Here is a 57671-nt window from a genome sequence, read left to right on the forward strand (position 1 = left end):
ACACGCCGGCGTCAACGCCGGCCTACTAACTACGATTTCCAACTAAAAATCTCTCCACCAAACCCGGGGCTTGACAAACTTCTTCTCGCATCTGAAGACCGAGTACTACCACCACCACAGCTTTGCCAGCCGGCTGGCCGCTAGGACCGGGGTCATGGAATACATCGAGTCCTGGTACAACCGGAAACGGCCCAACGCAAGGGCCGGCCACCGGTCACCAGCGGCAGCTCTGACTGCCTACGAAGCCCGCGGCCGGGAACCCCTCGCCGCGTAACCAAGAAACAACCGAACTGTCTCAAGAACTTGACGTGCGCAGTGTTGCATTGGTTCCCGGTATCGTGATCGCTTCAACTTCGCTGCTGCTGCTTCACTTAGGGTTTTCTCGTGGTGGTGTGGTGAGCAGAGCCATTGCAGATTAGTGAGGCTGTGATCGTCGTTGTTGATGATGTGGTCGCACTCTTGGCCTGCCTCAGTGCACCGAACACCTTCAGTGATCCATTGGCACTGACCGTTTGCTCTTGCCTTGACTGTTAGCCGTATTGACTTCCAATTGCCCGGTAATCGAGCGGCTCTGCCGGTTTGCCACGGCATATTTGGTTCCCTTCGTCGTGTGGAAAAAGCACCGGGAGTGAAAATGGCACTATGCCAAGGGAGTGCCTTGCGCACTCTTCGGGGGCGTATAGGCCTGGGTGTTGAGGGTGAAGGCCTGCCAATGTGTGACCGACCTTCACCCTCGTTCGTGTTGCCGCCGAGTGCCCGTTCTGGGAAAGGTGTTTCCTTCCAATGGTTATGTCCCGGGCAGATTTGTCGGACGGCTGGCGCTGGCGGATCTTCGCACCCTGAGAGTCTTGGGGCTTCTCACCATCGTTCGGCACTTGCCTTGTGCAGTACGCCGTGACGTTGACGCCGTGCATGTTGGGTTACCTGACTACTACTTGTGCACCTTCGCGCACTGTCTCGCGCTGGTGTGCTCGGGCTGCGGTGCGGCGGCGGTCGCTGTGTTCCTTTGGTGTTGCGAGCTTGAGGGTCACGCCGTCATAGGCTCCGCGTGCAACGTCGATGAGTGTAAGGTCGGCGTCGTCTTTCGCGTCCTGAGCGAGCTTCCTGATGGCGTAGGTCGTGGCGAGCTGGTCACGGTTTGCGACGGGCACGCCTTCACCGATGGAGGGTTTCACCTGTTCGACGGTTGCCGCTGGCAGTTCGATGACGGGAAGGATCGCGTTGAGTGCGACGGGGATCTCTCCGCTGTATGTGGACTGGTAGATCGACGCGGCTTCTCCCATGAGTGCGAGGGCTGCGCGGGCTTCCTGTAGGGCTGTTCCTGAGTCGTTGTTGATGTTGGATTCCGGGTCGAGTGCTGCCGCTCCTGCTGGGAGTTTCTTAGCTGCGGTGGTGAGCCGGCGGATAACCTTATCCACGGCTGGCCCGATGTCGTTTGCTGCGTCTTCCAGGTACTTCGGGAGGGAACGGCTAACGGCGTCGGTGTAGCTGCGGTTGAACGCTGCCGTGAGTGCTTCCCGGGCTTGTGCTTCCTTGATCTGGTCGAGCGCTGCGGCGTACCACTCATCCGGGTCTTGGTCGGTTGCGAGCGCTTCGAGGGCGAGCCGGTGAGCGGTGGAGTGGACGGACTGACCCTCGTTGTTGACAAGGGCTTTGATGTCGAGGGCGCGGGTTGGTACGGCGAGCCCGAACACCCTGTATGTGTCGGCGATGGTCTGGAACTGGGTGTGCTGGTTGGTCGGCTTGCGATTGAAGATAGTCATTTCTGGGTATTCCTTAGAATCGGGGGAAGTGGTTGAAAACGTCGTCGGCGTCCGGTGTGGACGTTGGCAACGGTGGTTCTGGTGTTCCTTCGGCGTCGAGCAGATCGAACTGTTTTTGGAGGAAGTCGCCGCCCTTCGCGGTGCGGGCTTCCTTCTGCTCGGCTGTTTCGTGTTTTCTGGCGCGTGCTGCGCGGATCTCTGCTGCGCGTTGCTCGCCTGCTGCGATGAACGCTGATTGGATGTCGTCTGACATGGTTTAGCCCTCCTGAGTGGGTGCGATTGTGAAGCGGTATCCGGTTACCCGCTGGTCTGGGTTGAGGTGCATTCCGCAGCCTGGGGCGCGGTGGTGTGTGCTGCCCGGGGTGAATGCGTTGGTTGCTGCGCTGTGCTCGTGAACACCACGGCAGTATGGGCAGCGGACTTTGCAGAACTTGTCTCTGATGACTAGAACCTCTGCGGTTGGGATGGTGGTCATGCTGTCTCCTGCACTGTTTCTAGGGCGTCCACGATTGCGTCTGCTACGCGGATTGCGTCTGCTGCCGGCAGGACCATGCGAAGCCTTCCAGCGGCGAAGATGACGACTCCGGGCTCGGTTGCTTCTGGTCCGGTGAGGATCGCGGGGTGGGCAACAGTGCGGCGTCCTTCTGAGATGTTCCGCTTGTAGTTCTCCGGACGGCTGGTGAATACGGCGCTCATTATTTGCCCTCCCGCTTGTATTCCAGGTAGGGCTGGTAGTCCTTGTTGAGAATGGCGGTTGCGATGCCGGCGAGCTTCTCGAACGTCTCCGGGTAGCCCGTGAGGTTCCACCCACCGCATACCCCGTGCGGGCTTGCCATGTCTGCGTCCCCACGCTCTACCGCCGTTGCATGTAGGTATCCGAGGTATCGGTACTGCTCATCGGTCACTAGGCGCGGCCAGGTGAACGGCAGGAAGATGTTCCCGCCGAAGTCGCCGCGTGTGTATGCGAACGTGGCGCTCATGATTCCTCCATGCAGTCGTGGGCGAGCATTCGAGCTTCGGCTGATTCGCAGCGGCGCTTCCAGTAGTCCGCTTGGGTTTCTAGGTAGTGGCAGCGTTCCCAGAGGGCGGCTGCGGCTGCTGCTGTGGGCCAGCCTTGTATCTGCTTGTCGGTGTAGGCGTATCCGGGCATTAGTGGTTCCCCTCGTGTGGCTTTGCGGGTTCGTATGCGGCTCTGAGTGCTGCTAGCTGGCTCTCGGCGAGTAGCGCCCGGTTCTGCCATCGGCGGGCTTCCTGGTGCTTCTGCTTGGCCTTGTCCAGCCATGCGAGGGCGCAGGTGGTGAGTTCCTGCCGCGATAATCCAGTGAGCGGTGACGGTTCCTTGCTGAGAGCGGGTGCTAGGTCGGTCACTGGGTGCCTCCTGCGCAGGTGAAGCAAACAGAGGGGCGCGGTTCCGGGTGCAGTGTGCAGACTGTTTCGGGGACGGTTTGACCGGCTGGACCGGTTTGGCCGGTTTGTTTTAGGGGTACTGGTCCTGAACCGGTCCGAGTGATTTGCATTCGCTTCCATGCGTGCTCGAATGCTGTGCGAGGGTAGCCGCGTACCTTCTCCGCGTTCCGGTCTGAGTGGATCTTGAACGCCTGGACAAGCATCCGGCCCATGCGCTGTGTCGTGAGTGCTTTACCAAACGGGCTCACGTCTCCCCACATCTCGGGCGAGTGGTCCGCTAGTTCCGCTGCTAGCACCGTTGAGCTTATGAATCGTTCATCACGCCATACCGCGTGAATGTCCTTTAGGAGGACGACTGCCGGGGGTAGCTTTGAGAGTCCTTCGTCTCGTTCCATCTGTACCTCTACGATGTCGCGGCGGATGAGTTCGTCAGCGATGGCCGGCCAATTACCACCGGCAACGACGGCAACCCGCTTGAGTGGATTCCATTTCTCTTTCAGGCGTCCGGTACAGCCTTCTGGGAGTTCCGGACGTGCTGCCCGGATCGCGTCTCGTTCCAGCTCCGTGCTAGCTGCTAGCGCTTCCCCCAACTCGATAGCTTCCGGCTCGATTTCTTCCCAATCGGTTGATTCCGCAGTGCCCTCGAAGTCAGGCATCAGAAGGACTCGAATACAACGTGAGCGGGTGTCATCCGGCAGTTGTGGCGCGTTCCCTGCCATTGCTACGGGGGAGAATGTCGGCATTTCCTTTACGTCCCACTCCCCGCCCTTGCTTGGCACTAGGACCGGTCTGGTAGCTCCGCGCTTGTAGCCGCTATTGAGGATTGCTAGGAGGTCTTCTACGCCCGGTTTCTTCGGGTCAAGTGATCTGTCCACTTCATCTATCAGGATGGTCCGGATCCCCTTATCGATCATTCGTGCCAGTAGCGCGGATGAACTGAGGGAAGCGGCTTGAACCGGGGCGAACGCTAAGCGGCTCATGTGTTCGAGGACGGTGGTTTTCCCGGAACCGGGCATGGTGGAGTCGATCTGAAGTCGGGGGGTCGAGTAGGTCTCGAAGCAGACGTAGGTGTGTGCTGTCCAGAGGGCCAGGAGGTCTATGTCCAGGTCGTCGGATACGCAGATGAATCTGGCGTACCACTTCCGGACCGCTTCGAGAGTGTCTCCCAGTATTGAACCGGCCGAACTGGTCCAAACGGTAGAACCGGTCTCATCGAGCCCTGATATTGAACCGGCCGAACCGGGCAGAGTGGTTGAACCGGTAACTTCTGCCCATTCGTTGTCTGTTAGCGGTGGAGGGAAGCTCATGCTTTCACCGCCGTGTATCTAGGGTCACCCTTGCGCGGGATGTAGGAGGATTCCGGCGAACGCCTGTAAGCGTTGACTTCGATCATGGCGGCTGCACCCTGGGCTACCTTCCGGGCGTGCAGCTCGGCACCTTCGAGGGCGTAGAACCGCCGTGCGGCGTTCTCTGCCTGCTGTTCCTGGGTTAGCTCCGCTGCGGCGTACCCGGCGAGATATCCGGCGGTATAGCCCGCATCGTAGGCGTCGAATTCCCGCAAATTGAGAGTGCCGGCTGGTAGACTTGAAGAACCATCTCCCGCCAGAGAGAATTTGTCAGCCGCCTGATCCGTTGGGCGGCTTTTCTCTTGCTCGCTCATCGGCCACCACCACGCAGCAGGACGGCAATGCGGTCCAATTGGTCTGGTCTAAGTGGTGGACATTCAGAAACGATGCGCTGTATATACGCTTCGAGATTCGCGGCGGCCAATTCACGCCGCGCATTCTCAATCTTGACCGGATCGCCTTTGCGTGTTGCCACGCCTACAGCGGATCTGGCTTTCAGAACCGGAGAGGGCATAAAAATAGCTCCCATGTGAGAGGCAACTAAAAGTTGCTTTTCACTGGGAGCTGTTAGGCTACTTCCCTCTCATGAGGGCCCTGTATTGGCGGAATCCGAGGCAACCGCAACCATGTACTACAAACACTACCAGAACAACTAGCTTAGGTACGTATCTGAATTATCGGGCGTGTCCGCTTCGCTCCTGCCAGCGCTTTCAAAGTGGCCGTCAGCATCCAAACGTCATTGCGCGTCGTCAGCGTGCCGCACTTAGGGCAAGTGAGGCTCAACGGCGCGGCGGGCTCGTCCTTATGCTGGATTCCCCAGTGCGGGCGGTCCTTCAATTCTTTGGGCATCGTGTATAGGAGCTTCACCTCGTCCTGCTTGACCGCGAGTGAAACGGAATAGCCGGTGAGATGATCCGCACACTTTAGCGGAATGTCAGCTATTCGGTCGATGGATTTCTTCACCTGCGACTGAACGAAACTCACAATTCGGGCGTCCCTGGCGAACAACCGGTAATCAGCATTCTTCTCATCGATTGCGGGGAACCATCCGTCCATGAATGAGGTCCCGGGCTTCGCATATTTACTACTCATGCTGCTTTCCAATCGATTCGGACCCGCTCGGGGTCAAACTTACGCGGCGCCGGTTTCCCTGTCGGCACGATATGAATTGTCATCAAGGCATCAATCACGGCCCTCTGATCTTCAATGCCGGCAGCGTTCCACCATCTGCGCACTTCCTCGGGTGTTCCTGTCCGGCCTGCCAAGATGTTCGCGCCGCGTAAGTTTGCCAGCTCGTTCTCCGTCGCTTCGAGATCCTGATTGACCCGGGCTGTGATGATTCCAAGTTGTTTGGCGCTGATTTCTCCCCCGGCGAAGCTTGCAGCGGCCTCATCCAACCGTGAACGCAGCGTTAGCGCCTTGTTCCGTAGTTCTGCGGCCGCTTCATCCGCCCCACGCCCGCCAAGCCCTGAGATGTTCTCCGGGCGGCTGAGAACGCCTATAACGACTTCTGACATCATCTCTTCGAGCGGTGCAGCGTTCTGGAAGGCGTGCCCTCCCCCGAGTTCCTTGCACTTGTAGTAGTACACCTGACCGCGAGGACTGGACCGGCTAGAGGTTTTCATCGGCTCTCCGCACTTTCCGCAGCGGATGAGGCCAGCGAGTAGGTGCTTCACTCTGCTCCCGTTGTGTGTGAGCCTGGATGGGTTGCGGACGATTGCGGATACTGCCCGCCATTCGTCCTCAGTGATGATTGCGGGGAATATGGAAGCACCCATGATTTCGCCGTGATAGGCAGACAGTCCGGCATTCGTGGGACGTAGGAGCGTGTTCCTAACGGCAGTGCTGGTCCACTTCTGCCCGCGCCGTGTGGGGATGTCCCGGCTGTTCAGATCCTTCACGATGAAGCCGATACTGCGACCTGCCAGAAAGCCTTGCACGGCGTTACGGATCTCCGCTGCTTCTGATTCTTCGATGACCGGTGAGCCGTCGATGATGCGCCAACCGAACGGGACCGGCCCGCCACTGAATGCGCCGTCCTGGGCGAGCTGCTGCTTTTTCCTAACGATGCGCTCGCTCTTGTGCTCCGATTCGTACCGCGCCCATGCGCCCAATGTGCGGGCAACTGCGCGGCCCGAAGGTGTGGAGAGGTCGATCTCTCCCGCCTTGACGGTATGCGTAACGACGCCGTTCTGTTCGGATGCATCTATGTAGGTTTCAAGCTCGCGGGGCGAACGGTGGAGCCGGTCAGTGTGCCAGGTTAGGACACCACGGACACGGCCCGCCTTCATCTGATCGAGTAGCTTTTCGTACTCCGGGCGGCGTTTCCCTGAATATGCTGAGATGTCGTTATCCACATAGAGGCGCGTAACGTTCCATCCGAGCTTCGAGGCGAGTTCCCGGCAGTCCTGCTCTTGCCGTTGCACACCAAGCCCCGCGCCTTCTCGGTCCCGCGATATTCGGCAGTAGATCGCTGCTGACACTGCGCTTTTCTCCATGTCCCTAGTCTACTTTCTTGTAGGTACTTGACATAGAGAACACTGGAAATGTTGTCGCCGGCCAGCAGCGGGAGCGTGCATATTTTCGTGACGGCGTCGTGAGCACTATTGGCGTGGACGCTACACATCCCAGGGAGGCCCGAATTAAGCGCGATGAGCATGTCAAGGCTTTCGGCTTCACGCACCTCACCAACGATCAGGCGATCGGGCCGCATACGGAGTGCTTCCTTCACGAGGCGGCGCAACGGGATCTCCCCGTGACCCTCCAGGTTGGGTTGCCGGCACTGCAGACCTACGACATCGCGCAGAGGAAAATGAAGTTCGAATATCTCCTCGACGGTCACGACCCGTTCGCGTGACCCGATACTGGCACCAAGGCAATTGAGCATCGTTGTCTTGCCTGCCTGGGTTGCGCCGGAGACCAGAATGTTCAACCCGCTATCCACGGCGGCGGCCAGGAATCTTGCTGCCTGCGGGGACAGGGTTCCGAGCTCGACCAGATGATCGAGGCGAGTAGCACGTGAGATGAACTTCCTGATGTTGACTGCCCAGTGGCGGCGCGTGACGTCCGGAATTACCACGTGCAGTCTCGACCCGTCAGGCAGGGACGCATCGACGAATGGCGAGGAGAGATCAAGTCTGCGGCCGGACGATTTGAGCATCTTCTCGACGAGGTCACGCACCTGCTGTTCGGTGAGAGTCAGCGACGTGAGCTCCGATTCACCCGCCCGTGCGACGTATATCTCCGATGGTGAGTTGATCCAAATTTCTTCAATCGCGGGATCGTCCAGCAGGGGTTGCAGCGCTCCGTAGCCTGCAACTGCGTCGAATACATGGCGCCTCGCCTGTTCCAGATGCCCAAGGGGAGGCAGGGACCCAACGAGCGACCGCTCGTCGTAGTCGTTGACCGCAGCTTCCACAAGACGCCGGACTTCCGACCCCTGCAGCGCAGGATCAAGACCACGACGACGGATGAGTTCTCTTACCTCATCCTCAACAATGCGCACTGCATCCATAGTTTTCCCCAAGGATTCGGCATGCAGGCGGGAGACGCACGCCGGAGACTGTCAGACTGTTATTGCACGACATAAAGCTTGTTTACCTGCCTCAAAGCGTAGGTCAAACCAAAACAACTTACCTAGCCCGATGAAGAGCCTGTGGAGAACTATGCCGCCGGCTCGTCACATTTGTCCCTCTCGTTCCATGTAAAACGCAGGTACCCGTCCTGGGAAACGCCCGGCCTCTGCCGGGGCTTGCACTATCTGGAGATTTCCCCGTGATAGCTTCCCGCACCTCGAAAACCTTTGCACTTTCTTCGCTCGTCGCTCTTGGCCTCCTCGCCGGGATGACGCCCGCGGTCGGAATTGAAACGCCCACGACGGCGCCCGCGGCTCCTGCCGACATCGCCACCGCTACCGCGCCGTCGGCTCCCGCAGTGCCTTCAACTGATCTCCCGGAAGTTGAAGCGAGTACTCCCGCCACCCCAGGCGGCATAGGCAACGTCGGAAATGGCGCCTACATGGGCCAGGGGCTCGAGCGGTTACAAGCAGGGCTAACCCCTCAAACCCGGATATCACCGGAACGTCTGGATGAGCTCTCGCAAGCCGAATCCGGCAGCGCTGCCACCTCTCCTGAAGCAGCCGCAGCGCCTGAAGCCGAACCTATGGCGGGATCGTGGCGGCCACCGGGCATTCAGGGTATGGACGTCAGCGCGTATCAGGGAAACGTCAACTGGGCTACCGCTTGGGCGCAGGGGGCTCGCTTCGCCTACGTCAAGGCCAGCGAGGGGACGTTCTATAAGAACCCCAACTTCAATCAGCAGTACAACGGTAGCGCCAACGTAGGTATGTACCGCGGCGCTTACCATTTCGCCATGCCGACGCTCACATCCGGGCGGGAACAGGCCAATTACTTCGTCGATAACGGCGGCGGCTGGTCTTCAGATGGGAAGACGCTTCCACCTCTGTTGGACATCGAATACAACCCGTACGATGCGAAAACTATGCCGTCGGGCCGAGGTGACACCTGTTATGCGATGTCTTCGGCTGAGTTGATCTCCTGGATACGCGACTTCTCAAACACCATCAAGGCACGAACCGGGCGACTGCCAATGATTTACACGGCAACCAACTGGTGGAACTACTGCATCGGCAAAACGACTGCATTCGCAGACCACCCCCTGCACGTCGCCGCCTATAACGAGGTCGGTGCTGGTCCAGTCCCTTCTGGCTGGAAAACATATTCTTTCTGGCAGTACAGCTCCACTGGTCCTTTCGTGGGCGACTCCAACGTGTGGAACGGCTCCGCTGCTGGTCTTGCCGCCTTCGTCAGGGGTGCCGCTCCGGCGCCCACAACGCCGTTCAAGGACATCTCCACGAGCCAACTGTTCTATAAGGAGATGGTCTGGCTTGCCAAGACCGGAATCTCCACCGGCTGGAAAGAATCCGACGGAACCCGCACCTACCGCCCGCTGCTGCCAATCAATCGCGACGCGATGGCCGCTTTCATGTACCGCGCTGCAGGCTCGCCGCCGTACACTGCGCCCAAAATATCGCCCTTCAAAGACGTCAAACCGGACCAACTGTTCTACAAGGAAATGGCGTGGCTCGCCGAAAAGGGGATCTCCACCGGCTGGACCGAAACCGACGGAACGCGTACCTACCGGGCACTACAGCCGATCAACCGCGACGCCATGGCCGCCTTCATGTACCGCCTGGCAGACTCACCGTCCTACACCCCGCCGAGAACCTCGCCCTTCAAAGACGTCAAAACGGATCAATTGTTCTACCAGGAAATGGCGTGGCTCGCCGAAACCGGGATTTCCACCGGTTGGACCGAAACCGACGGAAGGCGTACCTATCGGGCACTACAGCCGATCAACCGCGACGCCATGGCCGCTTTTATCTATCGCTTCTCGAATCGATGACGCAACGTCCGTGACTCGTGCATGGCGTCTGGAACCGGGTACCGTTTCGCTGGTGAACAGCCGGCCAGAGCTCTCAGATCAGCGGCGGTCCTTTATGATCCGTCCGTAAAGCTCGAGGAGGGTTTGGACGCCAACGCTTACATCGTGATGCTGGGCGATGAAGGCGGCACCGTTTTGTCGGCGCGATGCGATTTCCGGGTCGGCGAGTATCTCGATGGCTGACTGCGCCACCAATTCCGGACTTGTGCCGCCAAGGCGAACCAAATCCGGATAGAAATCACTGGAAGCGCCGCTCACAAGCGGAACGCCGATCGACAGCGCCTCCAGTTCGCTGGCGGACAGGATGCTCGACATCTGACCCACGACGACGGCGGCCGTTGCCAGCCACGCTTTGTACTCCTCGTAGGACATTTTCGGGACGAGCTTCACACCTGCGCTGCGTGCCGCTTCTGCATCCCTCCCCCAATCAACACCGAGCACTTCGGCGCCAGGGCACTCATCCAGGATTCGGCGCGCAACGTCGATTTGAGCTTCGCCGCCCTTTACCTCTTCCCAGCGCGACGCAAAGACCACTCGGTTACGCGTCGGCGACCAGCGAGGGGCCCGGTCCGCTTGGACTGGAACGGGAAAATAAACGGGCTCGGTTCGCGCGTTCAGGTTACGCACGTGCGGCAAAAGATCTGGCGTCGAGTAGAGAATTGCTGAAGCATGCTGGGCACCGAAACGCAGCTTGTCGCCCCACCCGTCATACTGACGGCTTCGGACATCCGTGCCATGCAGGTGCAGTATCCAGGGCCGCCGCACCCACCGCATATGAGGAGAGAGTCCTCCGGTATGTAGGTGGACCACGTCCGTCTGCATGCTTCTGAGCGCGAGCATTCCGTCCCACAGCACCGGACGAGCACGCAGTGCGGGATGCTTCAAGGGTCCGGTCCATACTTTTCTGTAGTACCAGGGGATGTCCGTGGTACTCCAGCTCAATCCTGATTCATTGGCGGAATCCACAAGATTACGCGCCGTACTCGCGGCGTCATGCACGTGAAGGGCCCTGACCTGCGGCGTCGACTCATTCATGGTTGATACCGGCAATTGTCTTGACGGCTCGGGACCAGGCACTGCTTGTTGCTTCTGCGCTCAACTCCCCTGCTGCCGAGTGGGAAGCCTTCTTCCACTGAGACACTTCGACCGGTCTCATTTTAGTCAAAGCGACCGCGGCGGACTCTGCATCGAATCCCTTCGCAACCATTCCTACTCCATATCGATTCACCAGCGCGCGCATCTCGGGAGAAGGTCCTATGAGAAGAGCAAGCCGAGCCTGGATGAATTCGAAGAGCTTGTTGGGTAACGCGTGTTCCATGTTGAAATTGCTCGGCGGACATAGGTAGAAACCTATGTCGTAGTCCTGCAGCATAGGAACTATCTGTTCGAAAGAAACCGGCGGCCGCATACGCACCGCACCATCGGGCACTTGGGAGGCTTTCTCCCCCAACTCCACAATGTACCGTTGCTCGCCTGGCACAAGCACGAGGTCCAGAGTTGCGGTACCGGGTCGGATTTCGTTGGCACGTCGAACTGCCTCGATCATGACTTCGATCTTTCGCCCACGTCCGGCAGCCCCGGTGTGCACTAATCTGAGTGGCGATTGAACCGGAGTTGGACTGAACCGGTCGTCGAAGGACGATGCGTTCGGCACCACAGAGGGCTTTCGGATGCCGTAGACGGAGGCATATTTCTCCGCTATCCCGTCAGCCACTGTGGAAACAGAATCCGCTTTCGTGACGTACCGCCGACATGCCCAATCCATGAACGGCTTCATCATTAGACGCCACTTCAGGTCATCGTCATTTTGTTTCGGCGCGTACTCGTGGAGATCGGCATGAATCCCCTTCTGGGGCTTCAGCGACACAGCCAACGGCACGGCCAGTACGTCGTTTGCAACTATGACATCTACGCTTCCCGAAGGAACGCGCTCCTGCACAAATTTGACCTTGTCGGCACCAAAATAAAGTTGTTCGTGGCGACGTGCGCTGAGATTGAATCCCACACGGGATCTGCTGGCGTGCCAGGCGGGAAACGCGCCCGGCACCTCCACATGCTGCACCACCCCGTCCGGGGCGGGGCCGTAACCGCAAGATAGTACGTCCGCAAACTCACGAAAAAGCCGAATCTGCCTGAGCACCCGCGGATCGCGCGCTATATGGGAAAAGGAAAGAACAAGAACTCTCGGGCGAGTCGCACCAGCTGAGCTGTTAGTCGGCATTAGTTCACTCTATCGATTTGGGTAGCTTCCGAGCGGCATTCAGACGTTGGAAGACATTAGTCAATGGCAGCAAGAGTCTTCACCGCGTCGATCCACGGTCCAGTGACTTTTTCAGCACTCAGATCGAACGCGGCGGCATCCGCATTCTTCTTCATCACGGCCACCTCCTCGGCAGTGAGATCCACAAGCACTCGTGCTGCCGACTCTGCGTCGAAGGCGTCGGCCACCTTCCCTAGTTTGTACTCATTCGTCACTCTCGCCATTTCAGGTGAGGGACCGATCACGATGGCCAACCGAGCCTGAATGAACTCGAACAGCTTGTTTGGGAGCGCATGCTCCATATTGAAGTTGCTGGGTGGACACAGATAGAAACCGACATCATACTCCTGCAGCATCGGGACGATCTGGTTGAACGGCACGGCGGTCCGCATGCGAATAGCGCCGTCGGGTACGGTCGCTGCCTTACTTGTCAGCTCGTCGATATACCGCTGTTCGCCCGGAACGAGAACAAGATCCAGCGTCGCTGTACCCGGATGCATTTCGTTTGCAAGCCGAACAGCGTCGATCATCACCTCGATCCTCCGCACCCTGCCAGCTGCACCAGTGTGCACGAGACGCAACGGCGATTCGACGGGAGTGGGTTTGATCCCATCGACGTAAGCAGAGGCGTTTGGCACCACGGACGGTTCGGGGATGCCATAGGCCGACGCGTATTCCTCGGCAATGCCCTTCGACACGGTGGACACTGAATCGGCCTTTGTCACGTAATTTCGGCATGCCCAATCCATGAGCGGACCTACCAGCAAACGCCACCGTCGATCATCTTCACCCTGCTTCGGCGCATATTCATGCAAGTCTGCATGGACACCCTTCCGCGGACGCAATGCCAGAGCGAGGGGAACTGCGATGGCGTCATTCGCCACAACGACATCAATGCTGCCCGGAGCTATATGATCACGGACAAAACGCACCCGTTGTGAGTGGAAGTACAGTCTGCTGTGCAAGCGCGCAGCTAGCAAAGAAGCTACTTTCTTATAGCTAACACGCCAAGACTTGAAACTGGCGGGAACCTCGATATGCTCTATGACGCCCTCCGGCGTTTCGCCATATCCGCACGACACCACATCGGCAAACTCTCGAAAAAGCCGTATCTGACGGAGCACCCGTGGGTCTCTGGAAATCGGCGAAAACGACAGAACCAAGATGCGCGGCCGTGGGGTATCGCGCCGTTCCTCAATCAATTTCATTCCTCCGGTCGAAAGTCGAGTTGCGGTTGATGCTCAGGCAAGTCCGGCGAGTGCAGCCTGCCTCGCAAAATCGGGCATCGATGCGATGACCTCGGTGAAAGTCCCCTGGGCTGCGAGCCGGCCATCAGCAAAGAAGAACACAATGTCGCTGTCCTTGATCGTGGACAACCGGTGCGCGACCGTGATCGTTGTTATGCGACCGGCAAGGTTCCTGATGGCATCTGTAACGGCTGCCTCGGTGGTGGTATCCAAAGCGCTGGTTGCCTCATCCAGAACCAGTACCACGGGGTCGGAATAGAGCCCGCGCGCAATACCCAGTCGCTGCCGCTGTCCTCCGGAAAGCGCCATTCCCCGCTCACCGGCCGCACCATAGATGCCGTCCGGGCGGGCTTCTACCGCGTCAAGCATTTGGGCTCGCTTCAATGCTCTCCTCACGCGATCGGGATCGACCTCTTCAGCGTCCCACGTCAACGCGACATTCTGAGCAATTGATGCATCGAAGAGGGACACTTCCTGCGGCACGTATCCCACACGCGAGCGCCAAGAGTGCAACACCGTACCCATCGGCACACCGCCAACGAGCACTTCACCGCTACTCGGCAGAAGCAGGCCTAACAGAAGATCAATCAGGGTCGACTTTCCAGCGCCTGAGGATCCGACGACGGCAACGCGAGATCCTGCTGGAATGCTCATATTGATATCGCTGAGCGCCGGAACGTCGGAACCGGGATAGGTGAACGTTACGTCTCTGAGCACGACATCAGGCACGCCTTCGGGAAGGTCGGATTGATCAGGTGACTCCTCGTCTTTCGCCCGTGCCTCAGCTTCCTTGATGTCCGACAGCACTTGTTCTGCGAACGGTGTGCTGGAATGCACTGTCGAGAGAATCGACTGGAACCGCGTGAGCGAGGGAACGATCCGGAAGCCCGCTACACCAAACAGGGCGATGGAAGCGAGAGTGTTGGTTACAGGGTCAATCCCGGCCGGGCTCGTGACCATGCCTACTACGCCAACCAACAGAAATCCGCCAATCAAAGCGGACTCCAGCACAAATCGAGGCACCTGTCCGAGGAACAACGCCATAGAGCGGGCCTGCGACGAGTGAATCCTGTTGTCGTGGACCGCTTTCTCGACGTCCTCAGTTGCACCCTTGAGCGTGACCTCTTTGAGGGCACCCATTGCCTCGGTGATCAGGCGCACGGTGCGCAGGGAGAACTGGCGGTTTCGACGTCCGTTGGCGACGGCACGACGGGAAATTCCTTGAGACAGGAATAGCGCTACAAGACCAAGGTAAATTATGGCGGTGATCGCAGTGATCCAGTTGCTCACCAGAAGTACGACGACCACGGCAAGTACTGAAACAATCTCTCCCGCAAGGCCCATAGATGGCATGAGAACACCAGAAACGGTGATGGAAACACCTGAATCGACGGACCGCACAAGTTCCGACGAATTGCGCTTCAAACGGTCAACCCAGGGCGCTCTCATATAAGCGGCAAGCAGCCGGTCACCGATTGCAACTTCGTGTGCAGCAAAGCGTTTGGTTGCAACGCGAAGCAAGAGGACATTCAACGCGCTTTTGACAATCACCAGCGTGCAAAAGATCACGAGCACTACGGCGTAGTCAGCGACCGAGTCAATCGCTATGGGCCCCACACTGATGGAGTTCTCAGTGATAATGCTCGAGAGCGTTATGGCGAGCAGGCCGAGTGCGACTATGTCGATCAGCGCCAGTGAGGATGAGAGAACTGCGTAGCGGATGAGGAAGCGACGCGCGGAGTCGGGTAGTACGCGTAGTAGCCGTTGATTGATCTGAATCAGTGATTTCATAGTTAAAGAAAGACTAACTCAGGAGCCTGCCGGGTAATCGCGGCGCCCGTTCTCGGGTAGCTGTTCCTTCTTATTCAACTCCCAGACCTTCGGCGTCTCATCAAGCGCGAGCCGCCGTGCCAGCTTCGTCACTGCATCTTCCATGCGGCGGTGGCGCTGGGCACTGGAGGCGACAAAAACCATGAAGCTCACAATGAGCGCATAGAGAACGAGGTCCGTGCCCCTGCCAATCCCAAAAGCCTGCGCAATTTTGGTCAGCACGACGGGGAAGAAAATCGAGAAGACCGCCACAAGCGCAAACGCCAAGAGCATGATGCGACGGATTGCCAAGTGGCGGGCGTTCGCGCCACCGCGCATCAACGCCAGCGCCCCCAGGGCGACCGCCAGCACAAGTACTGTCTGAACAATGAAAAGCATGATTACCTAAAAAAGAGATCGGCCAGGATATTAACACCGTTCAGCAGCGACTGGCCTTTTGATTTCGAGTACTCCGTGTACACGATCTCAACCGGATGCTCGACGATGCGCGGTCTGATTTGGGCGAGTTGCTGGATGAGTTCAGAGGCGTGAGCCATGCGATTCTGTGCCAGATGCACTCGTTTGATGATCGAGGCATCAATCACGCGGAGACCATTGTGAGCATCGGTGAGTTCCAAACCGGTGCTAAAGCTGGACTGAACCGCTGCTGTGCGGAGCACTAGGCGTTTCAGTGGGGATATCTTCGTGCGGCGGTCCAGGAACCTTGATCCGAGCACGACCTCCGCCTCCCCGGAGCGCAGGCGCTCGAGCATTGCTACAGCATCTTCGACTCGGTGCTGGCTGTCGGCATCAAAGGTGATGACTGCCTCTAGTTCTGGATCCTGCAGTGCGTATTCGAACCCGGTCTGCAGGGCCGCGCCCTGACCGAGATTGAACGGATGCTCAACCACAACAGCGCCGGCCGCCCGCGCCACGACCGCCGAATCGTCGCTGCTGCCGTCGTCAACGCAGACGACATATGGAAATGAGGGAAGCAGACCCTCGATCACCTCACCAACGACGGTTGCCTCGTTGAACATAGGCATCACGATCCACGTACGACTCACCCGCCAAGTATCCCATAGCGCGAAGCAGGCACATGGCCGCGCGAATATCCGCCGCCGATTGCTCTTGTATCGTTGGTTCAAGTTCTTCTGACGAACGGACCGGCGCAGAAACGAATCCCAGGAGCTTGAATGTCGTGGTGGCAGGTACTGCCTGTAGTCCTGGGCGCCGTGTGCCTGATCCTCCTACCCGGATACCTCATAGCTGTGGCCTGCGGGGCCAGGGGCTTGAGCAGAATTGGATTGGCGGCGCCTCTGACCACGAGCGTCGTGTCGATGTCAGCGATCGTCGCGGGGATGCTAGGAGCAAACTGGTCCATCTTGTGGCTGTTGATTCCAACAATCCTTATTTCTGTCGTTGGCTTCGTGATCGGGCGTGTCGTCGACAGAAGCAGAACACACAAGACGTTGAGAACGTTCTCTCTCCCGAGACCTAACCTTCGCTCCACTGTGGTGGTTCTCGCGGTGAGCCTTTCCGGGTCAATCATCGGGTGGCACCTGACTCAGCTGTTCGGCCGCCCAGAAAGCGTTTCGCAGACGTACGACGGCGTCTTCCATCTGAACGCTCTGCGCTACATTATGGACACCGGAACGGCATCCTCGCTTACCTTGGGTGGCATGCCGACCGGAGGCGAGAACCCCTCCTTTTACCCAGCCGCCTGGCATGGTCTCGTTTCGTTGCTCATTCAGGCTACGGACACCTCGATTCCCGTCGCCGTGCATGCCGCCAATATCGCCGTTGCTGCGATTGTCTGGCCCATCGGGTGCATCTTTCTTTGCACCCGAATAACCGGTCATCGTCCAATTCCAGTGCTGGTGACAGGGGTACTAGCAAGCGGATTCAGCGCCTTCCCCTATCTGCTTCTTGATTTTGGCGTCCTCTATCCCAACTTCCTTTCCGTCGCCCTGCTTCCCGCCTGCGTTGCCCTTGCCGCTATGGTCCTGCGAGTGAGCAGCGACAACCGCCAGCCATGGACGGTCAGCTTCCTCGCGCTTTTCGCGACCCTCCCGGGCCTCGGGCTCGCGCATCCCAGTACTTTGATGGCCCTCGCTGCCCTGTTCCTCCCTCTCGGCGGTGTTGCGGTGGTTCGCCACTGGCGTCAGCTCAACCGCCGGAGAGCACATGCCGCCAGGTTCATCCCGTCTTTGGCCGGCCTTGTCCTTTACACCACTGCCGTAGTCATGCTCTGGCAGGAACTCCGTCCCAGCGAAGCGGCGTCGAACTGGGAGCCTTTTCTGACGAATGCGCGTGCGGTAGGGGAGATAATCGCCGTCGCTCCGATGGGTGCGCCTGCGGCGTGGATGATGATGTTCCTGACCCTCGCTGGCCTGCTGCACATCGTGCTGAGGAGGGGAACCTGGTGGGCGTTCGGTCTCTTCCTCGTGACCGCTTTCCTCTTCGTCGTCGCTTCCTCTGAGCCGGAAGGGGACTTCAGGACGCTCATTACCGGTGTCTGGTACAACGACAGTTTCAGGCTCGCAGCGCTGTTACCCGTTACAACTGTCATCCTCGCCTCGATCGGGGGCTCATGGATCGTTACCGTAATCGCGCAGCGCCTCCAGGAACGGGGAAAGGTGTTGGTGCTTCAGCACAATCAACCACGCCTCACCACGACGGTCCCCGCCATCGCGGCCACGATCACTGCGGTCGCTGTGCTGGTGCCCCTCGTTCAAGGCGCCTCCATCGATCTGCCGATTCGTGAAGCCCACAGGAAGAACTATGCTCTTACCGAGGAATCCGCCCTTTCCATTGATGAACGCACACTGATCGGGCGTCTCCCCCAGCATGTGCCCGACGACGCCGTCATTGCCGGCAACCCCTGGTCTGGAACCGCGTATGCCTACGCACTATCGGGTATCGAAGTTCTCACCCCGCACCTTGGGACCACCGGAGCGCCTGAAAACCTCCAGCTGCTCATGGAACTGAACCAGGTGTCCACCAACCCGGCTGTCTGTTCGCTCCTGCAGACCACCGGCGTGGAATACGTCCTCGAGTTTCCGGGCAAGGAGATCCATGCAGGAGACCACTTCTATCCAGGCGTTGAGGATCTCTCGGGCCAACCGGGGCTGACTGTTCTGGATTCAGAAGGAGAGGCAACCCTGTACGAGATCACGGCTTGTTAGGGCTCGCCCCCACGTTACGGCCGATCCCGTAACCTGGCGACGACGTCTCCTACCGGCCCGTCCATCACAATACGTCCGTGCTCAAGCAGCACTCCGCGCTCACAGATCTGCGCAACAAGGTCAAGATCATGGCTCACCACGACGAGAGTCCTCCCCGCGGCGGCCAACTCCTTGATTTTGGCTATGCACTTCTTCTGGAAAGGTTCGTCACCGACCGCGAGTATCTCGTCCACAAGGAATACTTCCGGATTGGTGTGCACCGCTACCGAGAATGCCAGACGCAGGTACATGCCCGATGAATAAAACTTCACCTCGGTGTCAATGAACTGGCCGATTTCCGAGAATTCGACGATGGAGTCGAACCGCTCTTCTATCTGGCTCTCACTCATTCCCAGAATGGCACCGTTCAGGTAGACGTTATCCCGACCGCTGAGATCAGGATGGAACCCTGCCCCCACCTCGATCAGGCCGGCAACCCTCCCCCGGGTGAGCACCGTACCGGTATCCGGAAGCATCACACCGGAAATGTGCTTCAACAGCGTTGATTTTCCCGACCCATTGAGTCCGAGCAACGCGACCGTTTCACCCTGCTCGATCTGAAGGGAGACTTCGTTGAGGGCATAGAACTTCTCGGAGAGATCGCCCTTGCGGCCTTTCATTAGCCAGACGAAGGCTTCCTTGATGGATCGGGTGTGTCTCAACACAAACTGCTTGGATAGGTCCTGAACCTGGATAGCGGTACTCACTTACAACTCCTGGGCAAAGCGCCCTTCAAGGCGCCGGAAGGTGTACTGACCGAGCAGGATGACCAAAAGGGCCATCCCCGCTGCCACCGGCAGCCACAACCCGAAGAGGTTCGGTGGGACGGTCGTCGCGGCGTCGGTTGCCGCCGTCGTCGTCGGTTTCCAGAACGCGAAGTGAAACAGCTCCACGGCAATGGTGAGCGGATTCGCCTGGTAGATAGTAAGGAAGCCGGTGCCCAATGTGTCGCGAACCATCGTCCATGAGTAGAGGACCGGGGACGCCCAAGTTGCCACCATCAATAACATATCGACAAAATTTTCCGAATCTCGGAAATAGACGTTTGCGGCGCCGAAAAACAAACCAAGTCCCGTGGCCAGCAGCGCGACGATCAGGAAGCCCGCAATCGCAGCGGCAATCTCGAAGAAACCCGGGGTCCACCCCGTGAAGAGACACGCGGCAAGCAGAACCACAAGCTGCGGGACAAAGTGCACTGCGGAAACCCACACAGAGGCTACCGGAAACAGTTCGCGGGGCAGATAGATTTTCTTGATCAGTCCACCGTTTCCTACGATCGAACGAGAAGCATTTCCAAGGGCCTCGGTAAAAAAATTGATGAGGATGATTCCGGAGAAGAGATAAATCGGATAGTTCTCAGTGTTCCGATTCATGCCGAGGAAGACACCTAGTGCGAACCAAAAGACTACGAATTGCACGCCCGGCTTGACGTAAGACCAGAGGAGACCCAGCACCGATCCTCGGTAGCGGACCTTAAGCTCCTTGGCGACAAGGAGCTTGAGGAGGAACCGCGATCGCAGGACATCCTTTAAGCCGCGCCCGAAACCTGGCGCAACCAGTTCCGCGCTCAACCTCCCTGGCTCTTCTGGGAATGCGCTTCGAACGTCTTCTTCCACGACTCGAACGAAGTCAACTCGGGCAGCGCCGCGCGGTACTGTTCCCTCAGGCGTGGCCAGTTCCGCAGGATTTCCGCGTTGAGACGGGCTGATTCCGCCAGCATCGCCCGCAGCTTCTGCGGATCCCTCTGGTACCAGGAGGCGCCTGTGCCCTCAGCGTTCGATACCACCGCACTGTCGTACTGTGACATACGCCACCATTTGTTATCTTGGTGCGCGACAACAGCTTGCGGGCGTACCTTGCTCGACTGAGGCACAGGTTTGCTGAGCTGGCGTGCGATCGTCTTGGCTGCCCATGGCACCAGCTTAATGTAGGAGGGAGCCGCGAATCCCTGTCCATGTCGCGGGGGCTTATCCATCTTCGCGCCAGGGAAGGCGTCTGGATCATCTCGAAATTGGGAGTCAGGATACTCCTTGGCCATCGCCCGTATTTCCGGCAGCTTCGTCGGAAGGATGTCGTGCAACTGTGCCGGACCCTTCAAAACGTCCTGTAGCGCTTTCACCCGACCCATCGCTGTGAAATACTGCATGGAAATCAGGTGCTTGATGTCCATATAACCGGACTCCCGAACTACCCGGCCGCCGTGCTCATAAGGGCTATGAATCAATGCAGCAATCATTCGGTTTCGGGTGTGGAAATACGCCTGCCAACCGACAAGGTCATCTTTATCTATCCATGAAACATGCCAGACGGCGGAACCAGGCATCGATACAGTCGGATACCCTGCTGCTTTGGCTCTCAGCCCGTATTCGGCATCATCCCACTTAATGAAGACAGGCAGGGAAAGCCCGATATCGCGGATGGTAGCTGTCGGGATCAGCGACATCCACCAGCCGTTGTAATCGACATCCACTCGCCTGTGCAACCAGGGAGTCTGACGAAGGTTGGAGCGCACGAAATCGTGCCCAAGGATTTGCTCGGCGACAGGCTGGTCCGGCTGGAAGCGCCAAGGGTTTACGGTCTCGCCGAAGGTGTGGAGAACTGTCCGGTTATAGAGGTCGAACATGTGGCCGCCCACTATGGTGGGAGACTTGCAGCGATCAGCGAAAGTGAGGAGTCGGGAAATACTCTCAGGCTCCATGACTATGTCGTCATCGAGCAACAGAACGTAGTCGCTGCCGTTCTCGACGGCTTCATACATTCCCCTCGCGAAGCCGCCTGACCCACCAAGGTTGGCTTGGTCGATGATGCGCAACTTCCCTTGAAGCGCTGCCCTCACCCCGGCGAATCCGGGCTCAGCAGCGACCTTGCTGGTGCCCTGGTCAACGACAAGAACCTCCTTGAGATTCTCGAGACTCGTTGGATTCTCGGCAAGTATCCTCAAATTGTTCAAGCAGAAGTCCGGCTTGTTCAGAGTGGTGATCTCGAGGGTTACCTGTCCGGCGGCTTTGCCCAGAGCAGGCGCCTGCCATTGAGCCGACTCAAGGACGAAGTCCTCGGCTGCCGCTACCAGATCGAACCAGTACCACCCGCCGTCGCCGAACGGTTTAAGGGAAAGTTCGAAAGTCGTCGTGCCGGCTTCTCGCACTCGCTTGGTATCCACATGTTGCAGGGATCCTCGGGCGTTGGATTTATAGACGCTTATACTTCCTGCACCGGAGGTAGCGACGCGGAGTCGGACATCCTGGACAGATGTCCAGCGACGCCAATAGCTGGCAGGGAATGCATTGAAGTAGCTTCCGAAGGAGACCCGCTCGCCGCGCCTGATCGAGGTCGAGTGCCGGGAACGAAAATCTTCAGCGTGAATCTCCTTCGCGCTTCCGAAGCTGCTCTGCGAAGCTTTGTCAGTGAAAGCGCTACCATCCATAGTGTTCAGTTGGACGCTCAGTGCGCTGCCAGTGTCGAGATACAGCGGTGCCGTGTCAACGTTTGCTTCGGTGGGAAGGATGATTCGTTGAATCGTCTCCCACTGCGTCTCTGTATCGGTCGCTGGGTCCGTGGCCATACTCACTGTGCTCATGCGTCGATTCCCCCGCTTTCGAACTTTGCACCGCCACCGAAATGCGGCTTGATCTTGTTATCGAACATTGACAGCGCCGATCCGATGGCCATGTGCATGTCGAGGTACTTGTATGTGCCAAGGCGTCCACCGAACAACACCATGTTTTCATCCTTCGCGAGGTCGCGGTACGCGAGGAGTTTTGAGCGGTCGGACTCCGTATTCACCGGGTAGTAGGGTTCGTCTCCCTTTTCGGCGAACCGTGAATATTCCCGCATGATTACGGTGGCATCCTTAGTGTAGTCGCGCTCCGGATGGAAGTGCCTGAACTCGTGGATGCGGGTATACGGGACGTCTTCGTCCGGATAGTTCATGACAGGACACCCTTGGAAGTCCTCCATCGGCAGGACCTCTTCCTTCAGGTCGATAGTCCGCCAGGACAGATCGCCCTCAACGTAGTCGAAGTACCTGTCAACAGCCCCGGTGTACACCACTGGGATCCGCCCCCTGGTGGCCGCCCGAGAAAACTGATGACCATCGTCAAAGAAGTCCGTGTTGAGTTGCACGCTGATATTGGGGTGTGCCGCCATACGTTCTATCCAAGCTGTATAGCCGTTGACCGGAAGTCCCTCGTACTTGTCATTGAAGTAGCGGTTGTCATAGGTATAGCGAACGGGCAGCCGGGAAATGATCTCGGCTGGGAGGTCTTTAGGGTCGGTCTGCCATTGCTTCCCGGTGTAGTACTTGATGAAGGCCTCATACAGCGGTCGTCCAATGAGCTGGATGCCTTTGTCGTTCAGATTTGCCGGATCTGTTCCAGCCAGCTCGCCTGCCTGCTCCTGAATCAACGCTCGTGCCTCGGTTGGACCCATGGACGCACGGAAGAACTGGTTGATAGTGCCCATATTGATCGGCATGGGGTACACCTCACCTTTATGGCTCGTGTACACCTTGTGCTGATAGCCGGTGAAATCAGTGAAGCGGTTGACGTAGTCCCACACCCGTTCGTTCGAAGTGTGGAAAAGGTGCGCGCCGTAGCGGTGCACTTCGATGCCTGTCTGCTTCTCGTTCTCGCTGTATGCGTTACCACCGATATGGTGCCGACGGTCAAGGACCGCAACTTTGAGTCCGAGTTCCTCGGCAGCCCTCTCGGCAATTGTCAGGCCGAAAAAGCCGGAGCCTACGACGACGAGGTCAACGTTCACAAAGTCTCCTGGATTGGATGAGCAACTGCACACAGGTATCCCTGCCCGGTCTAGGTTACCCGACCGGCCATTGGCATGCCGACGTATCCCATGCCGAACTACAGTGGTCTCATGCGTCCCAAGATCCTTTGTATTTCCTTCTCAGATATCCGGGCAGATTCGAGGGTGCTGCGCCAGGTAGCAGTTCTAGCTGAGTTCGGGGACGTCACTACGGTCGGGTACGGGAGCAAGCCGGAGGGTGCTGCACATCACCTGGAAATCGACTCGGACATGCCCTCACTGCCGCAAACCTTTTTTGGCGTGGCGCTTTTGGCGGCCCGCTTGTATTCACTGGTCGAGTTCCGCGCTCCCGCAGTGCGGCGTGCCCTCGATCTCGTTGACGGCAAGTGGGATCTCGTTGTGGCCAACGAAGCTCGCGCACTGCCGCTGGCCCGCCGAATTGCAGGTCCCGAAACTCCCGTCTGGGGGGATATGCACGAATGGGCCCCGGAAGAACGCGTTCATGTCTTGTCCTGGAAGCTGCTCATCAAGCCATTCATGACATGGGTATGCGCTCGGCACCTACCACGAATGGCGGCGGTCTCTGTGGTGAACGACTCAATTGCGGCTCTCTACCGCTCAGAGTTCGGAATCGACACCGTTACGGTACGCAATGCCCGCCGGTTCACCGACCTTACCCCATCGATGATGCGCCCTGACGTGATCCGACTCGTGCACAGCGGAGCCGCGGTGCCGGGTCGCAACCTTGAAGGGATGATGGCGGCTGCCGGCATCCTCGGATCCGGTTATTCCCTGGATTTATACCTCGTGCCCGCTCGCGACGGCGGGAAATATAAGGCGCAGCTAGAAGGTCTTGCGGAGGAGTTTGGCAATGTGCGACTGCTTCCACCTGTGCCGCCGGATGACCTTCCGGAAGTTCTCAACTCTTACGACGTCGGAATATTCAGCCTTCCTCCGAGGACACGCAATCACGCCTTGATGCTGCCCAACAAGTTTTTCGATTTCGTCCAGGCAAGGTTGGCAATAGTATTCAGTCCATCGCCTGAAACGTCTCGCCTCATAGAGGAATTCGAACTAGGGGCTATCGCCAGCGACTTTTCTCCCGAAGCGTTGGCCGACGCTGTCTTGGCACTAAGCCGGACAGACATCCAAAATTGTAAGCAGAGTGCACATCGCCACGCGATTGCTCTGAGTTCGGCGACCGATGAACAGGTCGAGCGTAGCCTGCTCACCTCGCTGTTGACACGAGCCGCATAGGTTGGTGCCGGTTTGGAACTAGAGTGGAACCCATGCAAATTCTCAGCGTCGTGGGTGCACGCCCGCAGTTCGTGAAGCTGGCTCCCATTGCCTCTGCTCTGCAGGGTAAGGCAGATCATCTCATCGCCCACACCGGTCAGCATTACGACGAGCTCATGTCAGATGTCTTCTTTCAGGATTTGGGTATTCCAGCTCCTGACTTCAACCTAGCGATCGGTTCGGCGACGCACGGGCGCCAGACCGGCGCAATGCTCGCTGGCCTCGAAGAAGTCCTGGAAAAGACCCGTCCTGATTGGGTGCTGGTATATGGGGACACGAATTCGACCCTTGCAGCAGCCGTCGCGGCGGTGAAAATGCATATTCCAGTCGCGCATCTCGAAGCGGGCTTGCGCTCGTTCAATCGCAGAATGCCAGAGGAACACAACCGTGTTCTCACTGACCATGCGGCCGATCTTCTCCTTGCTCCGACAGAAGTCGCAATGGAGCACTTGGCGACCGAAGGGCTTTCGGATCGCAGCGTATTAGTGGGCGACGTCATGACCGACGTCCTCTACCTAACCAGAGACGCCGTCGCTGCAAGGGAAGAACCTCTCCCTCAAGGTGTCAGCACCGGTAACTACTACGTCAGCACCATCCATCGGCCGGACAACACAGACAGTCCTGACCGACTTTCAACAATCCTCAACCAGCTGTCGCAGTTGGACAAGCCCGTGCTCCTTCTCGCGCACCCTCGTCTGCGTTCCCTAGCGGAAAAGCACGGGATAGACCTCGAAATAGGCGGCCTTCGAGCAATTTCGCCGCTCGCCTATCCTCAACTTGTCAATGCAGTACAGAACTCAGCGGGCGTGGTTACGGACTCCGGCGGCCTGCAAAAGGAAGCGTTCCTCCTTCGTGTGCCTTGCACCACGATAAGACCGGAGACCGAATGGGTGGAAACCGTGAACCTGGGCTGGAACGTCCTTGTCTCAGAAAACCTAGACCAGTTGGGTGCCGCCGTCGCCCGACCCATGCCGGCAGCGACTGACGCTGCGCCATATGGAGAAGGTCTCGCCGCGAACCAGGTAGTTGCTGCCCTTCTCAATGGGACGACATCGGCCTGAGAACGCCGATTCGACGCCGTCGTCTGTTGATTAGTCCAGTACGGCCAGCACGGCGGCGGCGGCGCGTTCGCCGGCGGTCTGCAGCGACGCGTTCTTTCGCACCCAGTTCACTCGTATATCTGACTCTGCGTCGTCCCCGTCAAGGAGCCGCGTCATAGCAGCTGACACCTTCACTGGATCGAAGTCAACGCTCTCGCCAAGCCGATTGTCCGACACCATGCTTGAGCAGTCCCCCGCGCCTGCATAAATCACCGGCGTGCCGCAGGCTCCAGCCGCATAAATCTTCGTCGGTTTGGCAAAATCATAGCCCTGCCCAGGCACAATGCTCACGAGGGCACCAACGGCGCCTCTGATCCATGAGGCAGTCTCTTCGGGGGTCTTGACTCCGCCGAATATTACCCGTCCTGGGGCAATGCGTCCGGCGAGCTCCCGAAGCTTCTGCTCGGACGAGCCTTGCCCGAAGTAGTAAATGTGTACGTTACTCCCCCCAACATACTGCAGCGCTTCAATGAAAATTTCAGCGCCCTGCCACTCCGACATCGTGCCGGTGTAGACAAAGTACGGATGTCCAGGAGATGCCTCGGGTCCATCCGGCCGGAAAGTCTCGGTATCGATACCATTCCCGACGACGCGTATCACGTCGGACGGAACGCCGAACTGAGGCAGTTGGTCGGCCACACCATCGGAAATGGCGATTACTTGTGCCGCATTCCTCAGTGCTGTTCCCTCCATCCAGCGCATGACTTCGACGACCGGTGAAGCGGCGCCCATAGCGATCAGCGCGTCCGTCCACACGTCAGCCGCGTAGTAAACATAAGGGCGTCTTCTGATCCAGGAAGAAAGAGCTACTACAAGCCCCGTTGTGGGCGGCGGCTCAGACACGACGATGTCAGCACGAGTGACGAGCAATCGAAAAAAGAGCGGCACGTCGAAGCTGAGGTACTGGATGTAACCCCTGACATTTCCTCCCGCATCGCGCAGAACGGGCCACCGAGAAACACCGCGCTCGGGAACCATCCCTACCGGGGGCATCGTCGTGAGTACACTCACGGATGCGCCAACGCTTCTCAGTGCGGTCGCTAAGGCCTTCAATCGGAAAGCAGCCGCCCCAACCTCCGGCGGGTAGAGCCTGGTTGCAATGACAACACGTGTCGTCACGCGGTAATGTCCACCATCTGCCCGGTTCGGGCAGACTCGATCATCGCCTCCGCCACCCGCAGGGTGTTTAGGCCTTCGCGCATCGTCACCACGTCGTTGCGTTCCCCTCGCACAGCATCACGGAACGCCTCGTGCTCGGCCTTCAACGGCTCACGTTTGGTCAGTGCAAGACGCGTGATGTTGCCTTCACTAACTCCGCGGAAGTTTGAGACTGCTTCCCATTCGGTGTTGATCGTCCCGTTTTCGTAGAACGTCAGGTCCGCCGTCAACGTGTCCGCGACGAAGGCCCCCTTTTCTCCCGTTACCACGGTCAGTCGCTCTTTCATAGGAGAAAGCCAATTCACCAGGTGGGAAGTGATGACGCCATTCTCCAGTTGGCAGGACGCCGTCACCATGTCCTCGTGCGGACGTCCCGACCGTGTACTCGTGCGCGCGGAAACTGACTTGTAGTGCGACTGCGCCAGCCATGCGGTCAGGTCAATATCGTGAGTGCCTAGATCCTTCACCACCCCGACGTCGGCAATCCGCGAAGGAAACGGTCCCTGACGGCGGGTTGCCACCTGATAGACATCACCGAGATCACCGTTCTCGATGCGGGAACGCAGCGACTGAAGCGCAGGGTTGAACCGCTCGATATGCCCCACAGCGCCAACCAGACCGGCAGCCTCGAAAGCCTCTGCCAGCTTCACACCGCCCTCGATCGTGGAAGCGATCGGCTTCTCAACCATGGTGTGCACTCCCGCAGTCGCGAGGGCAAGACCCACCTCCTCGTGCAAGCCTGTCGGCACGGCACACACTGCCATGTCTATTCCCTGAGCGATCAGCTCATCCACTGAGCCGCACAAGGGTAGGTTCCCCGCCACACCATGCGGGTCCCCGTAAGCATCTGCCACCGCAACCAACTGAACGCCATCGAGCTCCCGCGCCACGCGTGCGTGATGGCGGCCCATCATTCCCAGACCGATAATGCCTACCCGAAGGTCCGCCATCAGGCGCCCGCTCCCGCAAGCTTGTTCACGGCCGTCACGATGCGGTCCAGGTCCTCGCCATCAAGCGATGGATGCACCGGGAGGGAGAGTACTTCGCGTGCCGCGATCTCGGTATTGGGCAGGTCCTCGGTTCGGTTGAAGGAAGGCAGACGGTGATTCGGGATTGGGTAGTAGACACCGCTACCGATGTTGTACTCGTCCTTGAGCGCGGCGGCGAATCCGTCGCGGTCGCCCGAGATGCGAATGGTGTACTGGTGGTACACGTGCTCAGCACCCTCAGCTACTGCTGGCGTACCTACGCCTTCAAGGTTCTCGGTGAGGAACTTGGCGTTTGACTGACGCTGCGCAGTCCACCCGAGGACCTTGGTCAACTGCACGCGCCCGATAGCCGCATGGAGATTGGTCATGCGGGCGTTGAAGCCGACCAGCTCGTTCTCGTACTGGCGCTCCATGCCCTGGTTCCGCAGCAGACGCAGGTTACGCTCGACGGTCGCGTCTCCGGTCGACACCATGCCGCCCTCGCCCGAGGTCATGTTCTTCGTCGGGTAGAGCGAGAACATCGCGAAATCTCCGAACGTGCCGACCTTCCGGCCATCCAATCCAGCACCATGAGCCTGAGCCGCGTCCTCAAACAGCTTGATCCCACGTGAGTCAGCAAGTTCACGGAACGCGACGACGTTCGCCGGGTGGCCGTACAGGTGCACGGGCATGATCCCCTTGGTCTTGTCGGAGATCAGCGACTCTACGTGAGCGACATCCAGGCAGTAGTGATCCAGCTCAATGTCGGCGAAGACCGGCGTCGCGCCTGTGAGTGCGACAGAATTCGCGGTTGCGGCGAACGTGAATGATGGGACGATCACCTCGTCCCCGGGTCCGATTCCGGCAGCCAGCAAGCCAAGGTGCAAACCGGACGTCCCCGAATTCACGGCAACGGACGACCGACCATCGAGCAGGACCTCCGAAAACTCCTTCTCGAACTCGGCGACCTCGGCGCCCTGCGCCAGCATGCCGGAGACGAGCACCGCATCAACAGCAGCGCGCTCCTCGTCCCCTACGATCGGCTTAGCCGCCGGAATGAATCCTGTGCTCATTTCTGATCCTCTACTGGTGCCAGTGTTCCGTGTGCTTCGCTGTACTTCTCGCCGGTCGCAGGACAGACCCACAGTCCGTCCTGCTCCTTCAACGGGTGACCTGCCTTGCCAACCCACCCCAGACGGCGGGCAGGAACTCCTGCCATGAGCCCGTAGGCGGGTACGTCTTTGGTGACGACGGCGCCGGCAGCTACCGTGGCCCACTTACCGATGGTCACCGGGGCCACGCACACAGCGCGAGCCCCGATGGAGGCACCGTCTTCGATAGTGACCCCGACGGGAATCCAGTCATGCGCGCTTTTCAGCGTTCCGTCCGGCGAGACTGACCGCGGATACGTGTCATTCGTCAAAACAACGGCCGGACCAATAAATACACCCTTGCCGAGCGACGCCGGCTCATACACCAGAGCGTAATTCTGGACCTTGCTGTTCTCGCCCATAGAAACGCCCGTACCGATGTAGGCCCCGCGTCCGACAATGCAGTTGGCGCCCAGCTTCGCGTTTTCCCGCACCTGGGCGAGATGCCACACCTTCGTGCCCTCGCCCAGTTCCGCCTGCTCCGAAACGTCAGCGCTATCGGCGATGTAAGTCATGCGACTACCTTCCGTTGCGTCTCTCAGGCCTTGCCGATGACCCGATAGGTCACTCCGGCCCACTTCTCCGGCGAGCTTACCCGGCGACCGTCGATGAACGTCTTCACCCCGGGCAGATCGGACGGCGTCAGGTTTGCGTACTCTGCGTGGTTCGCCTGCACCACTGCAGCATCCACCGGCTCGCCAACCTGGTAGGCGTCGAATCCAAGAGAGGAAAGTTCCGCATCCGTGTACATCGGGTCGTGCACCAGCACCTTTGCGCCGCGTTCCTTCAGCGCGTCAACCGTCGCGAAGACGCCCGAGAAAGCCGTCTCCTTGACCTCGCCGCGGTAGGCAGCGCCAAGCACGACGACGGTGGCACCGCTCAGCTCGCCATGGGCGCCTTCCAGCAGCCCAACCGTGTACTCCGGCATCCCGGCATTGGCTTCGCGGGCCGCACGAACGACCGTTGCTGACGGATCGTTCCACAGATACAGCCGAGGATAAACGGGGATGCAGTGGCCTCCGACTGCGATGCCCGGCTGGTGGATGTGGCTGTAGGGCTGGGAGTTCGAAGCCTCAATGACCTGGTAAATGTCGATTCCCGCAGTTGCGGCGAAGCGCGCAAACTGATTGGCCAGACCGATATTCACATCGCGGTAGGTCGTCTCGGCAAGCTTTGCCAGCTCCGATGCTTCGGCTGATCCCAGATCCCACACGCCGTTACCGCGAACCAGATCAGGACGGTCATCGAAATCGAGAACGGCTTCGTAGAACTCGACCGCAGCCTTCGCGCCGTCGTCGGACAACCCGCCTACCAGCTTAGGGTACTTGCGGAGGTCCTCGAAGACACGACCGGTCAGCACACGCTCCGGTGAGAACACGAGGTGGAAATCCTTGCCCTCGACCAGGCCCGAACCTTCCTCGAGCATCGGCTTCCACCGAGAACGGGTGGTCCCTACCGGAAGAGTCGTCTCATAGGAAACCAGCGTTCCCGGAGTGAGGTGCCTGGCCAGCTCTGTAGTGGCGCCGTCCATCCATCCGAAGTCAGGATTTGCTTCAGCGTCGACGAACAAAGGCACCACCAGGACCACTGCATCAGCATCAGGAACCGCCTGACCGTAATCAGTTGTCGCCCGAAGCTTGCCGGCGGGAACCAGTTCGGAAAGCTTTTCCTGGAGGTGCGCTTCACCGGGAAACGGCTCCACAGCGTTGTTGATCAACTCGACAACCTGGGCGTTAACGTCAACGCCCACCACTTCGTGACCCTTCGACGCGAACTGGACTGCCAGCGGCAGACCGATTTTCCCAAGGGCAATGACAGCAATCTTCACGGTGGTATGACCTTTTCTCTGTACGTGGAGCAGACCCGGCTCCAGATCCAGTAGCCAAGCCTATCGTCCCAGCTGGAATATCGCCCGTTGAAGCTTCCGCGGCGCTGACCGCGGCCCTTATCCACAGGTCGACGCCGACTCCCGTCAAGGAGCCCGAAATGCTCCTAGGCTCGAACCATGGATCTGCACGTCACGCTCGCCGCAGGTCCGGGCGCGCAATTGCCGGGAGGCGAACCGACGGAGGAAATCGTCATCACGAGGGCCCATTTGTCGAGTGGCGAACAGCTTCACAGACAGCTGTCAGAACGAATTGGGACCCAGCACCTCTCGATCGGCGGGACACCCCTGCAAGAGCTGGAACCAGGAGTACCGCCCCTGACGTCCGGCGCGGTGATCGTCGCCTCCCCAAGCCAGCGACCGGCGTCGCGACCATCCGACGCCGGGAACCTGATCTTCCTCGTGCGGTCCGGACCCGACGCCGGCAAGTCAGTACCGCTCTCACGCGGCGTCTACACGATCGGCCGAAGCGCAGCAGATATCTCCATCCATGACCCCGAACTCTCCCGCGTGCATGCCGTCCTCGCGGTGAGCAACGACGCCCTCGTCCTCCGCGATCGGAAGTCGGTGAACGGCGTCTGGGTGAACGGATCCCGCGTCGAACGAAGCCCGGTGACCACAGACTCCGAAATCCGCATCGGTGCCAGCCGTTGTGCCGTCGTCCTCGCGGACACGCCGGCCGAGTCAACCCTTCCCGCTGAGCTCCATGAGCCGTGCGAGGTCAGCGCGCCCCCTCCCCCGGAGGGCAACAGGTTACTGATCCTCACAGCCTTCCTGCCGCTCGTGCTCGGCATTGTGCTCGCAGTGACCACTGGTATGTGGTTTTTCCTGGCGTTCAGTGCGCTCTCCGCCGTCACCGGCCTCGTACCGCTCATAAACGGACGAAGAAGACGCCGCGTGTTCGACGCAGCGGTGGCCGCAGCCGCAGCCAGAGACAGTGAACGACGACGACGCGCGGCACCGGACCCAGGCGGGCTCGCGCTCGCTGCTCTGCGTCCACAGCTGGCCGACTTCGGTCGAATACCATCGCTGCACTCGCGCGGCACCTATCTACGGCTCGGCATCGCGGACCAGCACGCCAATGTCCAGCCCAAACCCACACCTGCGCAATGGCGGCCGCCCGTCATTACCGACGCGCCAGTGCTCCTCCCATTGGTGGAGAGCGGAGGTCAGGAACCGCTCAATCTGGACATCCGCGGACCGCTGGAAATCCTCGTCGAAGTCGCCCACTTCCTGCTTCTTCAGCTCGCCGCCCTTCGCGATGCCGGGGAAGTCCTCTGTTTCGGTGCCGCCGCAGCTCTACCGTCGGCGGCGAGATTCCTGCCAGGGGTGACCCTCGTTGCCGATCACGCACGGTTCGCTGAACTTCTCGCTTCCCGCAGGTACTCCACAATCATGACCTTCGATTCGGGAACGGTCACAGCAGCGGAAGGGATGCGCATCTACCGTTTCTCGTCGTCGAACCGACGTGACAAGGAGCGTTGGACCATCGACTACTTTCCGCCGCGGCCCGAACTCACAACCCCGGACGGCGCTGTTTGTTTCCAGCCGGATTTCGTCCAATCGGACACATTTGAGCGGTTGGCCCGAGCAATCGGAACACGTAGCCGACCGCACGCAGCCGATCAGACAGGGACAACAGTCCCGGATGCTCTCGCGTTTCTGGACCTGCTGCCTTGCGACAGTGACAGCATTGCGGAAAGATGGCGCACGGCGTGGAACGGCTCACATCTTTGTACAAGCATCGGGTCATCGGCTGAGGGACCGCTGGTGCTTGATCTGGTGATGAGCGGCCCACATCTGCTTATCGCCGGGACAACAGGATCCGGCAAATCCGAGTTCCTGCGGACACTGGTCCTTGGTCTGGCGCTCAGCTACTCCCCCACCGGCCTGAACTTCCTCTTCATCGACTTCAAGGGCGGCTCCGGACTCGGCGGACTTGCGCACCTGCCGCACGTTACCGGCATGTTCACCGACCTCTCGGTAGCTGCTGTCTCCCGCACCCTTGTCTCCCTCAGGGCAGAGATCAAGCGGCGCGAAGCACTCTTCGCAGACGCCGGTGCTGCCGACTACCTTGAGTACCGTAGAAGCACCGCCATGCCGTTACCCCGTCTAGTGACAGTGATCGACGAGTTTCGGATGCTCAGCGAGGAGGTTCCCGGGTCCGTCCAGGAACTGATGCGGATCGCTTCCCTGGGGCGCTCGCTCGGGATGCATCTTGTCCTTGCAACGCAGCGCCCGCAGGGTGCGATCACATCCGATATCCGCGCAAACATCACGGCAAACGTTGCACTGAGGGTTCAATCCGCCATGGAATCCCAGGACGTCCTCGAAGCAGCAGTAGCAGCGTCCATCCCGGTCAACCTTCCCGGCCGTGGTTTTCTGCGCATAGCCTCCGGGGAGCCCATCGAGTTCCAGACCGCGACGACGACGGCGCCCGGCTCCAACTCGCTGTCCGCCTCAGTTACGTCCTTTGCTTCCTTCCTGGCGCAGAGCCCCGGCTATGAAATAGCCGATCACGCAGGGAAAGACACTGCCCGGGAAGTAACCCCAGATTCGGCAGATAACCTTCAGGCGCTTGTGGACTCCGCCAACAGAGCTGCGCACCTGCTACCGGTTCCGCGGCTGCGAAAACCGGTATGTCCGTCCCTGCCGTCGGCGCTCACGCGCTCGACCGCGGTGCCGACCGACACTCCGCAGCTTGGCCTGCTCGACCTCCCCGAGAAGCAAAAGCAACGTCCGCTTGTATGGGATCCCGCACGTCACTCACATCTCGCACTTGTGGGTCAGCCCGGCAGCGGGCAGGGCATGGTGCTCCAGGCCCTGACGGCGGAACATCTCCGCACCCTGCCCGACCGGCACCTCTATCTACTCGACGGCGACTCGACCCTGCGCCCTGTCAATGATGCTGCACAGGTCGGCGCCTATGTCACTGCCGCCGATGTGAAACGGGCTGCCAGAGTCCTCGAACGGATTGCCGAGCTGGTGACGGTTCGGCTCGGCAACGCTCAGTCCATAACCTCCCACTTCCCGCAACTCACAGTCTTTATCTCGGGCTGGGGAAGGTGGGCAACGGCGTTCCGCAGCAGCCGCTTCGCTTGGGCGGAAGACGCGCTGCAGGACATCGTGCGTGACGGCGAAGCCGCCGGAATCTCACTGGTCATTGCGGGTGAGCGGGAACTCATCGCCAGCAGGTTCTTTTCCGCGTTGCCCAACCGCCTCTACCTGCCGCTCGGTGCCAGCTCAGAGGCTCTACTCACCTGGCCGAAGCTTCCTGCCATCGATTCGATACCCGGTCGTGCGTTCGTTCAGGGCCGTATCAGCGCTGACGGGGATGCGATTGCCCAACTCATGATGGATCCCGGCCCGGTGCCCCGCGGGCTGCCGGCACAGCGACCGTTCACCGTCGCTGCACTTCCCCGCATTGTCAGGAGCATTGATCTCCCAGCAACGCACCCATCTCTGGGGCAGCTACGGATCCCAGTGGGTGTGGGCGGTGATGACCTCGCCCCAGTGGAGTTGGCGCTGCCGCAGCGAACGGTGGCGGTGGTCGTCGGGTCAGCCGGCAGCGGCAAATCGCAGACGCTCAACCTGGTCGCACAATTGGCCCCTGAGTCAGTGAGATGCCTGCGGCCCCTCGAAAATGAAGATCCGGCGGTTTTCTGGAAGCAGGCCGCCATGGGAGGAGCTGGCGGGAAGGATCTGCTGCTCGTTGACGACGCCGACCTGCTACCCCGCGATACCCACCAGCAACTCGCTGAAATGCTGGCGGCCGGCGCACGGGCTGTCTTTGCCTGCTCACCCTCGCCAGCAATCGCGGTCAGCCCCGCCCTTGCTTCCCTGCGCGTCAATCCGGTGGGGATCATCCTCGGTCCCCGGTCGCCCGCTGATGGGGATATCTTCGGCTTACGCGTCGATGTGGATGGCAAGTCACCGCCGGGACGCGGCATCCTCGTGCACTCGCACTGCACAGTGGAAATTCAGGTTGCCCTCTGTGAGCGCGCCCCGTCCGGGTGGGATCCATCGAGGTCCTCCTGACAGCATCAGGGCTAGAGCATAGGTGTGCCGTCGCCCGTCCGGCTGGTGTAGGCCGCGACGGGACGTGTGAAGAGTTGGTGCACCACTACCACCGCGGGTACCAGTAGCAGGAGACCGACCCAGATTATTCCACCGGTCAGCGTAGGTATTGCAACAACAATCACGAAGAACTGGAAGACCAGCGCTGCGGATCGTGTCCAGCGGTATCCCCGGAAGAGAAAGTGCGCCACGATCAGGAGCCACCCTGCGAAAAGGAGCAGGAGTACCAGCATGAAAACCGCGCCGCCCAAAGAGGTGGGCGTGCTTGTGAGCAGACCGAAAGCAAACCAACCGGCGACGGCGAGCAGGACTGCTGCCTCGCAGAGCAGAATCGCCGCGATGATTACCACCCCTACCGGCCGGGCTCTCTCATGGGACTGGGGCAGGGAGGCGGGTCTTGACACAGTCGCACCCTACCGGACATAGTCGTTCACAGCTACGGATGCTTTGCCTGTTGTCAACTGTGTGACGCATCCCTCATGGTTTGAGGCAATTACCTTCTGGTTACCCCTTGTTTGCGTGTGCGTAACGTGACAACCTTAATGAAGGAAATGCGGGGGCCGTAGTGGCCCCCTTTACTATGACACCCCTCGTGAATGTTTTCACAAACCTCGCGAGTTGTAAGGAGAAAGTGATCAGCATGGACTGGCGTAGCCGCGCTGCCTGCCTAGACAAAGACCCGGAACTGTTTTTCCCGGTCGGCAACACAGGGCCCGCCCTGCTTCAGATTGAAGAAGCAAAGAGCGTGTGCCGCCGATGCCAGGTCATCGACACCTGCCTCCAGTGGGCGATTGAGTCCGGACAGGATGCCGGCGTCTGGGGTGGGCTGAGCGAAGACGAACGCCGCGCGCTCAAGCGACGCGCAGCGCGAGCACGCCGGGCTTCCTGACTGAAGAGTCACACCCTAAGACATAGCTGAAGGGAGGGCATCGGTAGATGCCCTCCCTTCAGTTTGTCGTCGCTTCGAGCCAATCAGATTCCTTGGGAGGAAGGCCGCGATGCGCCGGTTTTACGCCGTGCTCCGGGGATTCCCATTTCGATAGTGACAACCGTGCCGCCGCCTTCCCGCGAAGTCCACTCGATCGTGCCGCCCAGTTCGCTCATGACGAGGGTCCTCACGATCTGCAGACCGAGTCCCTCGCTGTAGCCCTCCGGCGGCAGACCTGCCCCGTCGTCCATAATGGAAACGGTGAGCATCTCGCCGTCATCGCCCACGCTTCTGTTAGCGCCAAGCCAGACTGTGCCGGGCCGATCGGCCAAGCCATGCTCGACGGCGTTCGTCACCAGCTCATTGATCACCAGGGCCAGCGGGGTGGCAAAATCGCTGGGGAGCTCACCGAATTCGCCTGACCGCTCTGTCCGGACAGCCTGATTCGGCGACGCTACTTCCGCAGACAAGCGGAATTGACGCGCAATAAGCTCGTCGAAGTCCACGCTCTGCGAAAGGCCCTGCGACAACGTCTCATGGACCAGCGCGATCGTGGCCACCCGCCGCATCGCCTGCTCCAGACCCTGTTTCGCTTCATCGCTCACCATGCGGCGTGACTGCATCCTCAACAGGGCAGCCACGGTCTGCAGATTGTTCTTCACCCGGTGATGAATCTCACGGATTGTCGCGTCCTTGGACACCAGCTCCATCTCCCGCCGCCTGAGCTCCGACACGTCGCGGCAGAGCACCAGTGCACCGAAACGTTCCTTGTCATCGCGAAGTGGGATAGCACGCAGTGACAGGCTCACGCCCCTGGACTCGATTTCGGTACGCCAGGGCATCTTGCCTGTCAATACGAGTGGCAACGTCTCGTCAACCATCCTGCGGTCCTTCAGCAGCGAGGTCACGATCTCGGCGAGGGGACGCCCTTCTAGCGTCTCGACGTCACCCAGTCGCCGGAATGCTGAAACACCGTTTGGACTGGCATACTGCACGACGCCGTCCACATCGAGCCGAATCAGACCGTCCCCTACGCGCGGGGCACCCCGCCTGGATCCCGTCGGCGTAGCGAAATCGGGCCACAGCCCCAAAGTCGCCATCCGCAGCAGATCGTAGGCACACTGCCGGTAGGTCAGCTCCAGCCGTGATGGCATGCGCGAGCTGGACAGGTCCATGTGAGAGGTGACGACGGCAAGAGTTCTGCCGTTTCGCACCATCGGTACCGCTTCGACGCGCATCGCCATCTCCGTGGTCCAGTTGGTTTCCCCGGACCGTTCGATCTGCTGGCTCTCCCAGGCCTTGTCAACCAGCGGTTGAAGATCAGCGCGGATCCGTTCACCCACGAAGTCGCTGTGAAAGACGGTGTGCGAGGTGGAAGGGCGCACATGTGCCAGCGCAACGTAGCCGCCGTCGTGCAGGGGAAACCACAGCGCAAGGTCTGCAAATGCAAGGTCCGCAACCATCTGCCAGTCCCCCACCAAAAGATGCAGCCATTCAGCATCGCCCGGCGCGAAACCCGTGTGTTCCCGGATGGGGTCCGTGAAGATCGCCACCTATGCCTCCCTTACTGCCGCACGATTGAACGCAGCAAGCGTAGTGCAACGGACAGCGAAGCCATATCGTCGCGTTCCAGCTGGTTCACCTCGGCAAACATCTTCTTGGCCCGATCCAGGTGTTCAGCGTTCTGCTTCTCCCATTCCTGAAGCCTGCTGGACGCATTCGATGATTCCAAATGTGACGAGCTGTTCATAACCGACACCGTCATTTCAGACACCGTCGAGTAAAGGTCGTCACGGAGTGCAGCACGCGCAAGGGCCTGCCAGCGGTCTTCCCTTGGCAGGGAAGTGATGCGCTCAAGCAGGTTGTCCACGTTGAAGCGGTCGTAAATGGCGTAGTACACCTCGGCTATCCGCTCGACAGGTTCATCCACGCGCCGCGAGATGAGAGCAACGTCGAGCAACCCAAACGACTCGAACTGCTCCGCCCAGTGCTGCGCGATGGAATCAGGTAGTCCCCATTCCTCAGCACGCCGGAACCAGCTGCGCACCCGCTCGAGGTCGCCGCCGCTCACGTAGTTGATGAGTTTTGTACGCAACGGATCCATCAACGGTTTGAAGGCGGCGATGTCCTCCTCGACACTGGTACCGCGCCCAACGTGGTTGACGAACCACCGCACAGCCCGATCCAGCAGCCGCCGGATGTCGAGGTGGACGGTGGTCGAGTGTTCGGTCGGAAAACTTGGTGGAAGCTGGGCCAGCGCGTGGACGATGTGATCGAGGTCGTAGATTTCCCGCAGAGCTACAAACGCACGCGCGACGATCGCTTCATTGACCGATGTTTCTTCCATCACGCGGAAGACGAAGGTAATTCCGCCCAGATTCACCATGTCATTCGCGATGACGGTGGAGATAATCTCGCGCCGCAGCGGATGACTGTCGAGCTCCTCGTCGAAGCGTTCGACAAGCTGACGTGGGAAGTAGCTCCGCAAGGTGTCCTTGAACCACGGATCGTCAGCCAGGTCGCTTCTGGTGAGCGCTTTTGTCAGTTCGATCTTGGCGTACGCGGCCAGCATGGAAAGCTCCGGTGAGGTGAGGCCCTGACCGCGCTCAACCCTGGCCCGCAGTTCCGTCGTGGTTGGCAGGGCTTCGAGCTCCCGGTTCAGATCTGCATGCGTCTCGAGCCAGTCCATCAGCCGCTCGAAGCTCGGGCTCCATTCAAGGACGCGCTGCCGGTCGTTGAGAAGGAGTACGTTCTGGTCGATATTGTCCTGAAGCACGAGGTCCGCCACCTCGTCCGTCATCGAGTGCAGGAACTCGGTACGCTCTGCCGCTTTCAGTTTGCCTGTGCGTACCATCCGGTCCACGAAGATCTTGATGTTCACTTCGTGGTCGGAGCAGTCCACGCCTGCGGAGTTATCAATCGCATCGGTATTGAGGATCACTCCGTTGAGCGCAGCTTCAATCCGGCCGTGCTGGGTCATTCCAAGGTTTCCGCCCTCGCCGACCACACGGGCACGCAACTGGTTTCCGTTGACCCTGATGGAGTCGTTCGCCTTATCGCCCACATCGCTGTGGGTCTCGCTGGACGCCTTCACATAGGTGCCGATACCGCCGTTGTAGAGCAGGTCTACCGGTGCGGTGAGAATGGCGCGCAGAAGCTCCGGAGGGCTCATCGTGGTGACAGAGTCATCGAGACCGAGTACGGCCCTCACCTGTTCACTCACGGGAATGGACTTCACATGGCGCGCATACACTCCGCCGCCATCACTGATCAGCTCCGGGTTGTAATCTGCCCAGCTGGATCGGGGAAGCTCGAAGAGCCGTTTGCGCTCCTTGAATGATGTCGGCGCATCCGGGGCGGGATCCAGAAAGATGTGGCGGTGATCAAAAGCGGCAACCAGGCGGATATGCGTCGAAAGAAGCATTCCGTTACCGAAAACATCCCCGCTCATGTCGCCGACGCCGGCGACGGTGAATTCTTCGGTTTGGGTATCCACGCCGAATTCACTGAAGTGCCGCTTCACAGACTCCCAGGCGCCCCGAGCCGTAATGCCCATCGCCTTATGGTCATACCCGACTGAACCTCCCGACGCAAAGGCATCCCCCAGCCAGAAGCCGTATTCAGCGGAAAGCTCATTGGCAATGTCCGAGAAGGACGCAGTGCCTTTGTCTGCAGCCACCACAAGATAGCTGTCATCGCCGTCGTGCCGAACCACTCGCTCGGGCGGCACCACATTCTCGCCTTCCTCGGTGGTTACGAGATTGTCCGTGATGTCCAGGAGCGCGCGAATGAAGGTGCGGTAACTTGCCTGCCCTTCCGCCATCCACCCTGCACGGTCCTGTACAGGGTCAGGCAGCTGCTTCGCATAGAAGCCGCCTTTGGCACCGGTAGGAACGATGACCGCGTTCTTCACCGTCTGCGCCTTGACGAGACCGAGAATCTCGGTGCGGAAGTCCTCTCTCCGGTCCGACCACCGCAGCCCGCCACGGGCGATATCGCCGAAGCGCAGATGGACGCCTTCAATCTGTGGGGAATAAACCCAGATCTCAAACTTCGGACGCGGATGCGGCGCTCCCTCGATGGCTGAAGTGTTCAGCTTGTAACTGATGTGCACTTTGTCCTGGAAGTAGTTCGTCCGCAGAGTCGCCTCAATCACGTTGGCGAAGGTGCGGAGGACACGGTCAGCGTCCAGAGTGGGCACCTGCTCGAGTAGCGCGTCCAGCTCCAGGCGAACACCCGCCGTCGTTTCTTCACGCCGTTCGGAATCGAAGTCCGGGTCGAACCGCGCTTCGAAAAGCGCAACCAGTTTGCGTGTTACTTCCGGGTTGGCCAGGAGCGTGTCGCTGATGAATCCGTACGAATTCATGTTGCCCATCTGGCGCATGTACTTCGCGTAGCTGCGCAGGATGGCGACCTGACGCCAGCGAAAATTCTCCTTCAGGACGAGCCGGTCGAAAGAATCCGATTCGCTCGCGTTGCCTACGGCAGCAGCGAACGCTGCCTCCAGCAGTTCGCCCGTACTCTCCGGATCGATTCCCTGCGGATACCGCAGGCCGAGGTCATAGAGGAAGAAGTCCCTCCCGTCGGAGCGCTCGATTTCGAACGGACGCTCGTCCAGCACTTCGAGACCTAGGTTGTGCAGGTACGGCAGAATCTGGCTGAGGCTCTTCGGCTCAGTGAGATACAGCTTGAGCCGCGCATCTTCCGCCAGATGTTCGCCCGCACCGGACGGAACATACACATGCATGATCGGGCCGGAGGTATCTGTTCGGTCATAGGTCGAGAAGCGTTCGATGTCCTCGAGCGCGTCCTCGACTTCGTAGTCCACTCTGTACGCGGCTGGGAATGCCTCAGCCCATAGGTGCGAGAACCGTTCCGCATCCGGCCGGTTGAAACGGGTACGCGCCACTTCATCGATGCCTTCCGACCACGACCGGGCAGCCATCACCAGCCGCTGTTCGAGTTCAGCGACCTCGACGTGCGCAATCTCAGCGTTTTTGGGAAGTCGGATGCGGAAGAACAGTCTGGCGAGTGCAGACTCGCTCATCCGTGCCTCGTAATCAATCGACTCTGCGTTGAAGGTGCGCCGCAGCTCATCCTCGATACGCAGGCGAACGCTCGTCGTATAACGGTCCCGCGGCAGGTAAACCAATGCCGACATGAAGCGCCCGTAGGTGTCCGGCCGGAGGAACAGTCTCGTCCGGCGTCTTTCCTGCAGTTTCAGGATCCCCAGCGCCGTAGCCACCAGATCATCTACATCGACCTGGAAGAGCTCATCCCGGGGGTAGGTTTCGAGGATCGACAACAGGTCTTTGCCTGAATGGGAATCCGTGGGGAATCCGCAGCGGCGCAGCACTTCGTTCACCTTGTCCCGGATGATCGGCACATTGCGGACCGACCCGGTGTAGGCACTGGTTGCAAAGAGCCCGATGAACCTCCGCTCCCCGCAGACGTTGCCCTGCTTGTCGAACCGTTTGATACCGATGTAATCGAGGTAGGCGGCGCGGTGAACCGTCGACCGGGAGTTGGCTTTGGTTATGACGAGCGGCTGCTTCTCGCGTGCTTTGGCGCGCCCGGCCGGCGTCAGATGTTGGATCGGCCGGCCATCGATCGGGTGGCGCAGCAAGCCCAGCCCGCTGTCATCCCTGACGCGAAGGACGTCTTCGCCGTCCTCTGTCTCGAGATCGTATTCCTTGTAGCCGAGGAACGTGAAGTTTCCTTGGTCCAGCCAGGCCAACAATTCCTGGGTCTGCCCGAGATCAGGTATATCTGCGCCTTCCGGCACCTGCTGCAGGGTGGAGGACACCTCGCGCAGTTTGCTGCGCATTGCAGTCCAGTCCTCCACGGCTGCGCGTACATCGGAGAGGACGCGCTGAAGACCCTTGACGATCTCCCCGCGCCGCTTCTCATCGCCGATGCGACCGACTTCGACTGCCATCCAGGATTCGACGTGAGCACTGATGTCACTGTCAGCGACCAGTTCAGCCAGGTTGGGAAGTGCGGCCGTATCCCCGCTGGATGAGCCCGCGGAGGAAGGAACCCGCCTGAGCTTCATCAGTTCGTGCGACGATCGATGCCGGACCGCGACGAACGTGGGGTGCACGACCAGCCGGATTGCAGCCTGCTGCCGCACCAGCTCCGCCGTGACGGAGTCCACGAGGAACGGCATGTCGTCGGTGACGATCATGACGATGCTTGCGTCATCCTGGTCGAAGACTCCGACTATCGCCTCACCTGTGGGCCGGATCGCGGCCAGCGTGCGGTGCTCAAGCGCACGTTCGGTGAGCGCGTCCGGCGAATAGGTGCCGGCGTCGTCATCCGCTAGGTGCTGGTAATAGTGCTGGATGAACTCGGTGAGTGAAGTGTCAGAGCTGGACTGTTCCGTGGTGCTGGATCCAGACGACATGAACCGCCTCCGTAACGAAATGAAAGGCCGCCCCTTCGCGACCCCCTTACTGTGAGAGCCTAACGCCGTTACCGGAAAACTTCATTTCGTTGGAGGTTGGACCAGCAGAGCGGCGCTTGCGTTGTTCAACCGGTGCATTGACCAGCGCCGAGATAGCCTGGCGCAACGCGGAGGCGGAAGCGGCTTCGCGCAGCGTCGAACCCCTCAGTAGAGCGGCATCGGCAGCGTCGAAATCAGCGGGCAGGAACGCCGAGATGGGCATTGAAGGACCGAATCGCTCCCATGCCTCGCGGAGCTGGCGTTCCGGTGAACGACCGACGGAGGCAGCCCGCACCTTATTGAAGACAACGCGCGGAGCTGCCGTTGGTACCGCCTCTTCAAGCTCGGCCAGCGCACGAACGAGGCGCGGCACCCCGACCGAGTCAGCAGCGCCGATAGCGTACACCTCATCAGCCAGCTCAAGGCAGCGCAGTGTTGCCCCGTTGCGTCGCGGTGCGAGGGTGTCGAAACTCAATTCTTCGTCAGCTTCGATGGCGAATGCGCAATCGACGACAATGAAATCGAAGATCGAGCGCGCAAGCGCCACAACACGGGTGAGCGCCGCTGGCCTGACCTCCGCCCAGCGGTCAGCACGCGTGACGCCTGTCAGAACGTGCAGCGGAGAACCGTCGAGAGCTACTTCGGTGCAGATTCGCTGCAGGGTGGGGATATCCAGGACGCCTTGATCCGCCAGTCGGCAGGCTTGGGCGATCCCCGCCGATTCATCCAAGAGTCCCAGAAAAGCAGCAACACTGGCTCCGTAGGTGTCAGCGTCCATGAGCAGGACGCGGGAGCCCGTGGCAGCGAGTTCGGAAGCCACATTGACGGCCACCGTGGTGCGGCCGGTGGCACCGGTGGGACCCCAGGCCACAAGCACTGTGCCGTCGCCTTCCGGCTCTGCTGTTTCCAGTCGAGAGACCTGTTTGGGAGTAAGCGCACGGGAAGGGTCAGCAAACGCGGTGTTCGGCGTGCCCCGCAGATGCAGTTCGAGATCCGCCACGGCTGCAGCTACTTCACCGGCAAGCGCTCGAGCGTCCACGGCTGTCGGCGCATGGCGAACCTGCAGCACCCGCAAACGCTGCCGCGCGTCATCGTCGTCAGTGAGCGCAACTACGGCAACATCAGCCGCGCGCAACCGTTCCACCAGAGACGACGTGAGTTCACCGGCGTCGAAAGCAACGATAGCCGCACGCGCAATTCCGGTTTGGCAGGCAGCGATCATCTCCGGAAATTCGTCACAGCGTCGAACCACCGTGACCGGTCCGCGAAGCTGTTCCAGTCCCGGTACGCAATCGCTCGCGGAACGTCCGACCGTAACAACGGGGATACTCATCGTGCACCCGAGTTGACGACGACGGCGATCCTTGCCTCATTGGACAGGGCGTCAAGGAGTGCAGGAAGGGTTTCATCACCGACCAGGACGAAAATGCGAGCCGATTGGCTGGCGCCCAGCGCGGAATCTTCCTCCGCATAGCCATAGATTTCAGCGCCCTCAAGGAGCAACTCGGCAGCGCCGAACTCGTTACCTTCTCCCCGGGGAGAAATCCATACGTCGACACGATCACCCCTCGCGGTCCCGGCAGGCAGCGGATCCTCCACGGTGAGTCCCACCGGCTTACGGTCGAGCGCATCGGCCGGCCCTACTCCGGAGACAGGAAGCAGCTCTCCGGCAGGGATCAACCGCTGCGCAACTGCGTTATCCGGAAGACCTTCGCTCACTAATCGGTACGAGCCCTCAACCTCGCCCAATCGCACGGGAACGACGCTAAGATCCTCTTCCGAAATTTCGGCGCCAACTGGCAGGTCCTCACGGGCTGCATAAACGCCGATAGTTTTGTCCGCGCTTTCGACAAGGGCTATCACGCCCACAATGGAAACGCACACCAGCAGTATGCCGATGAGAAGCCGGGGGTCTTTCCAGGACGGTTTGCGCAGCCTGAGCGGCGCGTTTGTACTCACCGCGTTGTCCATCTTGAGACTCACGAGTGTTTCCCCTGTTCCCCGTCTTCACAGTCGTTTGCATGGCACCGGGACGTGCATGCCCCAAGCAATTCTCTTTCAAGCCTCAGTCAAATGGAAACCAAATGCACGAATCAGCAACAAACTGTGGATATCGTCAACGTCGGCGTCCGGGGGTGGCAAGATGGAGGGACAGGTTTCTTGCGTCGAACGAAGGGAAAGGCGGCTTTCGTGGCACAGAAACGGTTTATGACGCTGGCCGATGTGGGAGAGGTTCTCAATATCTCCTCATCACAGACATACGCGCTCGTGCGCTCCGGCGAGCTTCCGGCTATCCAGGTCGGCGGCCGCGGGCAGTGGCGGGTGGAGACCCAGGTTCTCGAGGACTATATCGCCAGTGCCTATCAACGGACGGCGGCAAGCGTGAAAGAAGGCGCGCCAGTTGAGCAGGAACTCTAGGTAACACTCCAACAGAAGGTAACACTCCACGATCATCCAAGGGCGGCGCCGATGAGGCGCCGCCCTTTACCGTTGTGACCTGTCCTGCCCGGCATAAAGCCGGATCTCCATGCGAAGAGTACGCCCGGACCAGTACGGTTCAACGGGAGGAAACCGCAGCCAGCCCGGAAAACGGAACAGCGTAAACCGCAGACACGCTCGTTGTGCGCCTCGCTTCACCGGGCAGGACTGCGGCTATCTCCAGGAAGTCCTTCCCGACACGGTCGATGATCCCTTCAATCCGCGTGGCGCTCTCCACTATGTGAACGGTGACGGCCGCGCGATCCCGAGCCAGTGTCCGCAGGGCCGATCCAAGGCCCAACCCTTTTTGAACACGCGACGCCTCACCCAATACATTCCGGCTCAGACCTTCCACCAGCCGAACAGCGGTGAACGGAACCATCACTTCCCCTGGCTGCGTGCTCAGGACCAGCCACTCTGATCCCACATGCGTCAACTCACCATCGAAGCTGCCGCCGCCGGACGTTCCTACCCTCAGTATGAACCCCAGCTGTCCACGAAAGCGGTCGGCGAGAGTAACCGCCCCTTGCTCCTGCCGAACCCGGTCTGCCACCTCGGCATCATCTAACGCCTGGTCAGCGGCGGCGAGTTGCGCCTCGATGTCTTCGAACAGAGCTTTCCAACGCATCGATTCAGCTTATGGACCCAGTGATTTTCGGTCAACTAGTAGACATCCAACGTAATCCACGGTAGACAAGTTTAAGCAAACTAGTTGAAAAGCACCAAACGGCGTCAAACGGCATTAACCAGCATTAACCAGCATCGAAAGGATCCTCACATGGAATCAGGCAGGACTGGGGTGGGAACGGCATATGCCATCTTGCTGCTTGGAGGTGTCCTCGCTCTGGTTGGCAAGATGCTCGCTGACAGTCAGGAAGCTTCCGCCTCGAGCGGGCTGGCGTACCTGGTTGGCTCGGGGGTTGCGATCTTTGGCACTCTCGTCCTCGTCTGGTGGTGCCTCAGCTTCTGCTTTGCATTCATCGCCAAAGTGCTTACCCGCGTCGGCCGTCCAAATGCTGCACAACGAATAGGTGCGTTCGCTCCAGCGTTCATGCATCGGGCGGCCGGTCTTGCATTGGGTGTGAGCCTGATTGCGGCTCCGTCCGCCCACGCCGGGGCACCCGTGCCCTCGCTATCCTCCGCCGCCGATCAGGTACACGCAGCAGGGGAAGGCCCTGCGCTCAGCCCACAGTGGGCACCGGTGGAAGCGCCGGCCGTACTCGACCCTTCCTGGCGGCCGACGGCGCCGCCACCTGCCGGAAACCTCTTGATCAAAGAGCCGCGGGAAGGCCGGTCCTCACATGTTGCGGTAGGGGGCGAGGTGGTGGTGCAGCCCGGCGACTCCCTTTGGACCATCACGGCGCGATATCTCGGTCCCGCCGCGTCGGACGCACAAGTAGCCGAGACCTGGCCGCAATGGTACGCCGCGAACAAGGATGTGATCGGCGAGAACGCCCAACTGCTTCAGCCCGGACAAGCTCTTCATCCCCCCACGGGATCATCAGCGGACTCGAAATGAAACGAGAAAACTACGTGAGCACCCTCTCCCACCTGCCCGCAGCATCCGAGATATCGCCTTTGGCTGAAGCCAGCGGAGCGCCCAGGCCGTTTCTGCTTCGCACTGAGGTTCCCCTCCACCGGAACGACGACGCCGCTGTGCTTCCGCTCCTCCGCCCACCGGCCCCGTTACCCAGTCCTGAACCTGAGATTCCCGAAGAACTGGAGGCCGTGGCCCGTAGGGTTGCCAGGGGCGCACTTGAAGTTCTCGGTGGAACGAGGCCGCTGCAGCAGATGGCCAGGTTGCTCGACGGCCGCAGCTATGAGCGCCTCCAGCTTCGATCCAACCTGGTGCGCAGCGTGGAACAGTCCCGAGGCCAGGGCGTAGGCGGGGATCCACGAAGCAATTCACTGCGCCTTCACCGCAACGTCCTGATTCGGACGGTCCGTATCTGCCCCATCACTCGAAGCATCTTCGAGGCCTCGGTAGTGGCTGCCGAGCAAAAGCGCGCCAGAGCAATAGCAATGAGGATTGAACGTTGGCGTGGTCAGTGGCGCGTTACCGAGCTTCAGATCGGCTAGTGCCATTGTCCCGCTAGTGCGCGCTCCCTGCTTACTCGTTCCCGACCAGTGCACTCCCGGCTAACGCCTACCCGGCCGGCTAACGCCTATCCGGCCGGCGCTTGGCGGCAGCGCGCTGCTCGGCCCGACTGCCCTTCGAACCATCACCGTCCGACTCGCTGCGCCGACGCTCGACCCGCGTCTCTACCCCGCCCTGTGCGTTGGGCGCAGTGAACGCCAAGCTGGCCGGACGCTCAGGTGCCTCCAGTCCTGCAGCTTTGATGGTTGGAGTATCCACAAGCCCCCGACCGTCAGCCACGCCGGGAAGGCCAGCCTTCTGCGCCGGCGCCACTTCAACCTCCAGGTTGAAGATGTAGCCGATGCTCTCCTCTCGGATTGCCTCCATCATCGCCTGGAACAACACAAATCCTTCGCGCTGATACTCCACAAGCGGATCACGCTGTGCCATGGCACGCAGGCCGATGCCCTCCTTGAGGTAATCCATCTCGTAAAGATGTTCCTGCCACTTCCTGCCGATCACCGAAAGGACCACCCGGCGCTCCAGCTCCCGCATGGATTTCTCCCCGAGCGCTTCCTCGCGCTGTTTGTAGGCAACCTTCGCATCAGAAAGAATCTCGGCGTGGAGGAAATCCCGAGTGATTTTCGACTTGCCGCCGGCTTCCTCGACGACCTCATCGATTGTAAGGCTGATGGGGTAAAGCGTCTTCAGGTTGGTCCAGAGCAGCTCGTAGTCCCAGTCGTCTCCGTGGCCTTGGGCGGTTGCTTCGTCCACCATGGCCGTAACGACGTCTTCAAGGAAATGCTCCACCTTTTCGTGCAGGTCGTCACCCTCAAGAATGCGTCGACGATCGCTGTAGATCGCCTCGCGTTGCCGGTTGAGGACGTCGTCGTACTTCAGTACGTTCTTCCGCTGCTCCGCATTGCGGCCCTCCACTTGCCCCTGCGCGCTTTCAATCGCCTTGGAAACCATCTTGGATTCCAGGGCGACATCATCGGGCATGGAAGAGCTGTTCATGATCCGCTCTGCGGCGCCCGAATTGAACAACCGCATCAGGTCGTCGGTGAGAGACAGGTAGAAGCGGGAGGCTCCCGGGTCACCCTGGCGTCCGGAGCGGCCCCTCAACTGGTTGTCGATGCGACGGGACTCATGTCGCTCGGTTCCCAGCACATAAAGTCCACCGAGGTCCCGGACTTCCTCCTGCTCCGTTTCCACTGCTTCCTTTGCGGCGGCCAGGGCATTCGGCCATTCGGCCTCATACTCCTCAGGATTGTCGGCTGGGTGGAGGCCCTTGCTCTCCATGGCGGTCACGGCGTCGAACTCCGCATTTCCGCCAAGCATGATGTCAGTACCGCGGCCGGCCATATTGGTTGCCACAGTCACCGCACGCTTGCGCCCTGCCTGCGCGACAATCGCTGCCTCCCGCGCATGGTTCTTCGCGTTCAGAACCTCGTGGCGGATGCCTGCCTTGGCAAGCTGCTTGGAGAGGTACTCGCTCTTTTCGACCGACGTAGTACCGACCAGAACCGGCTGGCCCTTCTCATGCCGCTCCACAATGTCCTTGACGACTGCATCGAACTTGGCGACTTCATTCTTGTAGATGAGGTCGGAGCGGTCCTCACGAATCATCGGCCGGTTGGTGGGGATGGGAACGACTCCCAGCTTGTAGGTGCCCATGAACTCCGCGGCTTCTGTTTCAGCGGTTCCGGTCATGCCCGAGAGCTTCTCGTAGAGGCGGAAATAGTTCTGCAGGGTAACCGTTGCAAGCGTCTGGTTTTCGGCCTTGATCTCGACGCCTTCCTTGGCCTCGATCGCCTGGTGCATCCCCTCGTTGTAGCGCCGACCGGCGAGGATACGGCCAGTGTGCTCATCGACGATCATGACCTCGCCGTTGAGGACGACATAGTCCTTGTCCCGCTTGAAGAGTTCCTTCGCCTTGATCGCGTTGTTCAGGAAGCCGATCAGCGGTGTGTTCGCAGATTCGTAGAGATTGTGGATACCGAGGTAATCCTCGACCTTCTCGATGCCGCTTTCGAGAACACCGACGGTGCGCTTCTTCTCGTCGACTTCGTAATCGGTTTCAGCGGTGAGGCGAGTGACGACTTTCGAGAACTCGGTGTACCAGCGGTTCACGTCGCCGGATGCCTGCCCGGAGATGATGAGGGGAGTACGGGCCTCATCAATGAGAATGGAGTCGACCTCATCGACGATAGCGAAGTTGTGTCCGCGTTGAACCAACTCGGCGGCGCTCCACGCCATGTTGTCGCGCAGGTAGTCGAACCCGAACTCGTTGTTTGTTCCATAGGTGATATCCGACGCGTACTGAGCGCGGCGAGTGGCGGGATCCTGCTTGGACAGGATGCAGCCGCAGCTCAGGCCGAGGAAACGGAAAACGCGGCCCATGAGGTCAGACTGGTACTCAGCCAGGTAGTCGTTGGTCGTGACGACGTGAACGCCTTTGCCTGTGAGGGCGTTCAGGTAGGCCGGCGCAGTGGCGACGAGGGTCTTGCCTTCACCGGTTTTCATCTCGGCGATGTTTCCCAGATGAAGCGCGGCACCGCCCATCAGCTGAACGTCGAAGTGACGGAGCCCCAGCGTACGGCTGGCCGCTTCCCTCACCGCTGCGAAGGCTTCCGGAAGGAGTGCCTCGAGCGTCTCACCGTCCTCGTAGCGCTTCTTCAGCTTGTCGGTTTCCCCACGCAGTTCCTCATCGCTGAGGGCGCGGAACTCATCTTCGAGTATGTTGATCGCGTCGGCGTAGTTGCGGAGTTGCTTCAGTGTCTTCTTATCGCCGGTACGAAGGACTCGTTCAAGAAGTGATGGCACTGGTTTTTGCTCCCAATCTAGGTACGCCGTTTCCTGGCGGATTCAGTCTACGTGAGAGACGTGCCGTCCCCCGATTTAGTTCCCAGCCGTATTCCTCCGCCAGCTGCGCGGCTACCGGAGCTGACAGGTTGCCACGCGGTTCGACGATCACATGATCCAAACCCAGCCAGCCCGCCATCAGCACCAGCTCCGCGGCGAGTTCGGCGGCCGTGTCGGTCGGCACTGACGCCTCACCGTGAGCGGCCCGCACCATGAGCCTCCCCTGCGCCCGGTCTGCCTTCAGATCCACCCGCGCCACCATGCCGTCGCGGAGAAGGAAGGGCAGCACGTAGTAGCCGTATTTGCGCTTTTGGGCTGGCGTGTAGATCTCAATGCGGTAGTGGAAGCCGAACAGCGACTCCAACCGGCGCCGTTCGAAGACGACGGAGTCAAACGGACTAAGCAGGGCCCTGCCCGTGGCGTTCCGTGGGAGCACCGAACCCGCGTATCGATAGGCGGGCTGCCGCCATGAGTCGACTGTTACCGGAACGAGCGTACCTCGCTGAACCAGAACATGAATGGCAGCAGCGGCCGCCTTGATAGGGATACGAAAATAGTCCGCAATGCAGCGTGTAGTACCGACTCCGACTGCCTGCGCCGCCCGTTCGGCCAGCTGAAGGTAGGCTTCCTCTACCGGAATATCCAGACGGGCAAGCGACGAATCAGGCAGGACTTTCTCCGTGAGGGTATATCGCCGCTCGAACTGGGCAGTCCTTCCTGCCGACGAAACCAGGCCTTGCTGGAAGAGGTCTTCGAGCACCCTTTTCGCCGAGCTCCAGTTCCAGCCCCACTGATCAAATCTCTTCTGTTCGATATGGCCGATGTGGTTTTGAACCTGCGCCGCGGTCAGGGGCCGGCTGGCGCCCAGCAGTTCGAGGATGCGGTCACTGAGCGGCAGCCGGACGTCGTCGGGCAGTGACGATGCGCTCGCCCACCTCCGGCTTTGGGTAGCAACGAGATAGGGAAAGAGCTCCGGCAGGACGAGGCTTGCCTCGTGTGCCCAATACTCCACGAGGCGCCGGGGCGCCCGGGATGAAAAACGGTCGAGCAGCACGCGGTCGTACGGGCCGAGCCGGGCGAACAAAGGCAGGTAATGGCTGCGCGAGAGCACATTGACGGAGTCGATCTGCAGGAGCTGCAGGCGGACGAGAGTACGGCCCACCTCCCGGGTTCCCGGGGTCTTGGTGGGCCGCTCCCGCGCCAATCCCTGCGCCTCCAATGCGATCCGTCGTGCCTGGAGGAGAGTCAGGGAAGAGGTCATTTCCTGATCATAGATTCCCGTTCAGTGCGCTATGCGGTCGCTGACTCGCGCGCACGGTACGCAACGAGCTCTTCATGCGGATCTTCCGGCGCATCGGCACACTTCGAATCGAGGGTGATGACGCCGTAGGTCCAGCCCTGCCGACGGTAGACGACCGACGGCGCCCCGGTCTGTGAATCCACGAAGAGATAGAAATCGTGGCCCACGAGCTCCATGTTGTCGACGGCGTCATCAAGACTCATTGGGATGCCTGAGAAGACCTTCCGACGGATCAGCACGGGTGAGTCCCCTGCGGGTATGTCCCCATCGATCTCATACCCGTTTTGATCAGCGGTGTCGATGCTGCCGGTGTGGTTGGAAGAAGCCGCGTAGATCGGTTCTTCTGTACTCGCGGGCGCCAGGGTGGCAGTTGCTTCCCGAACTGCAACCGGCGTGTGCCGGCCGTGGTGCACCTTCCGCCGGTCCCGTGCCCTTCGGAGCCTCTCCAGCAGCTTGCTGTAGGCAAGATCGAAAGCGGCGAACTTGTCTGCCGCTGATGCTTCCGCCCGGATGATCGGACCTTTCTGCATCACCGTAAGTTCGACGGTAAGTGCACTATCTGCCTGACGGGCGTTGGGCTCCTTCGTTACTTTTGCGTCCAGCCTCTGGACCTTGTCCCCCAGTTGTTCGATTTTGTCGATCTTCTCTTCCGCGTATTCCCGGAATCGGTCAGAAACTGCAAGGTTCCGTCCGTTGATCATGAATTCCATAGTGCCCTCCAAAATCGCTCAGGTGACACAACAGCGGCCGAGGATCCGCTCCTTCCAGCCGCTGTCGATGGGTAACTGTCTTCGTTGTGATACCCATACTTCACGGTAGTTCACCCGTTGTTTGAATTCACCCCTACCCGCCGGTTTTTTTCCATGGGTTGGCTGGGAGGTGGCTCCCGGATGCCTGGGACGACCGCCGTCGTCGTCTCTCCTACCCCATTCGGGGCGGGCGTTGCGGCAATAACGACGGCGCCAACCACCACCGCGCCGGCAGCGCGCAGGACGCGCGCAGTTTCGGAGATAGTTGCCCCTGTTGTCAGAACATCATCGACGATGAGGCACGGCCGGTTGAAGCCCGTGTCGAGTATTGCCGGCGACGCTTCCATGCTGCCGGAGACGTTCCGCCGCCTGCCCTGGCTGCCGAGGCCTTTCTGGGACAGTCCGCCCGAAACCAGCGTCAATAACGACGACGGCCGGTATCCAAGGCGCACGGCGGTGGCGATAGTTGTGCCTGCCGGCAACTCCCGCCGTTTCGCCAAACCGCCGAGTAGAAGCGCCAAGGGATCGTAACCGCGGCGCCGGACCGATGCTCCCCGCGTAGGGACAGGAACCAGCACCAGCTCCGCGGATTCTCCGCAGAGCGTCGATCTGGCTTCATGCAACGCTCCGGCAAGGGCTGCCTGCAGCCACCGCCCTATATCCGTATGACCGTGGTTCTTGAACGCAAGCAGGGCCGCAGACACGGCTTTCGCATAATGGCCTGCCGCGACGACGGGAAGCGGCGAGAACACGTCGTACCCCGCACCGGCTGCAGTCCGCGCACCTTCGGCTTCCGGCAGTCCTTCCGCGCCGTGTTCAGCGCGGAAGGGCCGGACTGTGGCGCGCCGCAGGACAGCCGCGCAATCGACGCAGAGGGAACTGTCCGCACGCTCACAGACCACACACTCCGTCGGGAAAACCAGTGACCAGAATTCCTGCAGAGCTCCGCCGACCCGGTCCCACAACGGATGCAACCGGGCACGGTCGAGACCTCGCTCAAGATTCTCCAGCCACACGACTCCACGGTGCCACGTCGACCCGGCACTTAGCTGCAGCGAAGCCGAATTGTGGATAACCAGGGAAACGCTGCTAGCCGGCGAAAGCCGGGTCGCGTGCGACCACTCCCTGGTCTGTCCAGCTGTTGCCCACAACACCGAAAATACTGTTGCCCTTCTGGGCGAAGACGTTCGTGCGGCCTGTTCCGGCGCTCAGATGCTCCAGGCCCTCAAGCGGCGAGAACTCGTCTGGTTCGGCTGCAAACGGGAGAAGCGTGGCAATCACCGATTCGTCGCTCGACGTGTCAGCAACCACAACAGAGGTCTCCGTTACCCACTTCGCTGTATTGATGGCACCGGGCGGGTTGAGGGAGATCGGGTCGCTCAGGGTCTGGGGAACCCCGTCCTCGCTTCGACTGACACCGGACAACAGCAGCTGGCTCTGCCCCGACTGCTGAGCCACGATGAGCGCGCGGGCACCATCGCGGGAGATACGGATCTCGCTGATCGTCCGGTTTCCCAGCCACGAAGTCAGCACCTCGATAGCATTGTCGGCGCTTCCGCCGGGCGGTATGGCGCGCACATACGAGCGCCCTTCTGCAGTCCCTGCCGTCCAGATCCAGTTCGACGGGTCATAGCTTGGAGGTGTCAGGCTTGATCCGACAGTGATGGTCCGGACGGTTTGCCCTTCGCCGGTAGCCATGAGTTCGGTTCGGTCAGCATTAAGGAACGCATAGTTCTTCCCGTCGTAGGACATCGCCGGATCCACCGGGTCGAATTCCGCAACGGAGGGCACATCGTTCACCGGCGTCAACTGACCGCCTTCGAAGAAGGCCAGCTCTTCCTCGCTGATCACGATCTGCCTGCTCAGAACGGCCGGGTCCAGGTCAGGGAGCACCAGGTTGGGGTCGCGTTCAAACGGGATCGGCTGCCCTGCACGCAACTCCACGGAATTCACCGTGTCGAGCCCGGTGAGCGTGACCCTTAGCTGCTGTTCCATCTGCTGTCGGCGAAGGTTGTCAGTGCCCGTCAGGATGTCCTGGGTGAAATCAATAGTGGCCGTGCCGGATTCAATGGGCACCGATTCGACGGCGAGGGCTGCGTTTTCCGGAAAAGCGCTGGTGACTGCGCCCTGCAGGTAGGGTGCCGGACCGTTGATGAGCGCTGTGACGATGTTAGTCGCGATTCCCTGGCGGTTGACGAACCAGCGAACGTCGGGAACCCAGTACTGGTAGCTGCTGCTGTAGAAGTAGAGTTCGTGCGACTGCAGCAAATTTGCGGCATCCGCCATGGAGATCATGATGCCGCTCGGGATATCCGCGACACGCCACTCACCCTGCACCTGCTCCATCTGCACGGTCATGGATTCGGTGGTGCCTGGACCGACGTTACGTCGGATACCGGCCGCATCGATGTATCCCGCTACCTCGACCTGAAGCTGCAGCTGGCCCTCGGTGGGAGTGGAGCTGATCTTGAAATCGGACCGGTAGATGGTGACCTCTTCCTCCGGTTCCCACGTCTGTGCGAGAGACGGAGTGAGATAGGACCGGGCCACGCTGTAGTTGTCGGAAACGCCGATTCCGGCCACGAGGAATCCATCGAGAACCTCACCGGCGCTTGCGCCATCACGCGGCGGCGACGGGTTATTGACGAAGCGTGGGCCGGTTTCGGCCTCCGCCGTCGCCTCGATCGTGCCCACCGGTCCCGCCTTGGGAATCGACGAGCACGCACTGAGCATTGCAAGCAGAAGAATCAGGAGAACGGACCGTGCCCAGCCCAACCGCGCGGTCACCGTTCGCTCCCGGTCGCACCATGCAGCAGTGTCGGCACCGCGTCCAGAGTGGAATTACTTACCCCTGGTTTGGCAGGAAGAGCAGCCTGCCGGGGCGGGAGCGGGAGCGGTGAAACCTTAAGCACAGAGTCCCGGCGCTTCGGCAGGGTCAGGCGGAAGCAGGAACCCTCACCCGGTGATCCCCAGGCCTGGAGCCACGCTCCGTGGAGTCGGGCATCCTCGGTCGCGATCGACAACCCGAGACCGCTGCCGCCCGTAGTGCGTGCACGTGCCGGGTCTGCACGCCAGAACCGGTCAAACACCCTGGCAGCATCCAGCGGAGTCATTCCGATGCCGTGGTCGCGGACAGCAACCGCAACCGCATCCTGATTGGACGCGATGAAAATGTTGATCGGCTTTCCTTCGCCGTGTTCCAGCGCGTTGACTATGAGGTTGCGCAGGATGCGGTCGATCCGGCGGGGATCGACGTCCACCACGCATTTGTTTTCGTTCGAGATCACCGTGATCTCGGAGTTGTGGCTCTCGGCCAGCGGGCGTGCTCCGTCGATGACGTGGTGGACAAGCTGGAAGATATCCGTGGGCTCGGCGTCCAGAACAGCCACTCCCGCATCGAAGCGTGAAACCTCCAGGAGGTCGGCGAGAAGAGACTGGAAACGTTCCACCTGGTTGTACAGGATCTCCGCGGACCGCCGGTTGACCGGGTCGAACTCCTCCCGCGCATCATGCAGGACCTCGGCCGCCATGCGGACGGTGGTCAACGGGGTTCTCAGTTCATGAGAGACGTCTGAGACGAACCGCTGCTGCATCTGCGACAGCTGGGCGAGCTGGGTGATCTGGTCCTGCAGGCTGGCTGCCATGTGATTGAAGGATGCACCAAGCCGCGCGACTTCGTCTTCCCCCTGTGTCTCCATGCGTTCCTGCAGTTGCCCTGCCGCCAACTTCTCCGACACGAGCGCAGCGTGGCTGACCGGTCCCACGACGCTCCTGGTGACGAGCCAGACGATGGCACCGATGGTCACGAGCAGGAGGGTGCCGCCGATCCAGGTGACCCCATGAATGTAGTCAAGAGTGGCCTGCATGGATGAGAGGTCATAGATCAGGTAGAGCGAATATTCGGTTTGCTCTGGAGGCAGGGTGACTTTGGTGCCGAAAGCGATGCCGGGCACGTCGAACTCCGTGCCGGAGGCGGAAGTGGCAAGGGTGATAGGCGACCAGTACTGGTCTTCGCCGTTCTGGACGGCTTCGGCCAGCCCCTCCGGAATCGCCGAAGACTCAATGAAATTGGAACTTGCGAACGGCGAAACGAAAATTGGGCCTTCCTGGCCGGGAACGCTTGTGAGCGAGTACTGCCGGGGAGCGTCGGCGCCGCCGCCCTCAAGGCTGGGCAGGGTGTCGCGCACCAGCTGCGCGGTGGACTCCCGGTCGGTCACCGATGTTTGGGCGAAAATCTCTCTGACCTCGCTGAGGCCAGCGCTTGCCTCTGCCTTGAACTGCTCAAGCCTCTCCTGGTAGAGCCCGTTCGCGATCTGGCTGGAGAGGAACGCGCCGACAGCTACGAGCGCGACGGCGGTAAGTATCAGTGTGGAGGTGACAGTACGGAATAGCAGTGACTGACGCCAGCGCCGCGCAGTCTGCGCCATGATGGACTGAACCCACCGCCACCCCCGCGCGGCGCCCGTGGACGCCGAACTCAGGGACTGGCCTACACGCCCTTCCAAAATTACGCTTGTCCTGCCTTATATCCGACGCCGCGAACTGTCAGTACGATTTCGGGGGCTTCAGGATCCCGTTCGATCTTGGAGCGCAGCCGCTGTACGTGGACGTTAACGAGCCGGGTGTCCGCTGCGTGCCGGTATCCCCAGACCTGTTCCAGCAGCAGCTCGCGGGTGAATACCTGCCAGGGCTTCCGCGCCAGGGCCACGAGCAGATCAAACTCGAGCGGCGTCAGGGAGATCGGTTCTCCGGCCCGCGTGACCGAATGCCCGGCAACGTCGATGCTGACCTCGCCTATGCGCAGAGTTTCCGGCGCTTTCTGGTCGCCGGGCCGCAGGCGGGCGCGCACCCGGGCAACCAACTCTGCCGGCTTGAACGGTTTCGGCACATAGTCATCCGCACCCGACTCCAGCCCGCGGACGACGTCGGACGTGTCTGACTTGGCGGTGAGCATAACAATGGGGAGATCCGACTCATTGCGGATCTGCCGGCATACCTCGATGCCGTCAATGCCCGGAAGCATGAGGTCCAGGAGAACAAGGTCCGGCTTGGTGCTTCTGAAGACATCAACCGCCTGCGCACCATCGGCGCAAAACACCGGATCGAAACCGTCGTTGCGCAGAACGATGCCGATCATCTCCGCCAGTGCTTCGTCGTCGTCTATGACCAGAATGCGTGCCTTCATCATCCAATAATCTCCCATTGCCCCATCAATGTCGCATCGGCGCGCGTCCAGCGTGTGCGGCCGATATGCCTTTGTCATCCTAGAGGACGATTTGCGCGCGATCTTGCAGCAAACGCGCTCGAGAGCAGGTGCAATGAAGAACAATGAAATTCGGCCGCCTCCGTGCGGGCGGTCACGGGCAGAAACGCAGTGCCGGTTGGACCTCAGAGCCGGTTCAACGTCAGCGCCCGTAAACGTCAGTGCCGGTACAACGTCAGTGCCGGTAACTATAGTTCTAGGTGTAGGTGCCGGAAAAGTACCGCACAGCGAGCAGCGCATCAGGTGTAAGGGGATTATCATGAGCGGGAACTTCCCGGAAGGGGAACCGGAGGACCGGCCTTGGCAGTCTCCTTCCGGGCCGCAGCAGTGGGGGCAGAACCAGCAACCGGCATGGGGCCAGAACCAGGCCAGGTTCCCTGAGCAGGCAGCGGGAGACATCAATCCGGGCTGGCCTGTCCCTCCCCCCGGCCAATTCCATGGCTACCAGGCCCCGCCGAAGCCGGGCATCATTCCGTTACGTCCGCTCGGCCTGGGGGAAATACTGGACGGCGCCTTCCAGGCCTGCCGGCGCAATCCCCTTTCGACTTTTGGAACGGCCATCCTGTTCCAGGTGATCGTTGCGGTCCTTACTGTTCTGCTGACCATTGGGCTGACCGGATCACTCGCAACATTTGACCCGTTCACTGC

The 57671-nt window shown here is 60.2% G+C and carries 48 protein-coding genes and 2 pseudogenes (1 of these 50 running past the window's edge); 11 read left to right on the forward strand and 39 right to left on the reverse strand.

Annotated elements, in window-relative coordinates; translation table 11 throughout:
* Positions 1 to 76 precede the first annotated feature (76 nt).
* A pseudogene (locus tag Q0877_RS03935) lies at positions 77 to 274 on the forward strand (IS3 family transposase); the annotation flags it as partial.
* 646 nt (positions 275 to 920) lie between these two features.
* Here the strand turns inward: Q0877_RS03935 and Q0877_RS03940 are convergent.
* The 11 genes and pseudogenes from Q0877_RS03940 to Q0877_RS03990 form a co-directional block, all read right to left on the reverse strand.
* Complete coding sequence (locus Q0877_RS03940) at positions 921 to 1763, reverse strand: hypothetical protein (RefSeq protein ID WP_299165899.1); 843 nt, start codon at positions 1761 to 1763, stop codon at positions 921 to 923.
* Between the two features lie 13 nt (positions 1764 to 1776).
* Positions 1777 to 2016: a hypothetical protein gene (locus Q0877_RS03945; RefSeq protein WP_299165901.1), complete on the reverse strand. Its 240-nt coding sequence runs from the start codon at positions 2014 to 2016 to the stop codon at positions 1777 to 1779.
* Positions 2017 to 2234: 218 nt separating this feature from the next.
* Positions 2235 to 2459 (reverse strand): hypothetical protein, encoded by a 225-nt coding sequence (locus Q0877_RS03950; RefSeq protein ID WP_299165903.1) that lies wholly within the window; start codon positions 2457 to 2459, stop codon positions 2235 to 2237.
* Positions 2459 to 2743 carry a hypothetical protein gene (locus Q0877_RS03955; protein WP_299165904.1) on the reverse strand — a complete coding sequence of 95 codons (285 nt, stop codon included), beginning with the start codon at positions 2741 to 2743 and terminating at the stop codon, positions 2459 to 2461. The genes Q0877_RS03950 and Q0877_RS03955 overlap by 1 nt, the downstream gene beginning before the upstream one ends.
* On the reverse strand, positions 2740 to 2913 hold the full coding sequence (locus tag Q0877_RS03960) for a hypothetical protein (protein WP_299165906.1): 174 nt from the start codon (positions 2911 to 2913) through the stop codon (positions 2740 to 2742). Before Q0877_RS03960 ends, Q0877_RS03955 begins: the two co-directional genes overlap by 4 nt.
* Entirely contained in the window at positions 2913 to 3131 is a 219-nt protein-coding gene (locus tag Q0877_RS03965) for a hypothetical protein (protein ID WP_299165908.1), read from the reverse strand. Before Q0877_RS03965 ends, Q0877_RS03960 begins: the two co-directional genes overlap by 1 nt.
* Complete coding sequence (locus Q0877_RS03970; RefSeq protein WP_299165910.1) at positions 3128 to 4477, reverse strand: DUF3631 domain-containing protein; 1350 nt, start codon at positions 4475 to 4477, stop codon at positions 3128 to 3130. Before Q0877_RS03970 ends, Q0877_RS03965 begins: the two co-directional genes overlap by 4 nt.
* Positions 4474 to 4830 (reverse strand): hypothetical protein, encoded by a 357-nt coding sequence (locus Q0877_RS03975; protein ID WP_299165912.1) that lies wholly within the window; start codon positions 4828 to 4830, stop codon positions 4474 to 4476. The genes Q0877_RS03970 and Q0877_RS03975 overlap by 4 nt, the downstream gene beginning before the upstream one ends.
* 343 nt (positions 4831 to 5173) lie before the next feature.
* Positions 5174 to 5608, reverse strand: a complete 435-nt coding sequence (locus tag Q0877_RS03980; protein ID WP_299165914.1) for a hypothetical protein — start codon at positions 5606 to 5608, stop codon at positions 5174 to 5176.
* The gene (locus Q0877_RS03985) at positions 5605 to 7014 is read right to left on the reverse strand and encodes a recombinase family protein (RefSeq protein WP_299165916.1); all 1410 of its coding nucleotides are present in this window, start codon (positions 7012 to 7014) and stop codon (positions 5605 to 5607) included. Before Q0877_RS03985 ends, Q0877_RS03980 begins: the two co-directional genes overlap by 4 nt.
* Before the next feature lie 41 nt (positions 7015 to 7055).
* A pseudogene (locus Q0877_RS03990) lies at positions 7056 to 8030 on the reverse strand (CpaF family protein); the annotation flags it as partial.
* 503 nt (positions 8031 to 8533) lie between these two features.
* Between Q0877_RS03990 and Q0877_RS03995 the strand changes: the two are divergent.
* Complete coding sequence (locus Q0877_RS03995; RefSeq protein WP_367182121.1) at positions 8534 to 9940, forward strand: lysozyme; 1407 nt, start codon at positions 8534 to 8536, stop codon at positions 9938 to 9940.
* 78 nt (positions 9941 to 10018) lie between these two features.
* Here Q0877_RS03995 and Q0877_RS04000 read toward each other — a convergent pair whose 3' ends face one another.
* Genes Q0877_RS04000 through Q0877_RS04025 form a run of 6 tightly spaced genes read right to left on the reverse strand, consistent with a single transcriptional unit; the run spans position 10019 to position 16335 of the window.
* Entirely contained in the window at positions 10019 to 11014 is a 996-nt protein-coding gene (locus tag Q0877_RS04000) for a glycosyltransferase family 4 protein (RefSeq protein WP_299165918.1), read from the reverse strand.
* Positions 11007 to 12200 carry a glycosyltransferase family 1 protein gene (locus Q0877_RS04005; RefSeq protein ID WP_299165920.1) on the reverse strand — a complete coding sequence of 398 codons (1194 nt, stop codon included), beginning with the start codon at positions 12198 to 12200 and terminating at the stop codon, positions 11007 to 11009. The genes Q0877_RS04000 and Q0877_RS04005 overlap by 8 nt, the downstream gene beginning before the upstream one ends.
* A gap of 56 nt (positions 12201 to 12256) precedes the next feature.
* Positions 12257 to 13447, reverse strand: coding sequence for a glycosyltransferase (locus Q0877_RS04010; protein WP_299165922.1), 1191 nt, complete (start codon positions 13445 to 13447; stop codon positions 12257 to 12259).
* 33 nt (positions 13448 to 13480) lie between these two features.
* On the reverse strand, positions 13481 to 15277 hold the full coding sequence (locus tag Q0877_RS04015) for an ABC transporter ATP-binding protein (RefSeq protein ID WP_299165924.1): 1797 nt from the start codon (positions 15275 to 15277) through the stop codon (positions 13481 to 13483).
* An 18-nt stretch (positions 15278 to 15295) separates the two neighbouring features.
* On the reverse strand, positions 15296 to 15694 hold the full coding sequence (locus Q0877_RS04020; protein WP_299165926.1) for a DUF2304 domain-containing protein: 399 nt from the start codon (positions 15692 to 15694) through the stop codon (positions 15296 to 15298).
* A 2-nt stretch (positions 15695 to 15696) separates the two neighbouring features.
* Positions 15697 to 16335, reverse strand: coding sequence for a glycosyltransferase family 2 protein (locus Q0877_RS04025; protein WP_299165928.1), 639 nt, complete (start codon positions 16333 to 16335; stop codon positions 15697 to 15699).
* 156 nt (positions 16336 to 16491) lie between these two features.
* On the opposite strand from Q0877_RS04025, the gene Q0877_RS04030 reads away from it, so the two are divergent.
* A complete protein-coding gene (locus Q0877_RS04030) occupies positions 16492 to 18483 on the forward strand; it encodes a DUF6541 family protein (RefSeq protein WP_367182122.1) in 1992 nt (663 codons plus the stop codon).
* Between the two features lie 14 nt (positions 18484 to 18497).
* Here Q0877_RS04030 and Q0877_RS04035 read toward each other — a convergent pair whose 3' ends face one another.
* The 4 genes from Q0877_RS04035 to glf are packed head-to-tail and all read right to left on the reverse strand — an operon-like array spanning position 18498 to position 23283.
* The gene (locus Q0877_RS04035) at positions 18498 to 19229 is read right to left on the reverse strand and encodes an ABC transporter ATP-binding protein (RefSeq protein WP_299165932.1); all 732 of its coding nucleotides are present in this window, start codon (positions 19227 to 19229) and stop codon (positions 18498 to 18500) included.
* Positions 19230 to 20093: an ABC transporter permease gene (locus Q0877_RS04040; RefSeq protein ID WP_299165934.1), complete on the reverse strand. Its 864-nt coding sequence runs from the start codon at positions 20091 to 20093 to the stop codon at positions 19230 to 19232.
* Positions 20090 to 22099 carry a glycosyltransferase gene (locus Q0877_RS04045; RefSeq protein ID WP_299165936.1) on the reverse strand — a complete coding sequence of 670 codons (2010 nt, stop codon included), beginning with the start codon at positions 22097 to 22099 and terminating at the stop codon, positions 20090 to 20092. The genes Q0877_RS04040 and Q0877_RS04045 overlap by 4 nt, the downstream gene beginning before the upstream one ends.
* On the reverse strand, positions 22096 to 23283 hold the full coding sequence (glf, locus tag Q0877_RS04050) for a UDP-galactopyranose mutase (RefSeq protein WP_299165938.1): 1188 nt from the start codon (positions 23281 to 23283) through the stop codon (positions 22096 to 22098). The genes Q0877_RS04045 and glf overlap by 4 nt, the downstream gene beginning before the upstream one ends.
* A gap of 270 nt (positions 23284 to 23553) precedes the next feature.
* Between glf and Q0877_RS04055 the strand changes: the two genes are divergently transcribed.
* Together Q0877_RS04055 and wecB are read left to right on the forward strand one after the other, a co-directional pair.
* On the forward strand, positions 23554 to 24540 hold the full coding sequence (locus Q0877_RS04055; RefSeq protein WP_299165940.1) for a glycosyltransferase: 987 nt from the start codon (positions 23554 to 23556) through the stop codon (positions 24538 to 24540).
* Between the two features lie 32 nt (positions 24541 to 24572).
* Positions 24573 to 25640: a non-hydrolyzing UDP-N-acetylglucosamine 2-epimerase gene (wecB, locus tag Q0877_RS04060; protein ID WP_299165942.1), complete on the forward strand. Its 1068-nt coding sequence runs from the start codon at positions 24573 to 24575 to the stop codon at positions 25638 to 25640.
* Between the two features lie 30 nt (positions 25641 to 25670).
* On the opposite strand, the gene Q0877_RS04065 is transcribed toward wecB, so the two are convergent.
* The 5 genes from Q0877_RS04065 to Q0877_RS04085 are packed head-to-tail and all read right to left on the reverse strand — an operon-like array spanning position 25671 to position 30784.
* On the reverse strand, positions 25671 to 26798 hold the full coding sequence (locus tag Q0877_RS04065) for a glycosyltransferase family 4 protein (RefSeq protein ID WP_299165944.1): 1128 nt from the start codon (positions 26796 to 26798) through the stop codon (positions 25671 to 25673).
* Positions 26795 to 27787 (reverse strand): Gfo/Idh/MocA family protein, encoded by a 993-nt coding sequence (locus Q0877_RS04070; RefSeq protein WP_299165947.1) that lies wholly within the window; start codon positions 27785 to 27787, stop codon positions 26795 to 26797. Before Q0877_RS04070 ends, Q0877_RS04065 begins: the two co-directional genes overlap by 4 nt.
* Positions 27787 to 28878, reverse strand: a complete 1092-nt coding sequence (locus Q0877_RS04075) for a DegT/DnrJ/EryC1/StrS aminotransferase family protein (protein ID WP_299165949.1) — start codon at positions 28876 to 28878, stop codon at positions 27787 to 27789. The genes Q0877_RS04070 and Q0877_RS04075 overlap by 1 nt, the downstream gene beginning before the upstream one ends.
* Positions 28875 to 29471: an acyltransferase gene (locus tag Q0877_RS04080; protein ID WP_299165951.1), complete on the reverse strand. Its 597-nt coding sequence runs from the start codon at positions 29469 to 29471 to the stop codon at positions 28875 to 28877. Before Q0877_RS04080 ends, Q0877_RS04075 begins: the two co-directional genes overlap by 4 nt.
* A 23-nt stretch (positions 29472 to 29494) precedes the next feature.
* Positions 29495 to 30784, reverse strand: coding sequence for a nucleotide sugar dehydrogenase (locus tag Q0877_RS04085; RefSeq protein ID WP_299165953.1), 1290 nt, complete (start codon positions 30782 to 30784; stop codon positions 29495 to 29497).
* 177 nt (positions 30785 to 30961) lie between these two features.
* Between Q0877_RS04085 and Q0877_RS04090 the strand changes: the two genes are divergently transcribed.
* Positions 30962 to 34879, forward strand: coding sequence for an FtsK/SpoIIIE domain-containing protein (locus Q0877_RS04090; protein WP_299165955.1), 3918 nt, complete (start codon positions 30962 to 30964; stop codon positions 34877 to 34879).
* 11 nt (positions 34880 to 34890) lie between these two features.
* Here Q0877_RS04090 and Q0877_RS04095 read toward each other — a convergent pair whose 3' ends face one another.
* On the reverse strand, positions 34891 to 35322 hold the full coding sequence (locus Q0877_RS04095) for a hypothetical protein (protein ID WP_299165957.1): 432 nt from the start codon (positions 35320 to 35322) through the stop codon (positions 34891 to 34893).
* Positions 35323 to 35558: 236 nt separating this feature from the next.
* Here Q0877_RS04095 and Q0877_RS04100 point away from each other — a divergent pair, with 236 nt between their 5' ends.
* Positions 35559 to 35807 (forward strand): WhiB family transcriptional regulator, encoded by a 249-nt coding sequence (locus tag Q0877_RS04100; RefSeq protein WP_056549944.1) that lies wholly within the window; start codon positions 35559 to 35561, stop codon positions 35805 to 35807.
* An 83-nt stretch (positions 35808 to 35890) separates the two neighbouring features.
* Here the strand turns inward: Q0877_RS04100 and Q0877_RS04105 are convergent, their stop codons facing one another.
* Genes Q0877_RS04105 through Q0877_RS04120 form a run of 4 tightly spaced genes read right to left on the reverse strand, consistent with a single transcriptional unit; the run spans position 35891 to position 44274 of the window.
* On the reverse strand, positions 35891 to 37399 hold the full coding sequence (locus tag Q0877_RS04105) for a sensor histidine kinase (RefSeq protein WP_299165963.1): 1509 nt from the start codon (positions 37397 to 37399) through the stop codon (positions 35891 to 35893).
* An 11-nt stretch (positions 37400 to 37410) separates the two neighbouring features.
* Positions 37411 to 42252, reverse strand: a complete 4842-nt coding sequence (locus Q0877_RS04110; RefSeq protein ID WP_299165965.1) for an NAD-glutamate dehydrogenase — start codon at positions 42250 to 42252, stop codon at positions 37411 to 37413.
* 46 nt (positions 42253 to 42298) lie between these two features.
* Positions 42299 to 43624 (reverse strand): P-loop NTPase, encoded by a 1326-nt coding sequence (locus Q0877_RS04115; protein ID WP_299165967.1) that lies wholly within the window; start codon positions 43622 to 43624, stop codon positions 42299 to 42301.
* Entirely contained in the window at positions 43621 to 44274 is a 654-nt protein-coding gene (locus tag Q0877_RS04120; RefSeq protein ID WP_299165969.1) for an SAF domain-containing protein, read from the reverse strand. Before Q0877_RS04120 ends, Q0877_RS04115 begins: the two co-directional genes overlap by 4 nt.
* 207 nt (positions 44275 to 44481) lie before the next feature.
* Here Q0877_RS04120 and Q0877_RS04125 point away from each other — a divergent pair, with 207 nt between their 5' ends.
* Positions 44482 to 44709 carry a helix-turn-helix domain-containing protein gene (locus Q0877_RS04125; protein ID WP_299165971.1) on the forward strand — a complete coding sequence of 76 codons (228 nt, stop codon included), beginning with the start codon at positions 44482 to 44484 and terminating at the stop codon, positions 44707 to 44709.
* Positions 44710 to 44848: 139 nt separating this feature from the next.
* On the opposite strand, the gene Q0877_RS04130 is transcribed toward Q0877_RS04125, so the two are convergent.
* Positions 44849 to 45397 (reverse strand): hypothetical protein, encoded by a 549-nt coding sequence (locus tag Q0877_RS04130; protein WP_299165973.1) that lies wholly within the window; start codon positions 45395 to 45397, stop codon positions 44849 to 44851.
* A 150-nt stretch (positions 45398 to 45547) separates the two neighbouring features.
* Between Q0877_RS04130 and Q0877_RS04135 the strand changes: the two genes are divergently transcribed.
* Together Q0877_RS04135 and Q0877_RS04140 are read left to right on the forward strand one after the other, a co-directional pair.
* Complete coding sequence (locus Q0877_RS04135) at positions 45548 to 46288, forward strand: LysM peptidoglycan-binding domain-containing protein (protein ID WP_299165975.1); 741 nt, start codon at positions 45548 to 45550, stop codon at positions 46286 to 46288.
* Positions 46289 to 46302: 14 nt separating this feature from the next.
* A complete protein-coding gene (locus tag Q0877_RS04140) occupies positions 46303 to 46848 on the forward strand; it encodes an Rv3235 family protein (protein WP_299165977.1) in 546 nt (181 codons plus the stop codon).
* Between the two features lie 79 nt (positions 46849 to 46927).
* Here Q0877_RS04140 and secA read toward each other — a convergent pair whose 3' ends face one another.
* From secA to mtrA, 7 genes are all read right to left on the reverse strand, one after another.
* The gene (secA, locus tag Q0877_RS04145; protein WP_299165979.1) at positions 46928 to 49672 is read right to left on the reverse strand and encodes a preprotein translocase subunit SecA; all 2745 of its coding nucleotides are present in this window, start codon (positions 49670 to 49672) and stop codon (positions 46928 to 46930) included.
* Positions 49656 to 50972, reverse strand: coding sequence for a winged helix-turn-helix domain-containing protein (locus tag Q0877_RS04150; RefSeq protein WP_299165981.1), 1317 nt, complete (start codon positions 50970 to 50972; stop codon positions 49656 to 49658). The genes secA and Q0877_RS04150 overlap by 17 nt, the downstream gene beginning before the upstream one ends.
* Positions 50973 to 51001: 29 nt before the next feature.
* Positions 51002 to 51721: a ribosome hibernation-promoting factor, HPF/YfiA family gene (gene raiA / locus Q0877_RS04155; RefSeq protein ID WP_299165983.1), complete on the reverse strand. Its 720-nt coding sequence runs from the start codon at positions 51719 to 51721 to the stop codon at positions 51002 to 51004.
* Positions 51722 to 51831: 110 nt separating this feature from the next.
* On the reverse strand, positions 51832 to 52776 hold the full coding sequence (locus Q0877_RS04160) for a ComF family protein (protein WP_299165986.1): 945 nt from the start codon (positions 52774 to 52776) through the stop codon (positions 51832 to 51834).
* A gap of 73 nt (positions 52777 to 52849) precedes the next feature.
* Entirely contained in the window at positions 52850 to 54547 is a 1698-nt protein-coding gene (locus tag Q0877_RS04165; protein ID WP_299165988.1) for an LpqB family beta-propeller domain-containing protein, read from the reverse strand.
* Positions 54544 to 56187, reverse strand: a complete 1644-nt coding sequence (gene mtrB / locus Q0877_RS04170) for an MtrAB system histidine kinase MtrB (RefSeq protein WP_367182125.1) — start codon at positions 56185 to 56187, stop codon at positions 54544 to 54546. Before mtrB ends, Q0877_RS04165 begins: the two co-directional genes overlap by 4 nt.
* Positions 56188 to 56267: 80 nt before the next feature.
* Positions 56268 to 56945 carry an MtrAB system response regulator MtrA gene (mtrA, locus tag Q0877_RS04175; protein WP_056549723.1) on the reverse strand — a complete coding sequence of 226 codons (678 nt, stop codon included), beginning with the start codon at positions 56943 to 56945 and terminating at the stop codon, positions 56268 to 56270.
* Between the two features lie 337 nt (positions 56946 to 57282).
* On the opposite strand from mtrA, the gene Q0877_RS04180 reads away from it, so the two are divergent.
* On the forward strand, positions 57283 to 57671 hold the 5' portion of the coding sequence (locus tag Q0877_RS04180; protein WP_299165990.1) for a glycerophosphoryl diester phosphodiesterase membrane domain-containing protein. Its footprint extends 838 nt past the window's final position; 389 of the gene's 1227 nt are visible here — the first part of the coding sequence; it begins with the start codon at positions 57283 to 57285; its stop codon lies beyond the right edge, outside the window.

The sequence above is a fragment of the uncultured Arthrobacter sp. genome (assembly GCF_947495145.1).
Classification (GTDB): domain Bacteria; phylum Actinomycetota; class Actinomycetes; order Actinomycetales; family Micrococcaceae; genus Arthrobacter_D.

Coding starts and splice junctions, on each gene's coding strand:
- Q0877_RS03940 (WP_299165899.1), bottom strand. CDS start 1,763: ATGACTATCTTCAATCGCAAGCCGACCAACCAGCACACCCAGTTCCAG.
- Q0877_RS03945 (WP_299165901.1), bottom strand. CDS start 2,016: ATGTCAGACGACATCCAATCAGCGTTCATCGCAGCAGGCGAGCAACGC.
- Q0877_RS03950 (WP_299165903.1), bottom strand. CDS start 2,459: ATGAGCGCCGTATTCACCAGCCGTCCGGAGAACTACAAGCGGAACATC.
- Q0877_RS03955 (WP_299165904.1), bottom strand. CDS start 2,743: ATGAGCGCCACGTTCGCATACACACGCGGCGACTTCGGCGGGAACATC.
- Q0877_RS03960 (WP_299165906.1), bottom strand. CDS start 2,913: ATGCCCGGATACGCCTACACCGACAAGCAGATACAAGGCTGGCCCACA.
- Q0877_RS03970 (WP_299165910.1), bottom strand. CDS start 4,477: ATGAGCTTCCCTCCACCGCTAACAGACAACGAATGGGCAGAAGTTACC.
- Q0877_RS03975 (WP_299165912.1), bottom strand. CDS start 4,830: ATGAGCGAGCAAGAGAAAAGCCGCCCAACGGATCAGGCGGCTGACAAA.
- Q0877_RS03980 (WP_299165914.1), bottom strand. CDS start 5,608: ATGAGTAGTAAATATGCGAAGCCCGGGACCTCATTCATGGACGGATGG.
- Q0877_RS03985 (WP_299165916.1), bottom strand. CDS start 7,014: ATGGAGAAAAGCGCAGTGTCAGCAGCGATCTACTGCCGAATATCGCGG.
- Q0877_RS03995 (WP_367182121.1), top strand. CDS start 8,534: ATGGGCCAGGGGCTCGAGCGGTTACAAGCAGGGCTAACCCCTCAAACC.
- Q0877_RS04000 (WP_299165918.1), bottom strand. CDS start 11,014: ATGAATGAGTCGACGCCGCAGGTCAGGGCCCTTCACGTGCATGACGCC.
- Q0877_RS04005 (WP_299165920.1), bottom strand. CDS start 12,200: ATGCCGACTAACAGCTCAGCTGGTGCGACTCGCCCGAGAGTTCTTGTT.
- Q0877_RS04010 (WP_299165922.1), bottom strand. CDS start 13,447: ATGAAATTGATTGAGGAACGGCGCGATACCCCACGGCCGCGCATCTTG.
- Q0877_RS04015 (WP_299165924.1), bottom strand. CDS start 15,277: ATGAAATCACTGATTCAGATCAATCAACGGCTACTACGCGTACTACCC.
- Q0877_RS04020 (WP_299165926.1), bottom strand. CDS start 15,694: ATGCTTTTCATTGTTCAGACAGTACTTGTGCTGGCGGTCGCCCTGGGG.
- Q0877_RS04025 (WP_299165928.1), bottom strand. CDS start 16,335: ATGTTCAACGAGGCAACCGTCGTTGGTGAGGTGATCGAGGGTCTGCTT.
- Q0877_RS04030 (WP_367182122.1), top strand. CDS start 16,492: ATGTCGTGGTGGCAGGTACTGCCTGTAGTCCTGGGCGCCGTGTGCCTG.
- Q0877_RS04045 (WP_299165936.1), bottom strand. CDS start 22,099: ATGAGCACAGTGAGTATGGCCACGGACCCAGCGACCGATACAGAGACG.
- Q0877_RS04055 (WP_299165940.1), top strand. CDS start 23,554: ATGCCCTCACTGCCGCAAACCTTTTTTGGCGTGGCGCTTTTGGCGGCC.
- wecB (WP_299165942.1), top strand. CDS start 24,573: ATGCAAATTCTCAGCGTCGTGGGTGCACGCCCGCAGTTCGTGAAGCTG.
- Q0877_RS04070 (WP_299165947.1), bottom strand. CDS start 27,787: ATGGCGGACCTTCGGGTAGGCATTATCGGTCTGGGAATGATGGGCCGC.
- Q0877_RS04075 (WP_299165949.1), bottom strand. CDS start 28,878: ATGAGCACAGGATTCATTCCGGCGGCTAAGCCGATCGTAGGGGACGAG.
- Q0877_RS04080 (WP_299165951.1), bottom strand. CDS start 29,471: ATGACTTACATCGCCGATAGCGCTGACGTTTCGGAGCAGGCGGAACTG.
- Q0877_RS04090 (WP_299165955.1), top strand. CDS start 30,962: ATGGATCTGCACGTCACGCTCGCCGCAGGTCCGGGCGCGCAATTGCCG.
- Q0877_RS04100 (WP_056549944.1), top strand. CDS start 35,559: ATGGACTGGCGTAGCCGCGCTGCCTGCCTAGACAAAGACCCGGAACTG.
- Q0877_RS04110 (WP_299165965.1), bottom strand. CDS start 42,252: ATGTCGTCTGGATCCAGCACCACGGAACAGTCCAGCTCTGACACTTCA.
- Q0877_RS04115 (WP_299165967.1), bottom strand. CDS start 43,624: ATGAGTATCCCCGTTGTTACGGTCGGACGTTCCGCGAGCGATTGCGTA.
- Q0877_RS04130 (WP_299165973.1), bottom strand. CDS start 45,397: ATGCGTTGGAAAGCTCTGTTCGAAGACATCGAGGCGCAACTCGCCGCC.
- Q0877_RS04135 (WP_299165975.1), top strand. CDS start 45,548: ATGGAATCAGGCAGGACTGGGGTGGGAACGGCATATGCCATCTTGCTG.
- Q0877_RS04150 (WP_299165981.1), bottom strand. CDS start 50,972: ATGACCTCTTCCCTGACTCTCCTCCAGGCACGACGGATCGCATTGGAG.
- raiA (WP_299165983.1), bottom strand. CDS start 51,721: ATGGAATTCATGATCAACGGACGGAACCTTGCAGTTTCTGACCGATTC.
- mtrB (WP_367182125.1), bottom strand. CDS start 56,187: ATGGCGCAGACTGCGCGGCGCTGGCGTCAGTCACTGCTATTCCGTACT.
- mtrA (WP_056549723.1), bottom strand. CDS start 56,945: ATGAAGGCACGCATTCTGGTCATAGACGACGACGAAGCACTGGCGGAG.